Here is a 55973-nt window from a genome sequence, read left to right as displayed (position 1 = left end):
CCGGCATCGACGTGCACGCCTTCGACGACGAGTCACCGCTGTGGCTTGCCGGCCTGCACTGGCCGGGGGAGCGCGGCCTCTCCGGCCACAGCGACGGCGACGCCGCCAGCCACGCCATCTGCGACGCACTGCTCACAGCGGCCGGCCTCGGCGACATCGGTGGCATCTTCGGAACAGCGGATGCCCACTTCGCGGGCGCACACGGTGACGTCTTCCTTGCAGAGACGCTGAAACTCGTGCAGAACGCGGGCTTCCGGGTGGGCAACGTCTCGGTGCAGATCATCGGCAACCGACCCAAGCTCGCGCCCAGGCGCCTCGAAGCTGAGGCGCTGCTCAGCGGCATCCTCTCCGCTCCGGTTTCCGTTTCGGCAACCACGACAGACGCCCTCGGTTTCACCGGCAGGGGAGAGGGCATCGCAGCCATCGCAACAGCGGTACTCATCCCCGTCTTCACAGGCACCCCTCACCTAAACTGGAGGGCGTGACCATGCGACTCTACGACTCGAAGGCCCAGGCCCTCCGTGACTTCATCCCCCTGCAACCCGGCAAAGTCGGTATCTACGTCTGTGGTCCCACCGTGCAGTCGTCCCCGCACATCGGGCACCTGCGGAGCGCCCTGGTCTATGACCAGCTGCGCCGTTGGCTGAGCTACCAGGGCAACGACGTCACGTTCGTACGCAACGTCACCGACATCGACGACAAGATCCTCGTGAACGCCGAGGGCAGCTCAGAGGAATGGTGGGCGCTGGCCTACCGGTACGAACTCGAATTCACGGCCGGCTACCAGACCCTCGGTGTGCTCGCTCCAACCTACGAGCCGCGGGCGACCGCCAGCATCCAGCAGATGCAGGACATCATCGCCCGGATCATTGAGGCCGGCCACGCGTATGCGGCCCCAGACGCTTCAGGCGACGTCTACTTCGACACCAAGAGCTGGCCGCAGTACGGCGAGCTCACCCGCCAGCAGGCCGACAACATGGAAGCGGCAACGGATGCCGACCCGCGCGGCAAGCGCGATCCTCGCGACTTCGCGCTGTGGAAGGGCCACAAGGCCACGGAGCCCGACTCAGCCGCATGGCCGTCGCCGTGGGGCCTTGGCCGCCCCGGCTGGCACATCGAGTGCTCGGCCATGGCATCGCGATACCTGGGCACCCAGTTCGACATCCACGGTGGTGGACTCGACCTGCGCTTCCCGCACCACGAGAACGAACTCGCCCAGTCGGCCGCCGCCGGTGACGCGTTCGCGAACTACTGGGTGCACAACGGCCTCGTGAACGTCAACGGCCAGAAGATGTCGAAATCACTCGGCAACTCGATCTTCGCCGCAGAGCTTCTCGACCAGGCTCGCCCCATCGTGGTGCGCTACTACCTTGGCGCCGCGCACTATCGGTCGACGATCGATTTCCATGACGGAGCCCTCACCGAGGCAGAAGCCGCCCTTGAACGGGTGGAGAGCTTCCTCGATCGGGCCGACCGACGACTGTCAGACACCCGGTTCGCCGGCTCTGGCGTCGAGGTCGTGCCTGACGCATTCGCCGCAGCCATGAACGACGACCTGGCCGTTCCGCAGGCCCTGGCCGTGCTGCACGACACCGTGCGGAGCGGTAACGCCGCACTCGACGCCGAAGACCTGCACGCTGCGGCATCCGCTCGCAGCCAGGTCTTGGCCATGAGCGAGGTCCTCGGCATCAACCCGCTGTCACCTGAGTGGGCCGTTGCGACAGATGAACCAGCCATGGTTGCACTCACCGCACTCGTTGAGCGACTGCTCGACGACCGCGAGAGCGCCAGACAAGGCCGTGACTACGCGGCTGCAGACCGTATCCGGGACGAACTCGTCGCCGCCGGAATCACTATCGAAGACACCCCGACGGGTGCCCATTGGAGTTTTGACTGATGAAGAACACAGACCGTAAGGCGCGCACCGGGGCCGTGCGCAAGGGCAGCCGCGGACCGCAGGTCGGTTCTGGCGGCCAGGGCCGACAGGCACTCGAAGGCAAGAAGCCAACCCCCAAGGCCGAAGACCGTCCGTACCACCCCGCTGGCAAGCGCAAGCTCGCCCAGGACCGATACGTGGCGGCCGGCGGCGGACGCAACAGCAGCCGTCCAGACGCCGGCAAGTTCGGCAAGAGCGCACCTCGCGGTGCAAGCACCGGCAACACCGGCGGCGGCGGCTCTTCAACGAGGCGTGCCAAGCAGATCGACGAGCACGAAGTCGTCACCGGTCGCAACTCGGTGGTTGAGGCGCTGCGCGCCAATATCCCCGCGTCCACGTTGTACGTTGCCACGCGCATCGAAATGGATGATCGCGTCAAGGAAGTCCTCAAGATGGCGACCAGCCGCAACATCCCGATCCTCGAGGTGATGCGTCCGGAGCTCGACCGCCTCGCCGGCCGTGACTCCGTGCACCAGGGCCTCGCGCTCAAGGTTCCTGCCTACGAGTACGCGAACGCGCTCGAGCTGCTTGAGCTCACGATCAGCCGCGGCCACAAGCCGCTCTTCGTCGCGCTCGACGGCATCACTGACCCGCGCAACCTGGGTGCGATCATCCGCTCGACCGCCGCATTCGGTGGCCACGGGGTCATCGTGCCGCAGCGTCGCTCCGTCGGTGTCACTGCCTCGGCGTGGAAGACCTCTGCCGGCGCTGCAGCACACCTGCCCGTCGCGATGGCGACCAACCTCACGGCGACGCTCAAGGCGCTCAAGGAGCGCGGTGTGTTCGTGCTCGGCCTCGACGGCGACGGCGACGTGTCGCTGCCCGGCCTCGCACTGGCTGACCGTCCCGTCGTCATCGTCGTCGGCAGCGAGGGCAAGGGCCTGTCCCGCCTCGTTGCAGAGACCTGCGACGCCATCGTGTCGATCCCGATCAGCGCTGGCACCGAATCGCTGAACGCCGGAATCGCGGCGAGCGTCACGCTGTATGAGATCTCGCGCCTCCGCGCGGAAGCGAAGACGGCGAAGGCCGCCACGAAGGCAGCCAAGTCTGCTGCGTCGGCTGTCACCTCGGACTAACATCTGTGCGCAAGTGCTCGGCCAACATGCGCCGAGCACTTGCCAGGCTGGATTCTTCACGGCCTGAGCCACGATCTCGTCCGCCGTCGTGTCGTCACATGTACCGGCTAGGGTCGGATCATGGATCTGACGAGTGATTTGGTCGACCGATGGGTCGAGGGTTGGGGCGATTCTCGTGGGATGTCTCGCGAGCGTTTCGGACGCGGTTGGCTTGTCGAGGTGGCTGCCGAGACCCGTTCACAGGAATACATCATTGCCTCTCCCTCCCTTGAGGAGGTTCGCCAATTTGCGGCAGCGACAGCCCGCCCAGACGTGTGGCTAACGGTCGTCGGTGCCCAGGGAGCGGATGCCCTCACAGCGCTGTCTATCCTCGACGCTGTGACGCACGAGGAAATGATGATGGCGTCCACTGTTGTGCGCACTGCAATGCCGGAGAAGATTCGCATCGAGGTATACGGGCCGGTCGCACGCGCCCATATCGAGTTGGATGGTGAAATTGCTGCCAGCGGACAAGCCGCAGTGCGCGGAACTGACGTCATTTTCGACCGTATAGAGACGAAACCGCGTTTCAGACGCCGTGGTCTCGGCCGTCTCATCATGACAGGGCTTACGTCCTGGGCTGCAGACAGGGACGCGAAGACGGGCCTGCTTGTTGCGAGTGCTGACGGGCGCCATCTCTACGACAACCTTGGTTGGCTTGACGTCACCCCCATCGCAACGTTCCGTGGCCCCAAGCGGCAAATGACGTAAGACCCGCAGTGCGTCGTCGATCAGACGTTGAGGCGCCAGTCTTCGGCGTCATCGTCCTCTGCGTCCGCCGCTGCCCCGCTCGTCGTCGGAATCGGCAGGGTGATCGAGCCGGTCGGCGGGTCGATCACTGTCGCCTCATCGCGACGGTGGCGCAGGACGTCCTGCACGTACGACGTGACGGCTTCGGCCAGCGGGATGTCGTGTCCCTGGTTCTGCGCCATGTACCAGCGGTGGTCGAGCAGCTGGTGGAAGACCTCTGCCGGCTCGAGCTTGCCCTTGAGCTCGCGGGGGATAGCGCGCACAACGGGCTCGAACACGCGCACGAGCCACTCGTGGGCGACCATCTCCTCATCGGCATCCGCTTCGCCGTACGCGGCGCGGTAGGAGTCCATGTCGTTGAGCAGGCGCCTGGCCTGGTTCTCTTCGGCGTCGAGGCCTGTGAGACGCAGCAGGCGGCGCTGGTGGTGCCCTGCGTCGACGACCTTCGGCTGGATGCGAACGGTCGTTCCGGTGTCATCCGTTTTGATGGCGAGCTCTTCGATGTCGAAGCCGAGGTTGTTGAGGCGGTCGACGCGCTCTGAGATGCGCCAGCGCTCAGAGCTGGAGAACGACTCAGAGCCGGTCAGTTCCGTCCAGAGCAGGCGGTAGGCGGCGACGATGCCGTTGCTGACGCGGATGGGGTCGAGCTCGTCTGCGACACGGCCGCCGGCTTCGAGGTCCATCAGTTCGCCGGCGATGTTCACCCTGGCGATTTCGAGGTCGTTCTCGCGCTGGCCGTTGGAGAGGCCGCCCGTGTAGAGCTGGCCGGTCTCCGCGTCGACGAGGTAGGCGGCGAACGCACCGGCGTCACGCCTGAACAGCGTGTTCGACAGTGAGACGTCGCCCCAGAACAGGCCGACCATGTGCACGCGCACGAGCAGCACCGCGAGGGCGTCTACGAGGCGCGTGGCCGTGTCAGGCCGAAGCGTCTGCGAGTAGAGCGCCCGGTACGGAAGCGAGAACTTCAGGTGGCGCGTGACGAGCACGGCCTTCAACGGTTCGCCATCTTCGTCCGTGCGGTTCGTGATGACGGCGACTGGCTCAACGCACGGGATCTCAAGGCTCTGCAGCTTGCGCAGCATGTCGTACTCGCCCTTGGCCATCTCACTGGTCGTTTCCTTGATGGCGACGACGTGACCGCTGAGGTGTGCAAAGCGCACCAGGTGCCGGGAGATTCCCTTCGGCAAAGACGCGATGTTCTGGTTGGGCCATGCGTCGAGCGGCAGGTGCCACGGCAGGTCAAGCAGGGCAGGATCGACCGTTGCCGAGATGATGTTAAGGGAGCCACTCATGGAATCGAGCCTAGCGGGACTGCCGGTGAGCTAATGCCGCACTGCCAGCGGTTAACGACGAAGGCCGGATGAAGCATTCGCTTCATCCGGCCTTCGAGTAATGCTGGTGCTTAGTCGGTGACGGCGCCGCCGAGACGGAGGCCGCTTTCTGCGTCGAACACGTGCAGGTGGTTCGGCGTCGGGGTCAGGAAGACCGTGTCGCCTGCCGACGGGTGCGAGCGGCCATCGACGCGAGCGACGATGTCGGTGCGCTTGCCGTCAACGGTGGAGTGACCGTAGAGGTAACCGTCAGCACCGAGCTCTTCGACGAGGTCGACAGCAACTTCGAGGCCTTCGCCCGATGCGGTTGCAACGTGGATGTCTTCCGGACGCACACCGATCGTGACCTGGTTGCCCGATGCGGATGCGAGGGTATCGCGCAGCACGGGAACGGTGGCGGTTCCGAAGCGGATGCCGCCGTCGACGACGTCAGCCTGGAACAGGTTCATGGCAGGGCTGCCGATGAAGCCGGCAACGAAGACGTTCTCCGGCTTTGCGTACAGGTCGCGCGGGGTGCCGACCTGCTGCAGGACGCCGTCCTTCAGCACTGCGATGCGGTCACCCATGGTGAGCGCCTCAGTCTGGTCGTGCGTGACGTAAACGGTGGTGACACCGAGGCGGCGCGTGAGCGACGCGATCTGGGTGCGGGTCTGGACTCGGAGCTTGGCGTCGAGGTTCGACAGCGGCTCGTCCATGAGGAAGACCTGGGGGCTACGCACGATGGCGCGACCCATGGCAACGCGCTGACGCTGTCCACCGGAGAGGGCCTTCGGCTTGCGGCCGAGGTACGGTTCGAGGTCGAGAAGCTTGGCAGCTTCGAGAACGCGGGCTGCACGCTCGTCCTTGTTGATGCCGGCGATCTTGAGCGCGAAGCCCATGTTCTCAGCAACCGTCATGTGCGGGTACAGCGCGTAGTTCTGGAAGACCATGGCGATGTCGCGGTCCTTCGGGGGAACATCCGTCACGTTGCGCTCACCGATGAAGATGTTGCCATCGTTGACCTCTTCAAGGCCGGCGAGCATGCGGAGCGACGTTGACTTACCGCAACCGGAGGGGCCGACAAGTACGAGGAATTCGCCGTCAGCGACCTGCAGGTCAAGCTGATCGACGGCCGGGCGGGTGGAGCCCGGGTAAAGGCGAGTTGCCTTATCAAAGGTCACTGAAGCCATGACGATATTCTCCTTCACCGGCAGGTACGTGCCGGACGATCCGTTGTGAATGGGGTTTATGCCGATGAGGGACCGGTTACCCCGTCCAATCATCGGTCTTAGTATTGCATGTCTAACGGATGCGATGACGCTCCATATTCACGCGACGGTCGTTCACCATTCACGCAACGGTCGTTCACGGTCGAATGATCGCTCATCGCGCCCAGTAAACGTTTGGCCGTTTCCCAGACTGCCGTCCTACTATCTTGAGTGCATTTGCATGCAAAATTTTGCGTGCGACAGAGAGCTACCCGGAGCGAACATCGATGACAATTGGCGGAACAGGCGACAGCCGTGCCTCGAAGAACCAACGACGTGACGCAGCGCGGTTAAAGGCAAAGGCACTCCGCGAGCAGCAGAAGAAGCAGGACCGTCGTCGTCGCGTGTTCCTGCAGGGCGGAATTGTGGTCGCCGCCGTCGCGGTCGTCGCGATCGTCTCGCTCGTGCTCGTGAAGAACATCAGCCCAGAGGGTCCAGGCCCGCAGAACATGGCCAGCGACGGCGTCCTCATCGGCGAGGGCATGTCAGCCACAGAGACGGTTGCGCTTGAATCGGATGCGACGCCCATTCCGTCAACGCCGGATTCCACGGGTGCTGTGGCAGACATCCGCATCTATCTTGATTACCTCTGCCCACTCTGCGGTGACTTTGAGAGCACCAACGGCGAGCAGATCGCGAAGTGGGTTGACATGGGAGCTGCAACTGTCGAGATACACCCGCTGGCGATCATGACCAGCAAGTCAGCGGGCACCAAGTACTCGCTGCGGGCCGCGAACGCCGCAGCCTGCGTTGCGAACTACACGCCGAACGACTTCTACGCGTTCAACTCCGCGATGTTCGACAACCAGCCCAATGAGGGTTCGACCGGTCTCAACGATGACGAGATCAAGGACGTCATCAAGGAATCGGGTGTCAGTACAGCGCTCACGGCCGTCGAGTCGTGCGTTGATGACATGACGTTCAAGTCCTGGGTGCAGGAATCAACCAGCCGCGCGCTGTCTGGCCCCATCCCGAACTCCACGCTTGCCGCCATCACGACTACACCAACCGTGCTCGTGAACGGCAAGCAGTACGTCGGTTCGCTCGATGACCCGAAGGAATTCGCGGCGTTCGTCCAGCAGGCAACGGGTGAGACGTACTCAACGTCGACTCCGACGCCCACTCCGGAGCCCGCAGCGGCCGGATAGTGACTGGTGTGTCGCCGCGTTGAGAACACGAATTCTCGCTGCGGCGACACAACCACCCCCATCTGTCATTTAGGATGGATGGTCGAGGCGCTTTTATGTGCCTCATGCCGGCCTGGCGCAATTGGTAGCGCACCACTCTTGTAAAGTGGGGGTTACGGGTTCAAGTCCCGTGGCCGGCCCTGTATCGCCCTGACTCCACCGCACTCGCGCTGGGATGCAGGGCGATTTTTTTATCCAGCGCGAGCAGAGGCAATGCCCTCATGTGAAATTCCGTGCACCCGCTGAGCGCCGCGTTGGTTCGCGTTCGTTGTCGCGCAATGCGACACCATTGTCGAACTTATGGAGTGGCAGTGTTCGCGTTGCGCATTTGAAATGGCAGATCATGCATTTCTGTTTGATTTCATGCGACAAAGGAGTATTGTGAACGCAAACATTCATATGGTCTACATCGGCGGAGCGCACTCAAATGCGTCGCGCGCACGATGATTCCGCACCGCATCAGTGGAGCGGCGATCACCTCAAAGGAGAGCGATACATGAAACACAGCACTCGTGTCGTACGTTCCGCCGCTATCGCGACGGTCACGGCGATTTCCGTCTTCGGACTCGCAGCCTGCAGCAGCGACAGCGGCTCTGGCAGCGACAGTGGCCCCATCGAGATCAGCTACCTGCACCGCTTGCCTGACGGCGAGGGGATGACGCCGGTCAGCGAGATCGTCGATCGCTGGAACGAGGCGAACCCCGACATCCACGTGACGGCGACGAAGTTCGACGGCGCGGCGACGGACATGATCCTGAAGCTCGAGACCGACGTGAAGGCCGGCAAGGCCGACTGCCTCGCGCAGGTCGGGTACTCAGAGGTGCCGCAGCTGTTCGTCAAGGGAATGCTCGAAGACGTGGCCGACGAGGCCAGTAAGTACGCCGACGACTTCTCTGCCGGCGCATACGCGATGATGACCGTCGGCGACGCTGTCGTCGGTATTCCTCAGGACACCGGCCCCCTCGTGTACTACTACAACGCAACCGAGTTCGAGAAACTGGGTCTCCCGGTTCCCACGACCATCGACGAACTGAGCAGCGACGCAGCTACGGCAGCCGCGTCTGGCAAGTACGTTGCCGCATTCACCCCCGATGAGGCGCTCTCCTGGCTGTCGGCGCAGGCCGCAGCGGCCGGCGATTCCTGGTTCGGCGCCACCGACGACGGCTGGACCGTTGACGCTGAGGGTGCTGGCAGCCAGACGGTCGCCGCATTCTGGCAGAACCTGGTCAACAACAAGCAGGCGCTCGTCACTGAGCGCTGGGGCGAGGCATTCACCCAGGCATTGAACAACGGAAGCCTGATCGGCCACGTTGGCGCTGCATGGGAAGCAGGCTTCATGCTCGACTCACTCGACGGCACCCCGGCAGAGGGCCAGTGGCGCATCGCGCAGCTGCCCGACTTCGGCGCCGGCGAGCTGACCGGTCCTGACGGCGGCTCCGGCGTCGCGGTCATGAAGGGCTGCGAGCACCCGGCAGAGGCCATGGCGTTCAACGGATGGTTCAACACCCAGATCGACGACCTCGCGTCTCAGGGTCTGGTTGTCGCCGCAAACGGCACCCCGACCACGAGCGAGAAGCTGCTGCGTCAGTTCGGTGGACAGGACGTGCTCGCTGAGCTCGCAACGGCATCGTCGAACCTGAACCCCGACTTCGTTTACGCACCGGGCTTCGCCTCGCTGACCAAGATGAACGAGACTGCTGCGGGCGTCGGAGACGGCACCACACAGGTCGCTGACGTTTTCACAACCGCGCAGACCACCGCAGTCGCAACGCTCGAAGACCTCGGTCTTCCCGTCGCAAAGTAATAAGGAACGACACGGCTTGACTGCCGTGCCGGCGGCTCACACGGAATCCCGTGTGAGCCGCCGGGCCAGAGGTTGAAGTTGAAGGAGACCACCACCCCATGACCCTTTCCACACAGAGCCGCACCGGGCTATCGGCGCGCACAGGCGGAGGCGTTGGCGCACTAGCGCCGACCCCACTAGGGAACACGGGGCGTAAGGGGCGAAAGGCCCTGAATCGTACACGGGGCGCTCGGAAGCAGGCCATCACCGGCTGGATGTTCATGGCGCCGTTCTCCGTGCTGTTCGCCATCGTCTTCCTCGTGCCGATCGGTGTCTCGATCTACTCGTCGATGTTCGCGCAGCTCCCGAGTGGTGACGGCCTCTACGGTGGCGGAGGGCTCGTCGACACCTTCGTCGGTTTCGACAACTTCGCGCTCGCGCTCGGCAGTGGTCCATTCTGGGCTGGAATGGGACGCGTACTGGTGTACGGCATCGTCCAGGTCCCCGTGATGATCATTGCCGCCCTCGGACTGGCACTGCTGCTTGACTCGTTCATCGTGCGTCGCCCAGGCGGCTTCCGCCTCGCTTTCTTCCTGCCTTTTGCCATCCCGGGCGTCATCGCCGCGATGATGTGGCTCTACCTCTACACCCCAGAGGTCTCGCCGTTCATGCAGTACCTGCCAGAGGGCACCAACCTCATGGCACCGGGAACCGTGCTGTTCTCCATGGCGAACATGACCACTTGGACGTACACCGGCTACAACATGCTCATCTTCCTCGCAGCCCTGCAGACGATCCCGAAGGACCTGTACGAGGCGGCCCGTCTCGACGGTGCGACGGCGTGGCAGATCGCGACTCGCATCAAGGTCCCGCTCGTACGTGGTGCGGCGCTGCTGGCCGTGTTGTTGTCGATCATCGGCACAATCCAGCTGTTCAACGAGCCGGTGATCATGGAGAGCGCGAACCCCTGGATGGGCAAGGAATACACCCCAATGATGCTGACCTATAACTCGATGATGGGCGCGGTCTCACCCTCTGGCACTGGCCCTGCTTCGGCCTACTCGCTGTTGATGGCGGTTATCGCGGGAGTGCTCGCAGCCGTCTATGCACTGCTTCAGCGCAAGAAGGGAGACAAGGCATGAGCATCAGCACAATGATCGAATCCGCCAAACGCCGTGCGAGGGAATCCGCGGCTGATCTGCCGCCGAAGTCGGCATTGCCGGGTCCTGTGGCTCGAATCGTCGGTGTCGCCGTGCTCGTCGTGGCCACCCTGTACTTCCTGGCGCCGGTGCTCTGGCTCGCCATCGCCTCGACGAAGAACAACCGCGACCTGACCTCTACCTTCGGGTTCTGGTTCGCAGAGTGGAACCTGGCCGAGAACTACGACAGCCTCATGGCCTGGACACAGGGCATGTTCTGGCAGTGGGTCGGCAACTCGATCTTCTACTCGCTCACCGCCGGCGTGATCGGCACCCTGTTCGCTGTGATGGCTGGATACGCGATCGCGAAGTTCGTCTTTCCAGGCAAGACGATTGCCGTCGGAATCATCATGGCTGGGCTGCTCCTCCCCGTCGCCCTGCTGACAGTGCCGCTGTACCTTGAGTTCCACGCTCTCGGACTGGTCGACACACCATGGGCGATCATCATCCCGTCGGCGGTCTCGCCGTTCGGCGTGTTCCTCGGCATCGTCTACGCCCAGGATGCGGTGCCGACAGAGCTCCTGGAGGCCGCCCGCATCGACGGCGCCGGTGAGGTGCGCATCTTCTTCACGATCGTGATGCGCCTGCTGGCACCCGCCATGGTGACCATCTTCCTGTTCGTCTTCGTCGCGACCTGGAACAACTTCCTGTTGCCACTGCTGATGGTCTCAACACCAGCGCTCAAACCGGTCACACTCGGACTGTTCGGCATGATCAGCTACTTCTCGCCCGACAAGGGTGCGGTGATGCTCGGAGCGCTTCTCGGCGTCATTCCGCTGATCATCCTGTTCTTCAGCCTGCAGCGGTTCTTGCGTTCCGGCCTGGCCGCCGGCGCGGTCAAGGGCTGATCGACTGACAATAACGAAAGAAGGCCCGCGGCGTATGCCGCGGGCCTTCTTTCGTTGCGTGGGCTAGGAGCCGATGAACTAGGAGCCGATGAACTCCTCGACCTCGCCGAGTTCAGCGTGGTCGCGAACCTCAACTGCCCAGCCGAGCTGCTCGAGGTCGAGAATGCGGACCTCGTTGCGGCCGGCGCGCCACAGTGGTGCAGGTGCGTACAGGGTCACCTGCGGACCAACATTCCAGTACCGGCCGATCAGGAAGCCGTTGACCCAGACCATGCCCTTCACCCCACCAGGGAATGCCAGCCAGGCGTCGGCAGGTTCTGCCACGTCGATCTCGGCCACGGCGTATCCGTCGGTTCCAGGCGAGCCTGCCGGCTGCAGATCCTCCAAAGGGAGAACGCGGTGGGTCCATCCGTGCGCGTAGCGGCGCCCGAGGAGCACGCCATCCAGGATGCCCTTGTGCTCACCGATCTTCGGACCGTAGTTGATGCGGCCGAGGCTCTCAACGACGATCGTGATCACGACGGAGCGGGTATCGCCGTCGGGCGCAGACTCGTTGAGGACGGTGCTGGTCTCTCCGTCGCGGTCGAGGGTTGCGACTCGTTCACCGTCAAGGAACACGGTGGCGCGGTCGTGGAGGCCCTTGATCGCGAGCACGGTTTCGCCGTGCAGCACGGCTGTCGTTTCATAGGCGACGATCCCGTCGGAGATGCCGAGATCTTCGAACGTGGCCGGGTGAGGGCGTGGCGCGCTCGCGGGAAGTGCCTGGACAGCGGTGATGAGTGATGCCTCTGCCGTGAGCTGGACGGTCTGGGGAGCCTGGAACCGCGGTGCGGGGGGCAGCTCAGGCAGCGGTCCGTCGTGGAACGGAGCGAACGATGCGCGCAGCGCTTCGAACTTGGCGCCGACCCTGCCGTCTTCTGCGATGGGAGCGTCGGAGTCATAGCTTGTCGCCGTCGGCTGCAGTGTGCCGTCCCAGTTCGCGCCGTTCCACAGGCCGAAGTTCGTGCCGCCGTGCGCCATGTACAGGCTCACGGAACCGCCGGCGGCCAGCAGCTCGTCGACGGTGCTGATCATGCTCGCGGCGCTCCGCACGTGGTGGCGCTCGCCCCAGTGATCGAACCAGCCGCCCCACAGCTCACTGCAGAGCAGGGGAGTGGCATCGGGGAGAAGGCGAACGGCCTCTGCCACACCGGTGCCGAAGGTGAAGCTGGGCATCGCACCATCGACAGAACCGTTGTCCTGCATACCTGCGGTGATGCCGTCGGCCGTGGTGAGAAGCTCAACGATGCCGTGCTGTCGAAGCAGGTCACGCTGGTGTTCGAGGTGCTCGTGATCTGAGCCGAAGGAACCGTACTCATTTTCGACCTGCACAGCCACGATCGGGCCGCCGTGCGCAGCCTGGAGCGGTGCCAGGCGGGGGAGGAGCGCCTCGTACCAGGCCTCGACGGCCTCGCGGTATGCGGGATCGCTGCTGCGCACGCCACGCGAGCGTCCGGTGAGCCAGACGGGCAACCCGCCGTTCGACCACTCAGCGCAGATGTACGGGCTCGGACGCACGTATACATCAAGGCCGACCTCGCCGGCGAGGCGGATGAATCGCTCGATGTCACGCCATCCGTCAAAACGAGGCTCGCCTTCCTTCTCCTCATGGAAGTTCCAGGCGACGTAGGTGTCGACGGTGTTCGCTCCCATTGCCGCGAGACGGCGGAGGCGGTCCTCCCACTGGTCGGGGTGCACCCTGAAATAGTGCACCGCGCCGGCGAGCATCCGGTGAGGGCGCCCATTCCGCAGCATGACGCTGTCGCGATATGTGAGCGCAGCTACTGAATCAACGCTGATGTGGCTGTCGGTCGCGACCATCCGCGGCCTCCCTTGTGTTGCGGGGCATGGTGCCCAATTGAGAAGAATGTTTGCGCTCACATTATCTCGCATTCCGGCGCTTCTGTGTGGTGTTTCGCCAGTTATGTGCGAACGCTCACTACACTGGGCACATGCCACGCCGTTCACAGCCGGATCGGGCACCGAACCAAGTCGACGTCGCCCGGGCAGCCGGGGTATCGACCCAAACGGTGTCCCGCGTGATTTCAGGGCACCCAAATGTGCGCCCAGAGACCGCGCAACGCGTCCTCGCCGCCGTGGATGCCGTCGGATACCGACTGCATGCTGCCGCAGCCTCCCTTGCATCCGGTCGCAGCCGTACCATCGGCGTGATCTCCATCTCCTCTGCCCAGTACTCGACCAGCGCGATCCTGCTCGGCGTCGAGGCGGTTGCCTCAGAGGAGGGTTACGCGGTGACCTCTGCGAGCGTCCCGCACCACTCTGCCCCTGCATCCTTTCTCAGTGCGTTTGATCGCCTCGAGCGACAGGGCGCAGAAGGGATCGTGATCCTCGCGCCCGTCGGCTTCCTCGCCGAGGCACTCGGCACGCGCACCGAACGCACGCCAACCGTCGGCCACCGGCAGTCAGGTGGCGTCGGAACCGACGCGCTCGTCGACCAGCGCGCCATTGCCCGCGCGGCCACAGAGCACCTGCTCGATCTGGGCCACCGGACCGTCTGGCACGTCTCAGGGGATGAGTTCTGGCAGGAGTCCAATGCGCGCCGTGAGGAGTGGGAAGCGGTGCTCCTCGAACGCGGAGTGACCCCGCCGCCGGTGATCCCCGGCGACTGGTCCCCGGAGTCCGGGTACAGGGCAGGGCGCACGATCGCGGCGATCCCCGACGCCACCGCGGTGTTCGTCTCCAGCGATGAGATGGCGTTCGGCGTCATTCGGGCGCTGCACGAGGCCGGGCGCACTGTGCCAGACGACGTCTCGGTCGTCAGCGTCGATGACATCGCACTCGCTGCATACGCCGCGCCGGCGCTCACCACCGTGCGCCAGCCGTTCGAAGAGGTGGGGCGCGCAGCGGCAACCCAGGTGATCGACATGATCGAGAAGCGCGACGCGAGCCCGGTGGAGCCACTTCGAGCCGACCTCATCGTCAGGGCTTCGACGGCTCCGCCACCCGCGCCGAGCGCATAACGAAGCCGCCGAACTCACCTCATGCTGAGGCGAATCCGGCGGCTCGTCTGTACTACTTACGGCGCTGTGCTGCTTACGCTTCTTTGAAGTTCAGCGAGATCGAGTTCATGCAGTAGCGGTCGCCCGTTGGGGTGCCGAAGCCGTCATCGAAGACGTGGCCGAGGTGGGATCCACATTTCGCGCACCGTACTTCCGTGCGTGCCATGCCCAGTGAGTGATCTTCGATCAGCTCGACCGCGTCAGGGCGCACTGACTCGTAGAAGCTCGGCCATCCGCATCCGGAATCGAACTTGGTACCGCTCTTGAACAACTCGGCGTTGCAGGCGCCGCAGGTGTAGACACCAGAGCGGCTCTCATCGAGCAACTCGCCTGTCCAGGCCCGTTCGGTCGCTGCTCCGCGCAGAACCGCGTACTGATCAGGGGTCAGCTCCTCACGCCATTCGGCGTCAGACTTCTGTACTTCGTAGTCCATGGTGCGTCCCTTCGTCAGCAGAGCTGGAAACTGCCAGCTCACACACTCCACAAGCCTAAACTCGCGGCAGCCCCTCGGCATTCCATTCCACTGGTCTCTCGCGGCACGCTCCAGCGCGACACCGCCGACTTGCCCGCGCGCCGTGCCGCTTCCGCGAACTCTCAGGCGCTCCCAAATAGGATGACGCTAACCGTGCCAGTGGCTCGGACCAGCCACGCGGCAACAGAGGAGGCACGGGTGCGGAACGTACAGGATTCAAGCGCGGGCACCTCGCTGTCGAACGGCACTGCGCAGTCAGCCACCCAAATGCGGTCAGCCACCCAGATGAGTTCTGCGACCACGCACACCGACCTGTCAGAACGAGACCTGGCTGTCCTGGCCTTTGAACGACAGTGGTGGCGGCATGTCGGCGCCAAAGAAGAGGCCATCCGCTCTGAGTTGGGGCTGTCGTCTGCCCGGTACTATCAAGTATTAGGCGCGCTCATCGACAATCCGGGCGCGCTTGTCCATGACCCGATGTTGGTGAATCGACTGCACCGGATGCGTGAGGCCAGGGCAGAGTCACGGGCGCGCCGATCGATCAACGCCGACTCCAGCCAACCGAGTGACCACCCTACCGAGGACTGAATCAGACTGACGATGCCGAAAAAACCTGCGAAAGACCGCTTCGATACCCTGCCGCACACGACTGAACGCGTCGGAGCCCACCGCGCCGTCGGAAGTAGAAGGAAAGGCTGGGTCACCTTCGCCTGGGCCCTCTTCGCGACGATCGTGCTCGTCGGCCTGGGGGCCGTCGGCCTTCTCGCCCTCAACGACAGGCTCAACTTTGAGTTGCCTGGCGCAGCGAGCAGCACCGCAGCCGCTCCCACAGAGGAAGCACCGGCTGAAACTGTCGCTCCGACACCGGAGGCCACTCTTGACCCGAGCATCAGCATCACGGTGCTGAACGGAACGCCAGGCACTGGTGTTGCTGCAGCCGTCGGACAGACCTTGACGGATGCAGGCTGGAGCGTTGGCGCAACCTCGAACGCCAGCACCGAAGACGTCCCGACGACCGTCGTGTACTACCAGGACCCGACTCTCGAGGGAGCGGCACTCGGCGTTGCAAGCGCCATTCCAGGCGCCACCACCCTGCTGTCACCCGACTTCGCGGAAAGCGGCGCGGCCATCACCGTCGTGGTGGGCAACGACTTCGTTCCCGCAGGCTAGGCTCACCCCCCTTCAGAACCCGTGCCGCCGACCGCGTGAATCGGCGGGTGGTCCATCGCATTAACGTCGTGTAAATTGTTGCCATTTCGCGACGTTTAAGGTGGTCACAGCTATTTTCTTTTGGCTGCGTTTGGCTAGTATCTGGACGTGGATATGTACCACGCACTACGCACCAAGGGGAGTAACACATGGCGAACGGCACCGTTAAATGGTTCAACGCTGAGAAGGGCTTCGGCTTCATCACGGTTGACGAGGGAGGGCAGGACGTATTCGTTCACTACTCCGCCATTGACATGAACGGCTACAAAGTCCTCGAAGAAGGCCAAGCGGTCGTCTTCGAGGTTGGAACGGGTGCCAAGGGCCCGCAGGCTGAAGCGGTTCGTCCGCTCTAGTCCGTATCAGGCATCCGTATCAAGCACCTCGTATCAAGCACCTCACATCTAGCACGCAAATTTCGGGGCACGCCCCAGCTAACGCCGTCCGGTACTCCGGGCGGCATTAGTGTTTGGGTCGTGACTTCGAACCTGAGAGCCTCCTCGCGCCCCCGTCTTCTCGTTTCGATGTTTGCATTGGCCGTGCCTGCCGCACTGCTCCTTGGGGGTTGCTCTGCCGTCGAACCATCGGCGGCTTCGACAGCGGATGCCGCACAGCGCCACTCGTCATACGAGGAGCCAGACGCCACCGAACTTGCACCGCTCCGAGGGACGACCATTCCGGCGGGAAGCCTGCAGAACCCGTCGCTCGCCGCGAAGATCGACAACCACAGTGACGCTCGCCCCCAGATCGGCCTGGAGCGCACCGACATCGTCTTCGAAGAACTCGTGGAGGGTGGCATCACCCGCTACGTCGCAGTCTGGCAGTCAGATGTCCCCGATCTCCTCGGGCCGGTGCGCTCGATCCGACCGATGGACCCCGACATCATCGCACCACTGGGTGGCATCGTCGCCTACTCAGGTGGCCAGGAGCAGTTCATCGACATGATGAAGCGCACCGATGTCGTGAATGCGGTCTTCGACTATGACGAGGCAGGCCTCTTCTACCGGATCGATGGCAAGGACTCTCCGCACGATGTCGTGGTGAAGGCCAGGGAACTCATCGCCGAGCACGCGGAGCTCACTCCTCCTCTGCAGCAGTTCGCGTATGCAGCCACTGCCTCCGGTTCGTCTGCCGTTGTCGATGGCGTGCCAACGGGCACCATCAACACACGATTCTCTGACGCGCGGTGGCCGAGCTGGACGTGGTCGGTAGCCGACGGGGCATACCTGCGGTCGCAGGAGGGTGAACCCGACCTCGACAGCGACGACCATCAGCTGGCGTCGACCAACGTTGTCGTGCTGCGGGTCGAGATCGACTGGACGTACGGAGAGGTTCCGAAAACGACGATGATCGGCACCGGAGAGGCGTGGGTCTCGACCGGCGGCAAGAGCATTCACGCGACCTGGTTCAAGGACGCGCAGGCTGCTCCGATCCGTCTGGTTGACGACAGCGGCGTCACGATTCGACTCGCGGCGGGCAACACCTGGATTGAGCTGGTCCCGACAGACCAGGGCTCGGTGGAACTGCTGCCATAGCGGCCCGCCGATTACTTGCACTCTCGGCATCAGAGTGCCAGAATCGACTTAGCACTCTCGTTATTTGAGTGCTAACCCACCACTTTTTTGGAACGTCCGGGAGGGACGAGAAACACACATGGCAAAGATCATTGCTTTCAATGAAGAGGCCCGTCGTGGCCTTGAGCGCGGCCTGAACATCCTCGCTGACACGGTCAAGGTCACCCTCGGCCCGCGCGGACGCAACGTCGTGCTCGAAAAGAAGTGGGGCGCTCCCACGATCACCAACGATGGCGTGTCCATCGCCAAGGAGATCGAACTCGACGACCCGTACGAGAAGATCGGTGCTGAGCTCGTCAAGGAGGTCGCCAAGAAGACTGACGACGTCGCAGGCGATGGCACCACGACCGCAACCGTCCTGGCTCAGGCACTGGTTCGCGAAGGACTGCGCAACGTTGCAGCCGGCGCTGACCCGATCAGCCTGAAGCGCGGCATCGAGAAGGCGACTGCAGCAGTCATCGCCGAACTCATCGCCAGCGCCAAGGAGATCGAGACCAAGGAAGAGATCGCGGCCACCGCATCCATCTCTGCCGGCGACGCCGAAATCGGCGCGATCATCGCTGAGGCAATCGACAAGGTCGGCAAGGAAGGTGTTGTCACCGTCGAGGAGTCGAACACCTTCGGCACCGAGCTCGAACTCACCGAGGGCATGCGCTTCGACAAGGGCTTCCTGTCGGCATACTTCGTCACCGACCCCGACCGTCAGGAAGCGGTCTTCGAAGACCCCTACATCCTGATCGTCAACTCCAAGGTCTCCAACATCAAGGACCTGCTGCCGATCGTTGACAAGGTCATCCAGACCGGCAAGCAGCTCCTCATCATTGCTGAGGACGTCGACGGCGAGGCTCTGGCCACGCTCGTTGTGAACAAGATCCGTGGCATCTTCAAGTCGGTTGCCGTCAAGGCTCCTGGCTTCGGCGACCGTCGCAAGGCGCAGCTGCAGGACATCGCCATCCTCACCGGGGGTCAGGTCATCTCTGAAGAGGTTGGCCTCAAGCTCGAGAACGTGACCCTCGACCTTCTCGGTAACGCCCGCAAGGTCGTTATCACCAAGGACGAGACCACCATCGTCGAGGGCGCTGGAGACGTGGAGGCAATTGCCGGCCGTGTCGCCCAGATCCGTGCCGAGATCGAGAACACCGACAGCGACTACGACCGTGAGAAGCTCCAGGAGCGTCTCGCGAAGCTTGCTGGTGGCGTTGCAGTCATCAAGGCCGGCGCCGCTACGGAGGTTGAGCTCAAGGAGCGCAAGCACCGCATCGAAGATGCAGTCCGTAACGCAAAGGCAGCTGTCGAAGAGGGCATCGTCGCCGGTGGTGGCGTTGCGCTCATCCAGGCTGGCAAGGCCGCATTCGAGAGCAAGGCAGTCCTTGACCTCGTCGGCGACGAGGCAACTGGCGCGAACATCGTGCGCGTTGCCATCGACGCTCCGCTCAAGCAGATCGCACTCAACGCCGGCATGGAGCCGGGCGTTGTTGCAGACAAGGTGCGCAACCTGCCCGTCGGACACGGCCTCAACGCCGCGACCGGTGAGTACGTTGACATGATCGCTGCCGGAATCAATGACCCGGTAAAGGTCACCCGCTCCGCGCTGCTGAACGCATCGTCGATCGCTGGCCTGTTCCTCACCACCGAGGCCGTTGTCGCCGACAAGCCGGAGAAGAACTCTGCTCCTGCTGGCGACCCGACCGGTGGCATGGACTTCTAAGTCCGCTTAGTCGTTCACCGCTTCACCTGCTTCACACGCTGGGCGTCTCCTTCGGGAGGCGCCCAGCGTCGTTGTATCGGCTGCGCGGGGCTATCGTGATCCGATCGAGAGCGGATGTCGCCCGGACCTATGATTCCTGCCGTTAGCCTTGGCTCATGAAGAATGTGGGGATTCGTTCAGCTCTCGCCGTACTGCTCGTCGTCGGGATGGCAGGATGTGCCGCGGCAGCGCCTTCGGTAACTCCATCCGTATCCCCATCGGTGACGGCAGCGCCCGCGCCCAGTCCAACGCCTGAACCCGTCACCTGGCCTGTGCAGCTGGTGCCAGGCAGCTGCAGCGATCTACTCCCGCAAGCAACCGTCGATGCCATTTTCGGCGAACCACTGCCGGGGGTTCAGCGGGCCGACGTGGCCGGGCGTGACGGGATCTGGGCGGCTGCCGCCCGGAATTCCGGATCATTGGAGTGCATGTGGGGTGTCGACTCCGTCTCTGAGAATCCTGAAGAAACCCACACCGTCCGCGTGACTGTCGTTCCGCACGCAGCCGACATCGCCGCGAGAATTAGCAGCGAACTCGACGGGAATGTGCCGGGCGAGCCGTCCGGGGGTTGCGCCTGGGGCTACTGCAGCAGTGGAGCGCTGCTCGGCGAGTACTGGGTCGATATGGAGGTCGGGGGAACAGGCGATCCGGCAGCAGTCAACGGCACCGGCGTGCAAGCGGCGATCGATACCGTCATGGCGGCTGTGCGGGCGATGCCACCGAGCAACGCCGCCGAGTTCCCCGCGCAGTCGGCGTCGTGGCCAACGCTCTGCGGGGACTTCGTGAGTGAACAAGCCATCAGTGACGCACTTGACCTGCCCGCCGCGACATTCACGGTCGGATATAGCTACCGAAGCAGCAACGCCACGTACGGCGCAATCATGGCCGGCGGTGGTTTAGTCTGCGGAATCGCGCGCGACGGTGGCGGGAGAAGTGCCTCGATTGTGACTCTGCCTGCGTCAGGTGACCTCTTTGCCGCAGCGCGGGACGTGGCCGCGTTATCCGACGAGGTCGAGGCGATTGAGATCTCTGGGCTGGAAACAGGCTCGGCCTTTGTGCGGCGCAGTCCGGAGACCCCCACCCAAGCATCGCTCGAGATGAACCTTCGCGGCACTTGGGTGCTGCTCAGCATGGGAGCAGCCACGGAGCAGGAGGGCAACCCGGCGTCACGATTGATCCGCTTGGCCGAGGTGCTGGCCGCGGGCTAGATCATGCTGTGCGGGCTCCGGCAGCTTCCGCACCATCACCACTAGCCTGTAGCCATGGGGAATCGATGGGGTGTGGCCGGGCTGAGCGTGCTGCTCACGGCATTGGTGTTGACCGGCTGCGCAGCGGAGGCATCGCCTCCTCAAAGTGCGCCGGTATCGCCGTTGCCCACCTCCGCACCAACTTCGACGCCAAGCCCAGCGTCCGACAGACCCACGCCACGCTTGTCGGCAACGTGCGACGACCTGGTGCCGCCGGCGGTAGTCAGGGCGGCGGTGTCCGACGATGTTGTGGTGATGCCGGTCGCCCTGGACGAACGATTCAATACTCCAACCACGATGGCAACCAGACAGCTGGGCGCGCTCGTGTGCGTCTGGGCGAACAAGGAGCTGTCACTGCCGTGGGATCCGGATCCTTCGTACCGAGAAGCGATCCTGGAGATCGTGCCCGATGGTGCAGCGCCGTGGGAGAAATACAAGAAAACATATGCGTCGACCAGCGAGCCCTCTCCATACGGGGCCGACGCGATTGGTCCGCGATGCGTGATGGCGACTGACTACGGTCAAGGCGGATGCTATTTCCAGGGTCTCATCGGCAGCTACTGGGTAGACCTCCGGCTCGAAGGCACGGGTGCCGGTACTGCCGAGTCCGAGACTGAGATGTCAGCCATCGCCCGCCAGTTCACCGATTCCCTGGTCGAGGGGCTGCGAGCGGAGCAGCCAGTGCCGCCCGCGTGGACACCGCCCGTCGACGCCCACACCACGCCGCTCGACTGCTCTGTCATGCTGAGTGACGCCCAGGCAGCCGAGCTGACTGGAGTGTCTGGCATCATCGTGGGGCCGCAGTGGGACGGGCCGCGAGTCGGTCAATATTCCTACGGGATGGCGTCGACCCACAGTGAACGATGTGCCCTTCAATTCGTCGATTCGGATGCGAACGTAGGTGCCGTGTCATTCCTCCCCGGGGGCGGATGGGCATACAACCAGCTTGCGACCGCGTGGACCGCTGCCGGGGTATCGAGTCCCGTCGCGCTGGCGGGAGCGCAGCCAGGCCAGGAGGCCCAGCTGCGGTGCGCCGATGAGAACGCCTCGTGCACGATTGATTTCGTCGTTGACGACAGTTGGATTCAAGTCTCCATCAGCCAGCACTCTCCCGGAGGCGGTGGAATTCCGGAAGGCACCGACCTCGACGCCATTCGCAGCAACGTTCAGCCCATCGCCGAAGTCGTGCTCGCCAACCTCAATGCCCGTACCTAGGCCTCAGGCCTAGGCCTCAGCGCCCGAAGAGCCGCGCATTGGCCTGTTCGATCTCTGCATAGTGCTGCCCGGCCTGGTTCAGTGCTGCGTTGATGCCGGCGAGGCTCTCGGCCACGTGCTGCTGGGTGGCGCGCCAATCGGTGACGACACCCTGAAACGCGCTTGCTGCCTGCCCTGACCACGTGGATTGCAGGTTGGTGAGCTGGGTGAGCATGCCGTTCACCTCAGCCTCAATGCGTTCGCCGGTCGCACGAGCCATGGTGCTCGCGCCGACGACCTCTTCACTGTCTACTTGATATCTCGTCATGGCCACAGCGTACGAAGCAGGTGACGGTCACCACGGCCAGCGGATGTGACGTGCGCACTCACGCACGAAGGCGCGGCTTGGGGAGGAGTCGCTGCTAGCCCTTGTCGGACTGGCTGAGGGGCTGAGGAGCATTCGGTGACGTTGCGAGCGGCAGCCACACGCGGAATGTGGCACCGCCACCTGGAGTCTCAACGACCTCGACGGTTCCGTTGTGCGTCGCGACGATCGAGGCGACGATCGCCAACCCGAGCCCGCTGCCACCCGTTTCCCTGGCGCGGGAGGTGTCGGCGCGCCAGAAGCGCTGGAAGATCTTCTCGCGGATCTGCGGCGGGATTCCCTCTCCGTGGTCGACCACGGCGACGGAGGCGCGCTGGGTGGCCGAATCGACCCCCACCTCGATCTCGATCGGGCTTTCGACGCTGGTAAAGCGGAGGGCGTTGCCCATCAGGTTCGTGATGACCTGGCGGATCTTGTTCTCTTCCGCCATCACGATGGCCGGGGCGGCTTCGCGGTGTTCATTCTGCGTGACCGGCTCATCCAGAACTTCGACGCCGTTTTTCCTCGGGCGGCGGGTGCGCAGCCGTGCGAGCGTTGCGCCTGCGAAGGACATTGGCCCGGTAAGCGGATGCGCGTTTTGGCCCTTGGCCGCCGAAAGCCCCTGGGCGTCTGGAGCGACAGGGGTAGTGGCCTGGCCGCTGGGAGCAGCTGGAATGTCCCACACTCCGGTGTCAGAGAGGGCGGGAAGTTCGGCGGTGTCGTTGAACTCAGTGCGGAGCGCGGCGGTGACGGTGACCACGCGGCCTGGCGACGATGCCATGGCGTCCAGCGCGGCGTCGCGGGCCAGCGGAACGAGGTCAACCGGCGCGAGCGCGAGTGGCTTTGCTTCATCGAGTCTGGCGAGTTCGAGGAGGTCCTCGACCAGGCCACCCATCCGGATGGCTTCCTTTTCGATGCGTTCCATCGCCTGGGCGACATCTTCTGGCGTCTGGAGGGCGCCCATGCGGTACAGCTCTGCGTAGCCGCGCACCGACACGAGGGGGGTGCGAAGTTCGTGGCTGGCATCGCCGACGAAGCGCCGCATCTGGTCAATGGTTCTGGCTCTGTCTTTGAACGCCCGGTCGATGCGGTTAAGCATGGTGTTCAGTGAGCGATTCAGCCGGCCGACCTCGGTATTGGGCGTCGCTCCGCCGAGTCGTTGGCTGAAGTCTCCGTCAGCGATCTCTGCCGCTGTTCTTTCGACCTCGCGGAGTGGGGCGAAGGTCGTCGTCACCAGAAGGTTGGTGAGTAATGCGCCCACCAGCACAACGCCGAGTCCGAACCCCAGGAAAATCGTGAGGTACGTGGCCATCGTGTTCTCGGTGGGTTGCAGCGACACCGCGATGAGCAGCGAACCGAGCGCGCCCTGGTCATTCAGTTTGAACGGGACGCTGACCGCGTGAAATGTCGTGTCGTTGGCCGAGTTGGTGAGTGTGACGATCGTGTTGCCACGCTCCGTCACTGCAGCCAGGTCCATCGGAACCGAGATCTCCGGCGTCACATCGGCCGTCGTATGCGACAGCGGAGTGCCATTGGCGTCGAATAACGCCAGGAAGTAATCAGACGACATGCCGTCTGAGGTGCCGCTCAGCGACTCCTGCAGGGTGCTGTCCAGCCCCGTGCCGGCATCCGCTACCAGGCTTTGGTCAATCTGCTGCACCACGTACTGCTTCAGCATGGCCATCGTTCCGATTCCGGACACGAGCAGGCCAAGCGTGAGCATGAGCACGGTAACGCCCGTGATCTTGGAACGGAGTGAAATGCGGGCGAGCCGCGCAGTCAATGACTCGTGCATAAGGCCCCCAGATTACGACATCAATCTGGGACTATGCCTTTGCGGCCTTCAACATATATCCGAATCCTCGCTTGGTCTGAATGAGCGGTTCGCTGGAGTGGGCATCGACCTTGCGACGGAGGTATGAGATGTACGACTCCACGATTCCGGCATCGCCGTTGAAGTCGTATTCCCAGACGTGGTCGAGGATCTGCGCCTTCGACAGCACCCGGTTGGGGTTCAGCATCAGGTAGCGCAGCAGCTTGAATTCTGTGGGGGAGAGCTCGATTGGCTCGTCGCCAACGAGAACCTCGTGGGTGTCCTGATCCATAGTGAGTTCACCGGCACGGATGACGGCGTCTTCGTCGGCCTGCATCGTGCGACGCAGGATTGCCTTGATGCGTGCCACGATCTCGTCGAGGCTGAACGGCTTGGTGACATAGTCGTCGCCACCAACGGTGAGGCCGGTGATCTTGTCTTCGGTGTCGTCCTTGGCCGTGAGGAACAGGATGGGTGCCGTGTAACCGGCGGTACGGAGGCGCTTGGTGACGCCGAATCCGTTCATGTCGGGCAGCATGACGTCGAGAATGATGAGGTCGGGCTCTTCCTCAAGCACCGCAGAAATTGCCTGGGCGCCGTTTCCAACCGCGCGCACCGCGAAACCGGCAAAGCGCAGGCTGGTCGTGAGGAGATCCCGGATGTTGGGCTCGTCGTCAACAATAAGAATGCGTGGGCCATCAGTCATGCCCCCAGTATCTGCGCGTTGGCTGAATCTTTCCTGAGAGCCGTCAGTGTGCGATTGAGGCCAGCGGATGCCCGATGACAAAACTTCATTTTGCACCTAGCGTCAGTGGTGACCCCAGCGGTATGGCGGGGGACACAGGAACGAGGGCACCATGCTGAGCGAGCAGAGCTTCATCATCGTGGGCGGCGGCCTGGCAGGCGCGCGAGCAGCAGAGGCGCTGCGAGCCGAGGGCTTCCTGGGCAGGATCATCATCGTGGCGGCCGAGGACGAGTATCCCTATATCCGTCCGCCGTTGTCGAAGGACTATCTGACGGGAGCGGCGGAGCGCGAGTCGATTTTCGTGCAGGACCCCGGCTGGTACGCGGAGCATGATGTGGAGATTCTGCCGGGGGCAGTCGCTGCCGGGCTGTCGGCGGAACGTCACGAGCTCTCCCTCGCCAGTGGCCAAGTGCTGCGCTACGACAAGGCGCTGCTGGCTACCGGCGCCACACCGCGGAGTTTTGGCGGCCCAGGTGCCGATCTCGCCGGGGTGCACTCCCTCCGCACGGTGGCCGATTCGCAACACTTGCGCGCCGCGCTGCAGCCAGGGCACCGCAGGGTCGTCATCATCGGTGCCGGCTGGATCGGACTCGAGGTCGCGTCGGCAGCGAGGGGCTACGGCAACGAGGTGGTGGTGCTTGGGCAGGGCGACATCCCCCTGAGCGGGGCCATCGGCGCGGAGATGGGCGCGGTGTTCCTGCAACTGCACAGGGACAACGGAGTCGAGGTGCTCATGAATACCTCGGTGGCCGAGATCGTCGGCACTGCGACTGGCACAGCGCCGACCGGAACAGCGTCAACCGGAACAGCGTCAACCGGAACAGCGTCAACCGTCGCCGGCGTGATGCTCGGCGACGGTCGGATTGTGCCGGCCGACATCGTGGTGGTGGGAATCGGCGCCATTCCCAACACCCAGCTGGCAGCGGATGCCGGGCTGCATGTCGACAACGGGATTGTCGTTGACTCTGCCTTCAGGTCGGCGCACCCCGACGTCTATGCCGTCGGGGATGTGGCCGCTGTGTACCATCCTGTGCTCGGACATCCGCTCAGGATTGAGCACTGGGCCAACGCGGAGAAGGCGGGAGCAGCGGCCGGTCGCTCGATGGCAGGGGCGGCAGTGGCGTACGACGAGATTCCGTATTTCTACACCGACCAGTTCGACCTCGGCATGGAGTTCTCCGGGTACGGCGACCTCATGGGGGATGCAATGGTGGTGATTCGCGGCAGCCTCGACGATCGCCAGTTCATCGCATTCTGGGTGGCGGGGTCGCGCGTGGTCGCCGGGATGAACGTCAACGTGTGGGATGTGAATGAGACGGTTCAGGCTTTCATCCGCTCTGGAGTGGTGGTCACGCCCGAGCGGCTCGCCGACGAGCGTATTACGCTGGAAAGCCAGCTCACCGGTACCGCAGACTAGGGGAACGATATGACGGTTGCACCCGCAGCGACGGGGATCGTGTTTCCCGAACTGATCCATCCTGAGCGTCGAATCGGCGGGCGGGTGTTCGACTTCTCCCGGGAGGTCGCCGTGATGGCGATCATCAACCGCACACCAGACTCCTTCTACGACCAGGGTGCGACGTTCGCGCTCGATGCTGCCGTCGCCTCTGCAGAGCAGGCGTTGGCGGATGGCGCTGACTGGCTCGACATCGGCGGGGCCAAGTTCGCGCCTGGGCCACCGATTCCCATTGACGAAGAGATCGACAGGGTCGTGCCGGTCATCGAAGCCCTGCGCGGTTCAGGCGCGATCATCTCCGTCGACACGTTCCACCCCGACGTTGCGCGTGCCGGCATCGCGGCCGGTGCCCACATCATCAACGACACCACCGGTGTGCATGACCCGGCCATTGCAGAGGTCGTCGCCGACAGCGATGCCACCCTCGTGATCACGCACAGCCTGGCGCGACCACGCATGCCATACCCGTCCCCGCAGTACGCAGATGTTGCCGCAGAGGTCGGCGACTTCCTGCGGCAGCGCGTCGCCCTCGCGGTCGAGCGTGGCGTGCCGCTGGAACGCATCATCATCGACCCTGGCCATGACCTGAACAAGAACACGATGCAGACGCTGGAGCTGACCCGCCGGTTGGCGGAGATCACCGCGATCGGCCTGCCGACGCTGGCTGCGGTGTCGAACAAGGATTTCATCGGCGAGAGCCTGGGCAGGGAACGGAACCAGCGGGTCGAAGGGTCCCTCGCCGCCGCGGTCTTCTGCATCCTGCAGGGGGCGCGGATCGTGCGGATGCACAACGTTCCAGCTGCCGTCGACGCGGTACGCATGACAGAGGCCATCCTTGGCTTCCGCGAACCCGCCTACCTGCGTCACAACATGGCGTGATCGTGACCAACGCTGACGGCACCATGTCGGTTCTGGGCCAGGACGAGATCATCCAGCGCTACCTGGTCGATGACCGCCTCACCCCACGCGTGCGGGTGAACTTCATTACCAGTCTCGACGGCGCGGCCACCTTCGACGGACTGAGCGGTGGCCTGGGCAACGCCGACGACAAGCTTGTCTTTGACACGCTCCGGATGCTGGCAGACGCGATCATCGTCGGCGCAGGCACGGTGCGCGCCGAGGGCTACGGGGGAGTGGAGCTTGCGCCCGATGCCGTAGCCTGGCGAACCGCTCACGGGCTGACGCCACAGCCGCCGCTCGCGATCGTCTCCTCGCGGCTGGATGTCGACCCGGCGCATCCGTTCTTCACAGAAGCCGTCGTGCGGCCACTCGTCGTGACGCATGCTGCGTCTCCTGCCGACAAGCGGGCGGCGCTCGCCGAGGTCGCCGACGTTCTCCTCTGTGGAGCGGATGCCGTCGACCCAGCGCAGATGGTCGCCGAGTTCGCGGCCCGCGGCTTCACGCAGCTTCTCTGTGAGGGCGGCCCTCACCTGTTCGGTGCGCTGATCGAGGCTGACGCCGTCGATGAGCTGTGCCTGAGCGTCAGCCCACTGCTTGAGGGCGGACCGGCTGGACGCATCGCACGCGGCAGCACGCGAGCGACACGGCGGATGTCGCTGCTGCATGCGTTCTCAGCCGGGGACATGCTGTTCCTGCGCTACGCGCGCCCTGACCGACAAGGCTAGGCAGGCACCAGGTTCCCAGCGTCGAGGATCGTGTAGCTGTACCCCTGCTCTGCGAGGAACCGCTGGCGGTTCTGCGCGAAGTCCTGGTCGACCGTGTCACGGGCGACGAGCGTGTAGAAGTTCGCGGACAGGCCGGACTCCTTGGGGCGGAGCAACCGTCCGAGGCGCTGGGCCTCTTCCTGCCGTGAGCCGTATGACCCAGAGACCTGGATGGCGACGGTGGCCTCCGGCAGGTCAACGGAGAAGTTGGCGACCTTCGACACCACGAGCACGTTCACCTCGCCGACCCTGAACGCCTGGTAAAGGCGCTCGCGTTCGTCGATGGGCGTGGCTCCCGTGAGTTTGGGGGCGTCGAGGGCGTCAGCGAGCTCGTCGATCTGGTCGAGGTACTGGGCGATGACGAGAATGCGCTCGCCGTCGTGCCTCGCAACCAGCTGCCTGACTACATCGAGCTTCGCCGGTGCCGTGGCCGCCATGCGGTAACGCTCGTCGTCGGCTGCTGCCGCGTAGCTCAGTCGCTCTGACTGGGGCAGGTCGATGCGCACCTCGAAGCACGCTGCGGGGGAGATGAAGCCCTGGGCCTCGATCTCTTTCCACGGGGCGTCAAACCGCTTGGGGCCGATCAGGCTGAAGACGTCGCCTTCGCGGCCGTCCTCGCGTACCAGGGTGGCGGTCAGGCCGAGGCGGCGCCTGGCCTGCAGCTCCGCCGTGAGCTTGAACACGGGGGCAGGCAGCAAGTGCACCTCGTCATAGATGACCAGGCCCCAGTCCATCGCGTCGAGCAGTGCGAGGTGGGCGTATTCGCCCTTTCGCTTGGCTGTGAGGATCTGGTACGTGGCGATGGTGACCGGCTTCACTTCTTTCAGCTGTCCGGAGTATTCGCCGATTTCCTCTGGCGTCAACGTCGTGCGCTTCAGCAGCTCATCGCGCCACTGCCTGGCCGACACGGTGTTCGTCACGAGGATGAGGGTGTTGGTCTTGGCCGTTGCCATGGCGCCGGCACCGACCAGGGTCTTGCCTGCACCACAGGGCAGCACGACGACGCCGGAGCCGCCCTCGAAGAAGTTGGACACGGCCTTGTTCTGGTAGCCGCGCAGGCTCCAGCCGTTCTCGACCAGGTCGATGGGATGCGGCGTGCCAGGGGTGTACCCGGCGAAGTCTTCAGCCGGCCACCCCAGCTTGACGAGCTCCTGCTTCAGCTGTCCGCGAGCCCACGGTTCGATCAGGAACGAGTCGGGAGTGGGGTGCCCGATCAGCAGGGGAGAAATGCGCTTCGCGCGCGAGATCTCGGTGAGCACTGCCTCATCGTTGCTCCGCAGGATGAGCGCGCCATCGTCGTCGCGTTCGATGACGAGGCGACCGTAGCGGCCGACGGTCTCTTCGATATCCACCGACACGGTCTGCGGGATGGCGAACTTTGAATACTTCTCCAGCGTCGCGAGCATGTCAGACGCTGCGTGCCCGGCTGCCCTGGCGTTCCACAGTCCAAGCCGGGTGATCCGGTAGGTATGAATGTGCTCTGGAGCGCGTTCCAACTCGGCGAAAACCGCCAAATCGTGGCGGGCATCCTCGGCGAGAGGGTGTGCAACCTCGAGCAATACCGTGCGATCGCTCTGGACGATCAGTGGTCCGTCAGACATAACCGCCAATCCTACGCCTGCGAGATGAACGTGGAGGTGAGCCTGGCGCGTCGGCGGCCACGATATCGGTCGCCGACGGCGCGGGCTACGGAGCTGGCGTGATGCTGATGATGCTCGAGATCGGCAGTGTGCGTTCGATGTCGGCCCGGCGATCCCTCGCCCTGAACCGGCCGCCACCCACGCTTGCAGGCTCCAGCAGGTAGTCGACGACTCCGCCGCCCGGCATCAGGATGCTCACCGTGACGGTCTGCTTTGACTTGATGGCGACATCCAGTTGCCGTGCCAGCCAGGCGCTCGGCGCAGCACTCTCGCCGCCGTCGCTGGCGCGCACAGTCTCGATCAGGGCGACTGCCGGATCTGGCAGCGGTGTGTCGACCACCCGTGCCAGCTTGTGCCGGCGCAGGTGCACGATCTCCCCCTGTGCATTCTCGGCGGCGACGGGGTACCTGGCGTCATTCAGTGCCCAGAACACGACGTCGGGCGCGAACCGGCTGGTCAGTCGGTCGTCCGCGGTGCGCACGAGCCCGAGGTGAGTCAGCGTCTGGTCGACGGCAATGGTGCCAAGCAACTCAGGGTCGTCGGACCGCACGATGGTCTGGGCAGGAGCGTCCTCGGCCTCGGCTGGACGGATACGCACCCGACCGAACCGTTCAGCCGCTTCAACGATGAGGTACTCGAGCGGCTGCGGAATGCCCGTGAGCGAGATGCCCCGCAAGAACTCAAGCAACGACGCTGCGCTCTCGCCCGCCGCCAGCGCACGGGTCACAGAGGCGTGCGAGATGCGATAGCTGGATGCCAGCTCCCTGCTTTCCACATCGGCCAGCGAGCGAAGCCGAGCATCAATCGAGGGCGCGAGCGGACCGGGGGAGACGATGGAGAGATCATGCTGCACGTAGACCTGGCCGACCTCGGCCGGCAGCGATGCGTGCACGGTTTCGATGGCGGTCGCCATGTCGCCGGCGAGTACGGCGGCACCTGCCGTGCTCGCGATCTGGTTGGCGGTGATGCCGATGAGTTCTGCGTCGCGGGCGAACTCGGTGACGCGTTCGTCCATCCACTCTCCGCCAGCCGGATACAGCCAGGAAACGAAGCTGTGCAGTCCTTCTCCCCAGGCGAGGCCTGGACGCTGGGAGAGGATGTCGCGGACGTCCTGTGGAAGCGCGGCATGCCATGACTGTGCGAGGGCCGTCCAGCGCGCCGTCGTGCCCTCAAGCAGCCAGGCCTCACCGGTCTCCGTCTCCATCCAGTGCCCGGCGTCCTTCGAGATGAGGTTGGCGCGCACGGCGATGGCGAAGATGGCGGGGACGGCGTCTGGTTCGATAGACATGGCCATGGCAAGACGTTTGGTGTCCGGCAGCCCGATGCCGCCGCGGCTCAACTCGCGCGCCGGATCCTTGGCGAGCTCGTTGATGAGTTCGGCTATGGAGGAGACCACGCTGAACGCGCGCTCCGCAGCCCGCTGATCGGTGAGCTGCTTCTCTGCCTCAGACACGTCTGTGGTCACGGCGGGAATCGGGGCTGCGGCCAGCTCGGCGTATGTCGGCAGCCCGCGTTCCGGCCACCCGGCGAGCACAGCGGCCACAGCCTCGTACGGGCGTACCTGGCCGTTGGTGGTCACCAGCAAGAGGAGCGCATCGAGCGTCGCAACGCGAGCTGTAACACTCTCAACGCTGACGGATGTCCCGCTCAGTTCGCTGAGTCGTGTCGCCAACTCGGGGATCGTCGGGGCGGTCGTCGCATCCGTCATGTCCGCGGCCACGGCGAGCGTGGCCAGCATGGGGCGATCGAGATGGGAGAGACCGCGCTGGATGGCATCCGGGTTGAGGAATGCCTCAGCAAGGTCGAAGAAGTCGCGGATGCCGCTGGGGGAGATCTCGCGAATAGTGACGGCATGGCGCAACGCTGCGTCATCCATCGATCGAAGGCGCGTAGCGAGCGTAAGCATGTCGGCTACTGTCTGTTCTGCCGTGCTTCGCGGCCGCGTCGGACACCGTTCGACACCATCAGGGCGATGATGAGGACGAATCCGATGGGAAGGCCGAACAACGGCAGTGTGATGATCAATGGCCACGCACCCTGGCTGAAGCCATCGTTGGCGCCGACCCCGCTCGACGTACCGATAATGACGGCGAGGAACGCGAGGATGGAGACGCCGACCACGCCCGCAACCATGTAAGCCAGAATGCGTTCGAGCCGGTTGGCGGACTGCGTAGGTTTATTGGTCACTCTCTTAGGATACGGGGCGAGAGCGCTACCAAACGAATAAGCTAGTTGAGAAGACGCGCATTTCAGCGCGCCCGGAACACAGCGAGGTTCACATGCCCACCGGCAAGGTTAAGTTCTACGACGAGGAGAAGGGCTTTGGCTTCATCAGCTCCGATGATGGCCAAGAGGTCTTTCTGCACGCTTCAGCGCTGCCCGCTGGAGTGAGCGTGAAGGCCGGCTCGAAGCTTGAGTTCGGCATTGCCGATGGCAAACGAGGCGCGCAGGCACTGTCCGTGCGCGTTCTCGAATCCCCGCCCAGCCTGGCGAAGCTCAGCCGCAAGCCCGCAGACGACATGGCGATCATCATCGAAGACCTGGTCAAGGTCCTCGACGGCATCGGCACCAACCTGCGTCGCGGCCGTTACCCGGAAAGTTCGCACAGTAAGAAGATCGCCGCGATGCTCCGCAAGGTGGCAGAGGAACTTGATGCCTGATTCAGACCCCACGACAGACGCCGAACTCGCGCACGACGATGCGAGCGACGGTGCCGGGTCTGCGGTTCCGATCGATGCCGACGAGGCACTCCTCGCCGCGGTCGATCTCGCGCGCGCCGAACTGACGAAAATCACCCCGGCAGAGACCGTCGGCGAGCCCATCGGTCACATCGTCGAGGGGAAGCACGTGTTGTCGCTCCTGTTCGAGTGCACCATGACCGGATACCCCGGGTGGCACTGGACGGTCAGCATGTCCCGCATCGACGAGAACTCAGCGCCGTCGGTGCTTGAGACCGAGTTGATGCCGGGCAGCGATGCGCTGCTGGCTCCTGACTGGATCCCGTGGTCTGAGCGGCTGAGCGACTATCGGGCAGCCCAGGACCTCGCCGCAGCGCTTGCCGTTGAATCCGGTGAGCTCGACGAGCTTGACGAACTCGACGACGACGACGAAGAACTCGACGATGAAGAGCTCGACGACGAAGAGCTCGACGACGAAGACGAACTCACCGATGGGCTCGACGAAGAGGAACTGGACGAGCTCGACGACGAAGAATTCGGCGATGAGGACAACGGTGTTGATGCCCTCGACGGCATTGACTTCGACGGCGCACTTGACGGCGCGCTATCGACGTCGGAACTGCACCCAGACGAGGCCGACGATGCCGAGGACGACTCCGATGAGAGCGCACCAGAGCCACCAGTCGAGGCCGTTGGCGCGCAGCTGACCGGAGAAGACGAGAAGCACGACTAAAGCGATCAGCCAGGCGACCGTACCCGCAACATAAGCCTTACGCGCATCAGTGCGCGCAGGCAGCGGGTCCGGTCGCCTTTCGCTGTCCTTCAGCCAGAGACGCATGGGGCTGCTCAGTTCCCCATATTCTCGACGACGAATTCGATCGACGAGACGAGCTGTCGAACATCCGCTGGCTCGATGGCCGTGAACGTTGCGACGCGCAGCTGGTTGCGGCCGAGCTTGCGGTACGGCTCGGTGTCGACGATGCCGTTGGCGCGCAGGACCTTTGCGATTGCCGCAGCGTCGATCTGCTCATCGAAGTCGATGGTGACGACGACCTGCGAGCGGTGGTCGGGGTTCGTGACGAACGATGTCGCGTAGTCGACCCGCTCTGCCCAGTCGTAGAGAACGGATGACGACTCGCGCGTGCGTGCGGACGCCCACTCAAGGCCACCGTTGTCGTTCATCCAGGAGATCTGGTTTTCAAGCAGCAGCAGGGTGGAGAGCGCGGGGGTGTTCAGCGTCTGTTTGAGCCTGGAGTTGTCGACAGCGTTCTTGAGGCTGAGGAACTCGGGGATGTAGCGGTCGCTGGCGTTGATGCGCTCCACGCGTTCGATGGCGGCCGGAGAGAACAGGGCCATCCAGAGTCCGCCGTCTGAGGCGAAGTTCTTCTGCGGTGCGAAGTAGTAGACATCTGCCTGTGAGGCGTCGAAGTCGATGCCGCCCGCCGCGCTGGTTGCGTCGATGACGGTGAGCGCACCAGCGTCGCCGTGCACGCGAGTGACCGGGGCCATGACACCGGTCGAGGTCTCGTTCTGCGGCCAGGCGTACACGTCAACGCCCTCCGTGACGACGAACTCGGCGCGGGAGCCTGCCGGAGCGGAAATGACATCGGGGGCCTCGAGGAACGGTGCCGCGGCGGCGGCGGCGAACTTCGATCCGAACTCGCCGAAGGTCAGGTTCTGGCTGCGACGCTCGATGAGGGAGAAGGCTGCGGCGTCCCAGAAGGCGGTGGACCCGCCGTTGCCGAGGACGACCTCGTAGCCCTCAGGCGCACGGAAGAGATCTGCCAGGCCGGACTGGACGCGGCCGACCAGGTTCTTCACCGGAGCCTGGCGATGCGACGTGCCGAGGATGCTGGCGCCGAACCCGGCGAGGTAGTCGACCTGTTCCTGCCGAATCTTGGACGGCCCACAACCGAAACGTCCGTCGGCGGGCAAGAGGTCAGAGGGAATAGTCAGATCCGGCATAGGGAGATTCTAGTTGGCACCAGTGCGACGGGTAAGGTTGACCCAGCGCCAAAATGCGGGACGCGATCTGCGCGAGTGAGAGGCCGGTATGACGGATCTAATCGACACCACTGAGATGTATCTCCGGACGATTCTGGATCTGGAGGAAGAGAACATCGTTCCCCTCCGGGCACGTATCTCTGAGCGACTTGGGCACTCTGGCCCCACGGTCTCACAGACCGTCGCACGCATGGAGCGAGACGGCCTCGTCGTGGTCTCCGGCGACCGTCACCTCGAGCTGACCGCGGCTGGCCGCAGCAAAGCCGTGCATGTCATGCGCAAGCACCGGCTTGCGGAGCGACTGCTCAGCGACGTCATCGGACTCGAGTGGGAGTTCGTTCACGACGAAGCATGCCGCTGGGAACACGTGATGAGTGAGCAGGTCGAACGCAAGATCCTCGAGATGCTCGGTCACCCCACTGAGTCACCATACGGAAACCCCATTCCCGGCCTCGAAGAATTGGGCCACGCTCCCGCAGCCCCGTTCATGCAGGGCGTCACCAGTGTTGTCAATGTGGTCGCACGCTCGAGCGGACCCGTGACCGCCGTCATCCGCCGTCTGGGGGAGCCGGTGCAGTTCGACCCTGAGCTGCTTGCGCAGCTGAAGCAGTCTGGCGTCATGCCGGGGAACACCGGTGTTTTCTCGGCATCCGTTGGCTCGTACGTGCTCGTGCAGGTTGACGGCTTTGTCGACGGTATTGAGCTGCCGAACGAGGTCGCGAGCCACCTGTTCGTGACGACTCCGATTGTGGCTGAAGCAGCCCCGTTCGATTCGATCGATCGCTCGGGTATCCCCGACGACAGCGGCCGCTATCGCGTCTGACCCACCCAGAGTGGGGCCCAAATTCGTTATCAACTTGTGAGCGAATTTTGCAGTCAAGGTGACAAATCGGCCGGGGTGCCGTAGCGTCGAACGCGTCCCACAGACCAGAAGTCGGTCGAAGGACTTCGAACTAAGACGCCTCCTTGGCCCGTCTCTTGGCTCGGAACGCACGCGATTAGCGCATTGGACGGGGCAACTACCTAGTGTTGTTGAGGCGCCGGAGGTTCACACTTTGGCTGAATTAGGTAAGAGACGATCCGTTTCGAGGGTGTCCTCGAAACACAATGAAGTATCCGGACCCGAGTCTGGCCTTGCGACGCGACAGGTCGCGCGCACAGCGACGCCCAAGCGTTCCTTTCGACGCGGCGTTGCAGGCAACGTTGTCGTCATGGCGCTGGCCGGCGGCTTGATCGCTACGGTGGCCCTGCCGGCGTACGCATTCGCCCCTGGGTCACAAGGCACACAGTTCGCCGCAACAGAGTCAACGCAAGAGACCAAAGCCGGCGCACAGGAAGTAACGGTGGACGCTTCGGCGGCCACCGTTTCAGTTGCACGTGACGGATTCACCGCTACCAGCCCCGAAGAACTGTCCGCCTCGAAGGCGGCGAGCGAGGCCGCGGCACGAGTCGAAGCAGTTGCCGCTGAAATGGCCAGCTACGCATCGGCGTACTCCGGCCCCTCTGTCGCAGAGTACCTGGCCAACCCGGCCTACCCGAACTTCGACCTGGCATCCGTTTATAACGTTGCGCTGCAGTACCAGGGTGTTCCCTATGTCTATGGCGGAGCGACGCCCGCCGGCTTCGACTGCTCCGGATTTGTGATGTACGTGTACGCACAGTTCGGAATCAGTCTGCCGCACTCGTCCACGGGCCAGGGTGCCGCCGGTACGCGAATCTCGCTGGCAGATGCGCAGCCTGGTGACCTCGTCATCATGGACGGGCACGACGGCTTCTACGCCGGTAACGGCAACATGCTGCACGCTCCGTACGAGGGAGCATCGGTGCGAGTACAGCCAATCTGGACAAGCGATTACTACATCGTTCGCTTGGGTATTTGATTCCCGCAAGGTGAACACTTGTACTTTCGGCGCGCCTCGACTTCGCGGTGCGCCGAAAGTGAGTTAACCTGTTGCCCTGATGTTCTGCGGATTCTTGAAAGAGCCACTGCGCGAACGACGCACGATCCACTCCATGGGTTCGTGCGGAACTTCTGCGCGTCGGCATAGCAGCCAAACATGTCAGGGCCACCGCGTAGTTTCTCGTGTGTCCTCTTGGGCGTTGTCATTGTGACAGCGCCCTTTTTGTTTGTCCGCTCGCTTTCTCTCCGCTGTCTCAGCGAGTAGTTCGAATGGCTGGAAGCCGTCCAGCCTTCTTCGAAAGGGAGCACATGCGCACACTGGTCCTCAACGCGGGGTATGAGCCCCTCGCCGTGGTGTCATTCAAACGGGCCCTCATCCTGGTCATGAATCAAAAGGCAACGATCGTGCAGAGCGATCTCGAACACCCGGTCTGGACAGCCACAGACACGTGGGAGCGCCCCAGCGTGATCCTGTTGTCTCGCTATGTCCGTATTCCGCGGGCACGATCGGTGCCGGTGAGTCGCCGCGGTGTCTTGCGACGCGATGATCACCTCTGCTGCTATTGCGGAAAGTCTGCGAGCACGATCGATCACGTGCTGCCGCGTTCGCGGGGAGGGCGGGATACCTGGGACAACCTGGTGGCCTGCTGCCTGCGCTGCAATAACCAGAAGAGTGACCACACGCCCGCAGAAATGGGCTGGGAGATGCTGACGTCACCTCGGGTGCCGCAGGGCGGAACCTGGGTGGTGCGGGGCGCTGAAAAGCCGATGCCGCAGTGGGACGCGTTCCTGATGTCAGCTGCGTAGAGATACGTGCGTACGAATGTATCGCGCGCTAATGACAAGGCGCTGCGCTTCCCGTAATGTTGGGACGTCCCCCAACCGGCAACTGGTACTTCAGAGGATCGCACTTGATCGAACCCAGTACGTCAGGTTCTCCCGAGAATCACGACGCATTACCTTCGCGGCGCGCCCTTCGCGCCCAACGGGAGGCGGAAGAGGCTCGGCGGATCGAACCGACGACTGAGGTCACGGTCGTCGCCCATCAGGTAGCAGTTCCCGTGGTTACGACAACGTCAACGTCAACGCCAACGTCAACGTCAACGTCAACGCCAACGCCAACGCCAACGCCAACGCCGGTCTCTATCCAGATTCCGATTGCGGCGACAGCCCAGGTCCCGTTGGTTCGGCCCCGGACCAGGCGACCAGCGCCCAAGGTTGTGGTTGCAGCGGCCGCGCCGACCAGCATCCGCTCACCACGTTCCAAGCGCAAGAATCCCCTGACGACGGCGTTCACGCTGATCGCGATTCCAGCACTGTTCCTCACGACAGCGTTGCCGGCCTATGCCTTCTCCCCTGGCAGGGGAAATCCACTCGACGCCAGCTCCGAACATGACAGGGCGACCGCAGGCGCACAGGGACTCGAAGTCTCGGCCGGTGCGGCTCTCGTGAGCGTGTCGCGCGACAACTTCACGGCGACCAGCCAGGAAGAACTCACGCAGCGCACGCTCGATGCCAAGCGCACCGCCGCGATCGAGGCAGCCAGGGCATCGGCCGCTGAATTCGCCGTGCGTGGGGTGCGGGCCGAAGGTGACGACTACCCCTGGCCGTATGAAGCGACCGACGGGCAGGGCGGCGGGCTCTCACCGCTCGGCTATTACTACCGCGAGTGCGTGGACTTCGTCGCCTGGCGACTCAATCGTGACGCCGGGGCGACATCAGGCGGATGGCGCTGGACGTGGAACAGCATGACACCCGGCGGCGGCAACGCTTCGAGCTGGGCTGGTGCGTGGGAGGGCCACGGCTGGGCGACGAGCAACACTCCCATCGCCGGAGCAGTCGCCTGGTTCAACTACAACCATGTGGCATACGTGCAGTCCGTCGGTGCCGACGGCTCGGTCGTGCTCGAGGAGTACAACTGGATGGGCAGCCACGCGTACCACACACGAACTGTGGCGCCTGGCGACGTCGCGCTGTTCCTGTACCCGCCGGTTTAGACGCTCTCGTTGGTCGAGGAGGCCGGCCACGGCCGTCTCGAGACCGCTACTGCAGTGACGAGGTCAGCCGCGCCAGGCTGTCGCCGACCTTCTCGATGACGGGGCGTTCCTGCCAGCCGTCGAGGGTGAGCAGTGAGCTATTGGCCCGATAGCCGTCCTGGACGACGCGCATCCGCTCGGCGAATTCTTCACCCTGGATCAGCACGGACACCTCCATGTTGAGGCTGAATGAGCGGATGTCCATGTTGCTGGAGCCGACGATGGAGATGCAGTCGTCAATGGTGAAGTGCTTGGAGTGCAGCACCGTCGGCGGGCGATACAGGTAGATCTTCACACCGGCGCGCAGGAGCGCCTCATAGTAGGAACGCTGTGCGTGGTACACGAGCACCTGGTCGCCGATCTCAGAAACAAAGAGCTCGACATCCACTCCCCGAGAGGCCGCGGTGATGATCGCGAGGAGCGTGGATTCCTCAGGCACGAAGTACGGGCTGGTGATGCTGATGCGCCGCTGGGCGTTGTGGATGAGCATGGTGTAGAGCTTGAGATTGTTGTCATTCTCGAAGCTCGGGCCACTCGGCAGGATTTGCGCGTCGAGGAGAGACGGATCGGGGGCGAGTACGACGGGGGTGGTGTTGAGCGGGAGGAGCTCATCCGTTTCGCTGAACCAGTCGGTCACGAAGACGGCATCGAGCTCGCGCACAACGGGCCCCTCAAGCCTGATCATGAGTTCGTGCCAGTGCAGGCCGCGATCGATGTTCTTTTGCTTGTGGTACTGGTCGTCGATGAGGTTCTGCGAACCCGTGAAACCGACGGCGCCGTCGACGACGACGAGCTTGCGATGGTTGCGGAGGTCGGGGCGCTGCCACTGCCCGCGCAGGGGGCGAAGCGGAAGCATCGCCTCGAATTCGATGCCGTTGTCACGGAGGAACCCCTCGGTCTCGCGGCGGTTCGGGTACATCAGGCTGGCCACGTGATCGGCCAGAACTCGCACGCGCACGCCACGGGCCGCTGCGCGAGCCAGGGCGTCGAAGAAGCCGGCCGTGCTTGCGTCGCGCACGAGAATGAAGAATTCGACGTGCACGAAACTCGTCGCGCGATCAATCTCAGCCGCCATGGCGTCGAACGAGCCCTGATAGTCGTCACTCAGGTCGATACGGTTTCCGCCCACCATGGGCAGGGCGCCCAGGTTGAGGTTGAGCTGGGCTGCCGAGTGCAGCCAGACCGGCCATTCGTTGCCGTGGCTCACCTGATCGAGGCCGACAGTGCGCTGCAGGATGCTCTGGCTCACGCCTCGCTGCTTCTCGCGGCGAGCACGGGGCAGGCGGCTGAATCCGACCAGGAGAAATGCGATGGCGCCGATGAACGGGATGAAGATGATGGCGAGCAGCCAGGCGATGGCGGTCGAAGGGCGCCGGTTCGCCGAGATGATGACGATGGCAATCGTGCCGAGAACGACGTGGATGATGACCAGCGCCAGCGCGGACATATCGAAATCTGACAATGCATTCACGCTTGCGGTCAGCTCACGGCTTGCTTGGGAACGACGACCTTCTTGATGATCAGCAGGATCGAGGCGACGGTCGGGCAGGCGATGAGCGCGCCGAGCAGGCCGAGCAGCGTGCCACCGATGAGTGCACCGATCAGCACCAGAGAGCCGGGGATGCTGATGGCCTTGCCGACCACGCGGGGCGTCAGTATGTAGGCCTCGATCTGCATGTAGACGAGCATCGCGATCAACACGACGAGGGCGGTTCCCGGGGAGGTGAAGAGGGAGACGAAGGTGACGATCACCGTGTTGATCACGCTTCCGACGAGCGGGATGAGGGTGATGGGCAGGGCAAGCGCCGCCAGGATCGCGGCATAGCGCACGCCGACGATGCTGAGCAGAATGAAGGTGAAGGCGGCGTTGATGACAGCGAGGATGAACATCCCGCCGAGATACTTGCCGACGGAATCCGCGATCTCCTCGGCGATGTCAATGAAGCCCTGGCGCTTGCTCATCGGGATCAGTTCGTAGAGGCTCTGCTTGATAGTCTCGAGAGAGGCCACGAAGTACAGCGTGAGCACGACGACGAAGATCACGGCGAAGGTGCCGTTGATCAGCGTTGACGTCACGTGGAGAGCACCGCCGCCAACGGCCAGCCAGACATTCGGGTCAGCGGCAGAACGCTCGAGCCAGCCGAGCAGTTGCAATGGGTAGCCATTCATCGTGGTGTTGAAATCGACGAACCACACCTGGCCTTCGATGTTGTCCAGGTTCGACGGCAGCCGCGAGATGAGTTCGTTGGCCTGTTCTCCAATGATCGGAACGATCAGGCTCACGAGCAGCACCATGATGGCGAGGAAGCTGGCGAGCACGATGAGCACCGCGCCGGTGCGGGATACGCGCATTGACTCGAGCTTCCGAACCAGCGGGTACAGGCCGAGGCTGACGAAGCCCGCGAAGAAGATGAGTGTGAGCGCCGAGCTGAGGGAGGCAATGGCTGAGCCAAGCAACAGGGCAAGCAATACGCCGAGGGTGGAGATGAAGCCGAGCTTGAACGGCCCGGTTCTGAACAGGGCAGCCGTGCTGCTCGCGAAGCCGCCGACGGGATGAGCGGTGTCGCCGAGAACGGGGGGAGTGGCCCCGACAGCCGGGTTCAGGGTGGGACTGTCGGCAGGCGGGACGATGGCCATCTGGATCTCCTCGAGGGCGGTGGTTAGACCTGGCACTTCGGTAGCTGCGCGCTCACGCTCGAATGCCCGTGCAGTGCCCGCGCCGCGATCCTATCGGCATCGTCACTCCGTTCAAGCGAAGGCGCGGTGTGCTCTCGCCGATTTCCGTGTGACCAAACGGGTGGAGTGGTGGAGGGGTTCCCTCGTTTCCGCAATTTGCGAACCCCTTCTATAGGTGGTTAGGTTTTGGAATGGCTCAGAACCATCCCTCAGGTGGGGGCATGACCCGCACGCTGAACGAGTAGTCAGGCGTGATTGGGCTGCATGCCCCTCGGCTCCGTGAGCACCCTGACGAGCGAGAAACATGCAGTACCTGAAAGGAACCACATGACTGTCCCCACACCGCCGGCCCCGAGATCCACCACCGACAGGCCAGGCGGTGGGCGCCAGATGAAACTCCCCATCGCTGAGCTGCACCTGCACCTCGAAGGCACCCTCGAGCCAGACTTCATCATCAAGACGGCGGCTCGCAACAACATCCGGTTGCCATGGAAGTCGCTCGACGACCTGAAGAGTCGCTACGCCTTCACGAACCTGCAGTCGTTCCTCGACCTGCTCTACGCGAACCTCGAGGTGCTCCAGACCAGGGCCGACTTCGAGCTGATGACCCTCAGCTACCTGCAGCGAGCAGCGGATGCCGGCGTTCGTCACGCTGAAGTCTCCTTCGACGCGCAGGCCCACATCCTGCGCGGCATTCCGCTGGATGTCGTCGTTGGCGGCATCCGCGATGCCCTCGACGTCAGTGAGGCTGACTATGGCATCACGACGAAGCTGCTTGTCTCGTTCTGGCGGGATCGGCCGGCGGCTGAGGCTCTGGACATCCTCCGGACCCTGATTGCGACCGGCGCCAGAATCGACGGTATCGGGCTCGACTCTGCCGAGCTGGGTTATCCGCCTGAGCTCTTCGTCGATGTCTACGCGCTTGCGAGGGAGAACGGCCTGCATGTCGTCGCCCATGCCGGCGAGGAAGGCCCTGCACAGTACGTGGCAGACACCCTCGACCTCCTGCACGTTGAGCGCATCGACCACGGCAACCGCTGTCTCGAAGACGATGCACTCGTCGCGCGGCTCGCTGCCGAACAGGTACCGCTGACGATCTGCCCCCTGTCGAACGTGCGCCTCCGGAACGTGGACACCATGGCAGATCACCCGCTGCAGACGATGCTCGCCAAGGGTCTGCTCATCTCGATCAACTCGGACGACCCTGCGTATTTCGGCGGTTACATTGACGCGAACTTCGCGGCGATCACGAAGCAGTTCGAGCTCGACACAGAGACGCTTGCGCGCCTGGCACGCAACTCGATCACCTCCTCCTTCCTCGACGAAGACGGTAAGCAGCGTCTCCACCAGGAGATCGACGCCTGGGTTGACCTGCAGGCGTAGCTGACCGGCGGATGTCGTGGTCGGGCCAGGCCGTGTGCCGAAACACCGTACGTGGCTTGGCCAGGCCGCATCCGGTATTTCGACGTGGTCGCCAGTTGCCGGTAAGCTCGTCTGGTCAGCCTCTGTAGCTCAACGGAAGAGCAGTTCCGTCCTAAGGAAACGGTTGGGGGTTCGAATCCCTCCAGGGGCACCATGTGCGGCTTACTTCAGCAGGTCACCGGAAGCGGTGACCTGCTTTTGTGTTTTCACGGAGACTCAGTAGCGGATCAGCACGGGCGTACTACGCGGGCACGGGCGCGTCGATCGCCAGCTTCACCCCGATCGCGCCGAGAAGCGTGCCGGTGACCCATTTCTGCCACCGCATCCACGCTGGCTTGCGCTGCAGAAACATCGCGATCGAGCCCGCGGCGAGGATGATTGCTCCGTTCACGGTCACGCCCACCAGGATCTGAATCGCGCCGAGCTGAAACCCCTGCGCAACGATGTTGCCGGCAGCCGGATCAATGAACTGCGGGATCAGTGCCAGGTAGAGGATTGCGACCTTGGGGTTCAGGAGGTTCGTCACCAGCCCCATGCGGAAAAGCTTGCCGAAGGAGTCGCGAGGAAGCGCGCTCGTCTCGAACAGTGACTTACCGCCAGGGCGGAGTGTCTTGTACGCCAGCCACAGCAGGTAGAGGGCGCCGACAATCTTGAGCGCGATGAACAGCCACGGGACCACGAGGAACACTGCCGCCAGCCCCAGATTCGCCATCGCCATGTAGACGACGAAACCGACCGCGGTACCGGACAGAGACATCATCCCGGCGCGCCACCCCTGGCTGATGCTGCGTGAGACGAGGTACATCATGTTCGGACCTGGCGTGAGCGCGAGCCCCAGCTCGACGAGGGCGATGCCGCAAGCGGCGGCCAACGAGATCATGAAGTTTCGGCGAGCGTCACGGTCGTCGTCCCCTTCTCACCAGCTCGGAAGTACTCAATCTCGACCGTGTCGCCGGCATCGCTGGTGAGCTGGACATGGGTGAGCACGTCCAGGTTGACCGCAGCTCGCCCGTTGATTTTCGTGATGACGTCGCCCGAACGGATGCCAGCTTCGTCAGCCGGTCCGCCGTCAGTGATCGATTGCACGAACAGTCCGTTGTCGACACCAAAGTGCTCAGCCACGGCGTGCGGAATCGGGATGAGGTCAGCCCCGATGTTCGGGTATGTCACCTTCCCGTTCTCGATGAGTTGGTGGGCGAGTGGGATGGCGACGGATTGCGGGATCGCGAACCCGATGCCGACACTGCCCGTGCTGCTCTGACCACCAGCCCCGGCGACTGTGGAGATTGCCGTGTTCACGCCGACGAGTCGGCCGCGGCAGTCGACGAGCGCTCCGCCGGAGTTGCCAGGGTTGATGGACGCATCCGTCTGGATGGCACCGACCAGAATGGCGTTCCGGCCGTTTTCGCTCGGTACGGGCACGTTGCGGCCGAGCGCGCTGACGATGCCTGCTGTCACGGTGCTGTACAGCCCGAGCGGTGCGCCGAGGGCGACGACGGGCTGTCCGACCGACAACGACCCGGAGTCGCCTTCGTCGATGACCTGCAACTTTTCGTCGCTGTCCACCTTGATGACGGCAAGGTCTGTCTTCGGATCGCGGCCGACGATGCGAGCGGGTAGTTGGTGACCGTCGCTGAACCGGACGTCGACAGTTCCGGCGCCGGCAGCTGATGAGATGACGTGGTTGTTGGTCAAGATGTAGCCGTCCTCCGTGATGACCTGGCCGCTGCCGTTACCGGAGCCGACCACGATCGTCACGACGGATGGGAGAACCCGGTTCGCTACCGACTCAGCGTCACAGGATCCACGGCCGGCACTGACAGCCAAAGCGGTGACAGTTCCTGCGATGAAGCCGCCGGCGATCAGGGCCAGCGCCACCGCGGCGGCGGCAGACACGATCAGCCAGCGGGGAATGCTGGGCTTCACCTCTGCGGGCTCTGTCGTGGCCTCTGCGTCGCTCGTAGTGAGTGTGACCGGTTCGCCGGCCGGCGTTTCGTCCGTGCTGGTCGCCGGACTCGCTTCGTTCAGGTCTGTCATCGTCAGCTCCTTCTGTTTACTTGCTCGACCCGCTAGTCGACGAGGTCGCGGTCGGTGGTGAGAGCCACGGTGGCCCACACCTCGAGGCCCAGATGCGCAAGTCCGTCGATCACGGCGTGCCGCACGTCATCCTCTTCACTCACATCCCACTGCGACGCCGCGACGACGAAGTCGACTTCGACGTAGAGCTTCCGTCCGACCTTGCTGGAACGGATGGTGGGCTCGCCGAGCCCGAACCTGTCCCGAACGTGTCTGACGACACGGGTGATCTCATCCGTCGTCGCTTGAGGCGGTGCTCCCTCGAGGAGCTCGTTCAGCCCCGACCGCACCAGTCGGATCGGGATGGGGGCGAGGATCACGCAGGAGATGAGAACGAGCACCGGGTCGATGTACCGCACGACATCGCGGAGGTCGGTCAGCTCGAGCAGTAGGGCGGCAATCGCACCCACCGTCATGACGATGCTGAGCACCGCTCCAGCGCGCCATTGCGCGGCCTCAGCGGCGACGAGGTCCGACCCGCGAGCGGCGCGCAGCAGCCACCAGGTCACGACCGATCCGACGGTCGCCGTGACAGCGCCGTAGACGGCGATCACGACGGGGTCAACATCCGTTCCACCGTCGCGGATGATCACGACGGCGTCGCCGGCGGCGAACAAGAGCGTCCCCGCGATGGCGACGCCCTGGATCGCGACGACGAACGGCGCGAGGGCGTCGCGGCCGAACGGGAACCGGCGGGTGGGTCCTGCGGCTACGGCGGTCGACGCCCGCAGCGACGCCCACGACAGAATGAGGCCGATGAGCATGTAGGCGCCGTCGAGGATGATGATTCGGGTGCCAGAGACGATGCCCACGAGCAGCGCGATGATGGCCAGAACGACCGAAAACTGGATCGACCGGCGGAGACCGTGCTGCTCCGCACCCTCAGCCCCGCGCAACCTGGTCACGATGTCACTTCTCGCCTGCTCCGCCAGCCACAGCGCCCCCATATGTTCAGGCACCAAACGCGGCACCATCAGCAACTTAGCTGATCGAGAAGGCTATCGTGTGTCGGGTGCCGGAATGACACGCTGGGCGCCATGACCTCCGGCAGAGATAGGCTGATCTGCACTATGCAGAGCTTTGCGCGATCACACACAGACGACGGTGGGCGCGAGCGCGCAATCGTCGAAACAACAACATCGGGAACCGATATCGACGGCGTCGCTGGAGAAGACGAGTTTCGCGTCGACGTTGAGCGCATCCGCTTTTCTCCCTATTTCTCACGGCTGTCTGCTGTCACCCAGGTGATTCCGCAGGCCGGCTCAGGTACCACGGTGCACAACCGGCTCACCCACTCGCTCAAGGTCTCTGCCGTCGCCCGCTCGATCGCTGTGGACTTCCGCCACGCGCCAGCGGACGTGCAAGCCACCATCGCTGAACTCGGTGGATGCGACCCCGTTGTCGTGCAGGCAGCAGCCGCAGCGCACGACCTCGGTCATCCGCCGTTCGGCCACCTCGGCGAGCAGGTGCTTGACAGGGTGGCCCGCACCAAGCTGGGTCTGCCGGACGGGTTCGAGGGCAACGCTCAGACGTTCCGCATCCTGACTGCGCTCGATAGCTGCGACGCAACCCCACGAGGGCTCAACCTCACCAAAGCGGTGCGTGCCGCCGTGCTCAAATATCCGTGGACCCGCAACGAGTGGCGTGCTTTGCCCCCTCAGCCCGCGGAGATGCTGCCGCGCGGGGTCGGCTCCGATTCGGCATCCGGTGCACTCAAATTCTCGGCGTACTCAATCGACGCGCGTGAGATGGCCGATGTGCTCTCGGCCTTCCCGGCAATCGGCACGCACCAGCAGACCGTCGAGTGCTCTGTGATGGACATCGCCGATGACATTGCATACTCCGTGCACGATTTGGATGACTTCTACCGGGCCGGCGTGCTGCAGTACACCGCGGTGTCGGCCGAGCTGAACGGCTGGCTCACGGAGCAGAACATTCTGCGCGCGCTCGAGCCCGCCGAGCTGATGGCGGGCGTTGCGCTGCGTCGCCCCGGCTACGCGCTCGAGGCAGCCTGGCGGCACACCCAGGCAAAAGATGCCTGGATCGCCGACCCTGACAGGTTTCGCCAGTCGGTGCAGCGCGTCACCAGCGACCTCGTTGATGGCCTGCTCACCATTCCATACGACGGTGGGCTTGACGCCGACCGGGCGGTGTCGGCCTTCACCCGCCGCTGGATCGATCGGCTCAAGGGCTCGATCCGGGTGGAACGCACCCCCAACGTGCGCAGTGGGCACGTGCGACTCAGTAGCCACGCCTGGCACGACGTTGTCGTGCTCAAGTTCGTGCACACGCGTTTCGTACTCGACCGGAGCGACCTGGCTGTCTACCAGCGCGGCCAGGCACGGGTGCTCGAGACGCTGGCAGACGGCTTCCACCTCTGGTTGAATGACGCGGATGATGCGGCTCGCGCCCCGCGCCGCCTCCTCGACTCTGTCGAGGCAGCGACAGCGGAGTACCGCGAGCTGCGCTCAGGGGCCCCGGAGTTTTTCGGGGCGGTCGGAGTCGGCATCGATGATGCCGACATCGCACGCTTCGGTCGTGCCCGCGCGGTGATCGACTACATAGCGTCCTTCACCGACGCGCAGGCCATGTCGGTTGCGGCGCTCATCAGCGGCACTTCTGACAACCTGTGGGAGTCAGGCCGCAGCCTCTGAGCGCCGTTCCGAGTGGTGATCGCGGCTAGACCTAAGCGCGGACGGTTCGCCCGCCGTCGACAGAAATGACCTGGCCAGTGACATAGCCGGCGTCATCTGACAGCAGGTACGCTCCGGCTGCGGCAATATCGTCTGGGCGCCCGACCCTGGACTTGACGAAGGTCGACTCGATGGTCGGTCCTTCCATCGCCGCACGGACCTCGGCGGGGAAACGGTCGTGAACAATCACGCCGGGAGCAATGGCATTTGCTCGGATTCCGTCGACTCCGTAGCGCGATGCCACGTGGCGCATGAGCGCGTGTCCGCCAGACTTCGCCATGGCGTACGCAACGCGGACGGGCTCTGCCACGTAAGCGGATCCTGAGCTGGTGTAGACGATGGATCCGCCACCGCGTTCGATCATGGGTGGAAGCGCAGCGCGCGTGCAGAGGACATAGCCGCGTAGATTGACCCTGAGGCTCTCGTCGATTTCATCCATCGTCATGTCGAGAAGTCCGTGTGTGGGGTTGCCCCCCACTTTTGCAAAGTTCACGTGGATGCCGTCGAGGCCGCCGAACGTGGATACCGTCAGTGCGACGGCGTCGCCCACAGACGCTTCGTCGGCGCCGTCAAGTCGGGTTGCGACGATGGAGCCACCCGCCGCGCTGATGGCGGCGGCCACGGATGCGACCCCGTCGGTGTCGATATCGCCGAGCACGACGTTCGCGCCCTCCGCCGCATATCGCTCAGCCAGGCCGGCGCCAATGCCGCCGGAGCCCGCAATCAGGATCGTTTTGCCGTCAAGTCTCTTCATATATCCGACCTCAGTCATCGTCATTGATTTACTGGACAACTTGTCCTGTAATTAGTCAGACTATCGAGGTCGACGAGACGCCGACAACTTACGGTCGGTTCGACAGGCGGTCACCCGCGGTCACTTGCGGGGTGCCTGCGCCGTATTGCGTGTCGCAGCGCCGTGCAAAATGAGATCGACGAGATTCTCGGAGATATCGCTGCCTGGCCCGTGAATGTTGGTGATTCGGTGAAAGATCGCGCCAAGCAACGTGTCGACCATGGTGTCCAGATCGACGTCCGGTCTCAACTCGCCGGCCGCCACGGCCCGCGCGAGGCGTTCCTCTAGCTGGTCACGAAGCGGAGTGACCAGGAGATCGCGTTGCCGGATGGCGACATCTTCGTTCGACGCGGCCGCTGCAGTGAGTGCCCTGCGAAGGGGATCGACGCCCGGGGCGGTCAGCGACGTCGACAGTGCGCTCAGGGTGGATTTCAGGTCTGTGCCGATGTCGGACGCATTAGCCACTGACGCCATGACGAAGGAAATGTTTCCCTCGACAATGCCCTCTGCCACGATGTCGCCTTTGGTTCGCCACCATCGGTACACCGTCTGCTTTGACACCCCAGCGCGAACGGCGATCTGCTCAATGCTCAGCGCATCCCAGCCGATCTCGACGAGTAGGTCGCGCGCGGCATTCAAGATTGCGACGCGATTCAGTTCGCTGCGAGGGCGCCCCCGCGGAGTTTTCTCCATATGTGAAGGGTAGCTCGGCCGTTGATACTGTTGCTTTCGCGTACGAACGGGTCGTCGCCGAGGAAAGTCTCGGCGACGACCCGTGCACGTGCTGATGCTCAGCTCCGGTTCATCGGAACTGCGTCATTTTCATAACCAGGTACTGGTCGAACTGGTCCCTGGACCTGCGGGCCTCTAGCTCCTCTGCATTGAAGGTCGTCCGCGTGGACGCAGTGCGGCCGCCGGTAGCGCGTTCGCGCCGTGTGGCCCTGGTGGGGCGGCGACCCCACCGGATGAGCGCGATACCGAGATGCATCGCGGCACGATCCAGCACACCCACGCGGCGCACGGGAGAGTGCACCTCCGTGGCGGTAACCGGTTCGGGCGGGTGGTCCTGGTGCCCGGTTGTGGGCGCCATTTGAGTATTCATGGTGGTTGGTTCCTTCGCGTTCGCAACCTGGGCGCGCTCATAGGCGTGCGGGGTCGCCGAATAATGGGTGGCCGCTTTAGGCGGCGAAACGTGGCTGCGCGCGAGTGCGCGCGCCACATGCGGGGTGAGTGACCTGAGGCAGGCGAATGCACAATTGTGCGGATGCTGCCTGGTCGAGCTTCGAGAGCGTCACCACCGTCTGGACCGGTGGGCTATCTACTGGTCGATCAGGCGGTGAAGACGCCGACGAAGCCGGCGGTGGTACGGGATGCGAATGCATTCATGTGGGTAATCACGCTGGGCTCCTTTCGTCAATGGCGTAAGCATCACCCTAGGGGGAGCTGCGCATTGCGCGCAACAACTTTCTGCAAATTGGAAAGGCCCGGCTCAGATTTCTCTGAAGCCGGGCCGGTTGTCCTGCGGAGCGGAGTTAGCTTCCTGCGCCCACTTCGCTTGCGGCTGCCTTGACCGCGGCATCGATTTCAGACTTCTTCACGTTGTTCAATTGCTTGGCAACGTGCTTCTCAGCCTTCAGCTCTGCCTTGTTGATCGCTTCTTCAACGTTGCTGGCGCCGGCGACGAGCAGCGCCGCTTGGCCGGCATCAATGAGATCGCCGAGCTCCTTGACTTCGGAGCGGGACACGCCACGCCAGAGGTGGCCGCTCGCTGCACCGATTGCGCCACCGACGACCGCGGTCCCGATGATGACTGGCGGGAAGAGGAGACCGACTACTGCGCCGGCGACGGCTCCGCCCCATCCGCCGTGCCTGGTTGCCATCTCGTCCTTGTTGACGTGCACCTTGCCGTCAGCGTCCTTGGTGATCACTGCCGCGTCGTAGGTGCCGACGGTACCTGAAGAATGCAGCTCCTTGACGATGTCGTAGTCAGCACGGGCGGCGCTTTCACTCGGATACGTGCCGATATAGAGGAACATTCCGTCGTTGTCAGCCATTTGTTGTCTCCAATTCATAGTGGACCTCGAACTCAGAGTGAGGCTTTTTCATCGAATCACGATGCGGCCATTGCGTCACCCCCTTGCGTCAAACATTGGTACGTCGTAGCGGGGACCGGGCGCATCCCCTCACACGGCTATTCCGATGGGGTAACCGTGCCTATAGTCGGGTCAAGAGGCGCGACGAAGGGAACGAACAATGGCCGCCTGGACAGAGGACGAACTCGACCGCATCGGTCGTGCCGACGAGTTGCGAGTGGCCGGTATGCGAAATGACGGCTCGTTGCGAAATAGCGTCATCATCTGGGTGGTGCGAGTGGGTGATGAAATCTACATCCGCTCCGTGAACGGTCCCACTGCTGCCTGGTATCGCGGGTCCCAGATTCGCGGCGAAGGCCGTATCGAAGCTGGGGGCGTGACCAAGGACGTCAGATTTGTGCGGAACGCCGACAACGACGACGAGGTCGATGCCGCTTATCGCGCCAAGTACGGCGGCGGAAGCCCGGTACGAGCCATCACGAGTGACGTGGCCAAGAGCACCACTCTTCGCGTTGAGCCTCGGTGACCGTTTATCGACCTCCAGGCAGGCCGACGAGTGCGGCGCTCGCCGCCCAGAGCCTGGCTGCGACCTGCTGGTCGTAGCTGTTCGCCGAGGATTCCTTGGGCTTTCGGTTCGCAAAGTACCGGCCAGTCACGCCGGTGAGGGACGGATCGCTGGCCAGGTGGATCGACGTGGCTGCGCCATCCGCTGGACTCTTCATGAATGGCCGGATGAGGGGAACGAGCATCCGCTGGACGCCGGCGGGATCTTCCGCCCCGAACGCCGTGCTGACGACGCCGGGATGCAACGCATTCGACGTGACAGCGCTGGCCGGCACTCGCCGGGCAAGCTCGTAGGCGAACATGACGTTGGCCAGCTTCGACTGGTTGTATGCGTGAGATCCGGAATATGCCTGCTCTCCCTGCAGGTCGTCGAAGTCGATCCTCCCCATGGCGTGCGCATTGGAGGCGACCGTGACCACGCGGGCAGGCCCACTCTGCGTGAGTCGTTCGAGAAGCAGGTTCGTGAGCAGGAAGGGTGCGAGGTGGTTGAGGGCCAGGGTGTGCTCGATACCGTCGGCGGTGAGATGCCGGGTATGCCAGTACCCGCCGACGTTGTTGATGAGGACATCGATGCGGGAAAGAGACTGGAGCACCTCGTCGGACAGGCGCCGTACCTCGGCCTGGTTGGACAGGTCAGCAACGAAGGGGATGACCTGTCCGCCAAAGGCCGAGCGGATGTCGCTGGCGGCGGCCGTGGTGCGTTCAGTGTCGCGGCCGACGATCGCGACGTCTGCACCCATCGCGGATAATCCCAGTGCCGTTGCCCGGCCAATTCCTCCGGTGGCACCCGTGACAAGCATGGTCTTGCCCGCCATCTGTTCGCTTCGAACCTGTGCCATTGGAACGCCCTTCGGTCTGGGACAAGCATGCTCCGAGACGACGCAACCGGGGTGCCAGAGCGGATGTCGGGGGAGGGCGCACTGCTACGGTGACACCGTGATGGTGCGAACTCGGGACGTGATCGCAGCCGGCACGGTCTGGCTGCCGCTGGTGGTCGGTCTGGTGGCGTGGCTGCGCTGGCGCGACGAGCTGCCGGCCGAGGTGATGCTGCGAAACGATATCGACGGCGCCGTTGCGCCGACCTTTCCGATGTGGGCGATACTCGTGCCCATACTCATCGTGCTGATCGGCGTTGGAATCGGCGCGGCCAGCGTCGTTCCGCTCTCCCCGAACGAAGCGGGCAGCAACCGGCGGATTCCGCTGTTTTGGAGCGGCGCCGTTGCCGGGTTCGCCACGGCAGTGTGCGTCTTTCAGATGTGGGTGGCCGTGAGCCCGCCCCCCGCCGACCCGTCACGGGCAAACGCGCTCCTGGGCTTCGCGGCGATCGGCGCAGCCTTGTACGGCCTGGTGCCCTTCTTCATCGCGCACCGAGCAGAGCGGATGCCGGCGGCATCGTCATGACCACAAGGTGACGCCGCGCACGCCTGACTCAGTGCGCGAGGGCCTTAGTCTTCAGCGCCTCGTACTCTGACTGCGTGATCGTGCCGGAATCGAGGAGCGCCTTGGCTTTGGCGATCTCGTCCGCCGGGCTGGAGCTGCCCACGGAACGGATGTAGTTCTGCGTGGCGTCCTGCACCTGGGCGGCCTCCCGCTGACTGCGTTCGGCCATGCCTCCGCCGCGAACGATCAGGTAGATCAGAGCGGTCAGGAACGGAACGAACAGGAGGCAGATCAGCCATAGCGCCTTCCACCATCCGTTCAGCTTCGTGTCGCGGAACAAGTCGACGACGATGGTGAACAGCGCGAACAGGTAGGCGATGAAAACGAATGCCCAGACGAACCACCAGATGATGTCCCAAAACGAATTCCAGAAGTTCATGGCTCGCTCCTCGTTCGTGCGTGGATCCCGGCACGCAAGCACCCATGCGATGCGCTCGCGAGACCCAGTCTCCGACCTGCTCGGAGAGGGGCCACCACCCGAATCGGGTGAAGTGCCTGGTTTCGCCAGGGAGCGGGCGGGCGGGCTGGCCTTTGCGCCGACATACGTGATCCGATAGCCTGCAAGGCTCGGCATTCGGGCATCCGCTTAGATACCCGCCCGCAAAGGACGCCCCATGACCGACTCTCCGCACCCGTACAGCGATTCCTATCTGGAGCTGAACAAGGCCAATTGGGATGAGCGGGCTCCGCTGCACCTCGCCTCGGACGACTATGGGATTCAGCGATTTGTGGACGACCAGAATTGGTTGTCTCACGTTGTGACATTCGATCGGGCGCGCCTGGGCGACCTGTCTGGCCTTCGCGCCGTGCATTTGCAGTGCCACATCGGCACTGACTCCATCTCGTTGGCACGCTTGGGCGCAACGGTCACCGGGGTTGATCTCTCATCTGTCTCCATCGCCGGTGCGACAGAGCTCGCACAGCGAGCCGGTACCGATGTGACGTTTGTCGAAGCCGACGTGTACTCCGCGGTGGAGGCGCTCGGTGGCGAGCGGTTCGATCTGGTCTACACCGGCATCGGGGCACTCTGCTGGTTGCCCGACATCGCACGCTGGGCCAAAACCGTGGCATCGCTCCTGGTTCCCGGCGGGCGACTTTTCATTCGTGAAGGGCACCCGATGCTGTGGGCCATCGACGAGGATCAGCCCGGCGCCCTCGTGGTCGGCTACCCATACTTCGAGCAGGTTGACCCGATCGTCTGGGACGACTCATCGACGTATGTCGAGACCGACACGCCCATTCAGGCCTCGGTCACCCATGAGTGGAATCACGGCCTCGGTGAGATCATCACTGCATTGTTCGATGCCGGCCTCCAGCTCACCGCGCTGGTCGAGCACACCAGCGTTCCGTGGGAAGCGCTGCCCGGTCGCATGGCGCTGGATGCCTCTGGGGAATGGTCTCTCATCGACCACCCGGAACGCGTACCCCTGAGTTACACGCTCCAGGCGGTCAAGCTGGCGTGAGCCATCGCGCCAGCTGGACTTAGCGTGCGTTCGCTGCCGCCAGGAGCTGTGCGAGCTGGTCGGGGTCGACGCCGCTGCCGGGGAAGGCCATCATGCGGCCGATCGGAGCGGACTCCAACATCTTGGCGATGGTCGGGTCGGCCAGGAGTCCAGCGGATGCCGGCCCGCCGAGCGACTGCATAACCAGCGGCCCGGCAATGGGGTGGGCCATGACTTCGGCAATCGATGATTCAGCGGTGAGCGGCATCCGCACCGTATCGCCCTCGACACCGACGGAGATGCGTGCGCGGATGTCGCGGCTGGAGCTGCCGACCGACACCTCGTAGCCGCCGCCCTCAACCACCCAGCGCGACAGCGAAGCATGCCAGTAGCCGAGGTCCTCGCGGCGAATGGTGAGCTCTGCCTCACGGCTCTCACCGGCAGCGAGTGCGATCTTCGCGAACGCTGTGAGCTCACGAGGCGCGCGCATCACGGCTGACGTGGGCAGGGCCGTGTACACCTGCACGATCTCCGCCCCGTCGCGCGCGCCCGTATTGGTGACAGTGACGCGCACGGTGATGCCAGCGGCATCCGCTATTGCCGTGGCATTCGAGTATTCGAAGGTCGTGTACGAGAGACCGTGACCGAATGGATACGAGACCTCGAGGCTGCGCGCGTCGTACCAGCGGTAGCCGACGAAGATGCCTTCTCCGTAGCGCACCTGGCCATGCTCGCCGGGGAAATTGAGGAAAGCGGGGGTGTCTTCGAGCCGCAGGGGAATGGTCTCGGCGAGTCGCCCAGACGGATTGACGACACTGAAGAGCACGTCTGCGATTGCGCCGCCGCCCGCTTGCCCGAGCAGCCAGCCTTCGACGATGGCCGGCACCCGTGCGGCGAACGCTGACAGGCGCACAACGCCACCGTTCGAGAGCACGACGACCGTGCGCGGGTTGGCCGCGAGTACGGCCTCAAGCAGGTCGAGTTGGGCAGGGGGCAACTCGATATCGTCGCGATCGAACCCTTCGGACTCCTGCGCGGCCGGCACGCCGAGGAAGAGCAGCACCGTGTCGGCAGCGGATGCCGCGGCAACAGCATCAGCAGTCAGTTCAGTCGTTGCAGTCCCGTCGCTGGCGTATCCGGCCGCGAACGGAACCTCTCGGCCAGTGAGGGTGCGGATCTCGTCGAGCGCATTCTCAAGGCGGGTCGGGTTGATGAGCGAGCTGCCAGCCCCCTGGTAGCGAGGTGTCCGGGCGAGTTCGCCGATGATCGCGACGGAGGCATCAGGGGAGAGGGGCAGCACGCCGTCGTTCTTCAGGAGGACGACGCTCGCAGCGGCGGCCTCCCTGGCCAGCGCGTGGTGGGCGGCTTCGTCGTAGGTTGCTGCGGCATCCGCTTTCGCTTGGACCTTCTGGATCAGCTGGATGACGCGGCCGGCCGCGGTGTCGATGACGCTCTCGTCGAGGTCACCTGCGCGCACGGCGGCGACGAGCTCGGCGTCTGTGCGACCATCGGTGGACGGCATCTGGAGGTCAAGCCCAGCCGCAATCGCGGCGGTGCGGTCGACGACGGCGCCCCAGTCTGAGACGACGAGGCCGGTGAAGCCCCACTCCTCGCGCAACACGGTGTTCAGCAGCCACGGGTCTTGCGAGGTATGAACTCCGTTGATTCGGTTGTACGAGCACATGACGGTCCAGGGCTGGGCGTCTTCGACGACGCGCTGGAAGCCGCGCAGGTAGATCTCGCGCAGCGGCCGCGGATCGATGTCAGCTGAGACGCGCATGCGGTCGGTCTCCTGGTTGTTCGCGGCGAAGTGCTTGAGTGAGGCGCCAACGCCCTGTGATTGGAGTCCACGCACGAGGGCTGCGCCCAGTACCCCGGACACCAGCGGGTCTTCGGAGAGATACTCGAAATTGCGGCCGCAGAGGGGGGAGCGCTTGATGTTGATGCCGGGGCCGAGCAAGACGCCAACGCCTTCGGCTCGTGCCTCTTCGCCGAGCGCCGTGCCGACGCGTTCCAGCAGCGCGGGGTCGAAGCTGGAGCCGAGTGAGACGGCGGGCGGGAAACAGGTCGCGGGCACGCTGTCGGCGATGCCCAGGTGGTCTGAGCCGCCGCGCTGCTTTCTTACGCCATGCGGACCATCGGTCAGCATGATGGACGGCACTCCTGGTGCTTCCTTGGTAGTCCAGAAGGTGGCGCCGCTGGTGAGGCCGGCCTTCTGCTCGAGGGTCAGGGTTGCGAGAGTGCCGCGGGTGTCTGGGCTAGCGGTGCTGGTGCTGGTGCTGGTGCTTTCGCTGGTGCTGGTGCTGGTGCTTTCGCTGGTGCTGCCAGTGGTGGCGGGACCTGTGCTCGTCATGATGCTCCTTCGACGGTGATGGCTACCTGACGTCGCCGGATGATTCCCGTTCCGGCCGGTGGTGGGAGCCTACGAGGGCTGGTTGGCGTCGTCCAGCCTTTTCATGAGCGGATGCCGCGCCGTTCGCCCCTCCGCTGGTCGAGGAGCGGACGTGGCCGAGGATCGAGGGCGGCCGAAGAGCGGGCGTGGTCGGGGAGTGAGATCGCTGGCGAGTGTCAAGTGGGCG

The 55973-nt window shown here is 64.0% G+C and carries 54 protein-coding genes, 2 tRNA genes and 1 pseudogene (1 of these 57 cut by a window edge); 32 read left to right on the top strand and 25 right to left on the bottom strand.

The features are described from left to right. The 4 genes from ispD to AC25Z0_RS08055 all read left to right on the top strand — a co-directional run. Positions 1–485: the final stretch of a 2-C-methyl-D-erythritol 4-phosphate cytidylyltransferase gene (gene ispD, locus AC25Z0_RS08070; RefSeq protein WP_488132833.1), read on the top strand. Its footprint begins 763 nt before the window's first position; only the last 485 of its 1248 coding nucleotides appear in the window; its start codon lies off the left edge, out of view; it ends in the stop codon at positions 483–485. Then, complete coding sequence (gene cysS, locus AC25Z0_RS08065; protein ID WP_488132832.1) at positions 482–1897, top strand: cysteine--tRNA ligase; 1416 nt, start codon at positions 482–484, stop codon at positions 1895–1897. The genes ispD and cysS overlap by 4 nt, the downstream gene beginning before the upstream one ends. Further along, positions 1897–3012 carry a 23S rRNA (guanosine(2251)-2'-O)-methyltransferase RlmB gene (gene rlmB, locus AC25Z0_RS08060; RefSeq protein ID WP_488120751.1) on the top strand — a complete coding sequence of 372 codons (1116 nt, stop codon included), beginning with the start codon at positions 1897–1899 and terminating at the stop codon, positions 3010–3012. Before cysS ends, rlmB begins: the two co-directional genes overlap by 1 nt. 180 nt (positions 3013–3192) lie before the next feature. Beyond that, entirely contained in the window at positions 3193–3762 is a 570-nt protein-coding gene (locus AC25Z0_RS08055; protein ID WP_488132831.1) for a GNAT family N-acetyltransferase, read from the top strand. Positions 3763–3782: 20 nt separating this feature from the next. On the opposite strand, the gene AC25Z0_RS08050 is transcribed toward AC25Z0_RS08055, so the two are convergent. Both AC25Z0_RS08050 and AC25Z0_RS08045 read right to left on the bottom strand, forming a co-directional pair. Further along, a complete protein-coding gene (locus AC25Z0_RS08050; RefSeq protein WP_488120753.1) occupies positions 3783–5093 on the bottom strand; it encodes a DUF4032 domain-containing protein in 1311 nt (436 codons plus the stop codon). Positions 5094–5203: 110 nt separating this feature from the next. Then, a complete protein-coding gene (locus AC25Z0_RS08045; protein WP_488120754.1) occupies positions 5204–6301 on the bottom strand; it encodes an ABC transporter ATP-binding protein in 1098 nt (365 codons plus the stop codon). A gap of 305 nt (positions 6302–6606) precedes the next feature. On the opposite strand from AC25Z0_RS08045, the gene AC25Z0_RS08040 reads away from it, so the two are divergent. The 5 genes from AC25Z0_RS08040 (at position 6607) to AC25Z0_RS08020 (ending at position 11396) form a co-directional block, all read left to right on the top strand. Next, the gene (locus AC25Z0_RS08040) at positions 6607–7527 is read left to right on the top strand and encodes a DsbA family protein (protein WP_488120755.1); all 921 of its coding nucleotides are present in this window, start codon (positions 6607–6609) and stop codon (positions 7525–7527) included. A gap of 106 nt (positions 7528–7633) precedes the next feature. Further along, positions 7634–7706 (top strand) — tRNA-Thr (locus AC25Z0_RS08035). Between the two features lie 356 nt (positions 7707–8062). Beyond that, the gene (locus AC25Z0_RS08030; protein WP_488132830.1) at positions 8063–9370 is read left to right on the top strand and encodes an ABC transporter substrate-binding protein; all 1308 of its coding nucleotides are present in this window, start codon (positions 8063–8065) and stop codon (positions 9368–9370) included. Positions 9371–9468: 98 nt separating this feature from the next. Beyond that, the gene (locus AC25Z0_RS08025; RefSeq protein WP_488132829.1) at positions 9469–10491 is read left to right on the top strand and encodes a carbohydrate ABC transporter permease; all 1023 of its coding nucleotides are present in this window, start codon (positions 9469–9471) and stop codon (positions 10489–10491) included. Beyond that, positions 10488–11396, top strand: coding sequence for a carbohydrate ABC transporter permease (locus tag AC25Z0_RS08020; protein WP_488132828.1), 909 nt, complete (start codon positions 10488–10490; stop codon positions 11394–11396). The genes AC25Z0_RS08025 and AC25Z0_RS08020 overlap by 4 nt, the downstream gene beginning before the upstream one ends. A gap of 78 nt (positions 11397–11474) precedes the next feature. Here the strand turns inward: AC25Z0_RS08020 and AC25Z0_RS08015 are convergent, their stop codons facing one another. After that, entirely contained in the window at positions 11475–13256 is a 1782-nt protein-coding gene (locus AC25Z0_RS08015) for a glycoside hydrolase family 35 protein (RefSeq protein ID WP_488132827.1), read from the bottom strand. Between the two features lie 131 nt (positions 13257–13387). On the opposite strand from AC25Z0_RS08015, the gene AC25Z0_RS08010 reads away from it, so the two are divergent. After that, on the top strand, positions 13388–14416 hold the full coding sequence (locus tag AC25Z0_RS08010; RefSeq protein ID WP_488120760.1) for a LacI family DNA-binding transcriptional regulator: 1029 nt from the start codon (positions 13388–13390) through the stop codon (positions 14414–14416). A gap of 73 nt (positions 14417–14489) precedes the next feature. Here AC25Z0_RS08010 and msrB read toward each other — a convergent pair whose 3' ends face one another. After that, positions 14490–14888 carry a peptide-methionine (R)-S-oxide reductase MsrB gene (gene msrB / locus AC25Z0_RS08005; RefSeq protein WP_488120903.1) on the bottom strand — a complete coding sequence of 133 codons (399 nt, stop codon included), beginning with the start codon at positions 14886–14888 and terminating at the stop codon, positions 14490–14492. A 237-nt stretch (positions 14889–15125) separates the two neighbouring features. On the opposite strand from msrB, the gene AC25Z0_RS08000 reads away from it, so the two are divergent. The 6 genes from AC25Z0_RS08000 to AC25Z0_RS07975 all read left to right on the top strand — a co-directional run bounded on the left by AC25Z0_RS08000 (position 15126) and on the right by AC25Z0_RS07975 (position 20662). Next, entirely contained in the window at positions 15126–15515 is a 390-nt protein-coding gene (locus tag AC25Z0_RS08000; protein WP_488120761.1) for a DUF3263 domain-containing protein, read from the top strand. 12 nt (positions 15516–15527) lie between these two features. Continuing rightward, complete coding sequence (locus AC25Z0_RS07995; protein ID WP_488120762.1) at positions 15528–16097, top strand: LytR C-terminal domain-containing protein; 570 nt, start codon at positions 15528–15530, stop codon at positions 16095–16097. A gap of 188 nt (positions 16098–16285) precedes the next feature. Next, on the top strand, positions 16286–16489 hold the full coding sequence (locus AC25Z0_RS07990) for a cold-shock protein (RefSeq protein WP_488120763.1): 204 nt from the start codon (positions 16286–16288) through the stop codon (positions 16487–16489). Positions 16490–16657: 168 nt separating this feature from the next. Beyond that, complete coding sequence (locus tag AC25Z0_RS07985; protein WP_488132826.1) at positions 16658–17668, top strand: DUF3048 domain-containing protein; 1011 nt, start codon at positions 16658–16660, stop codon at positions 17666–17668. Positions 17669–17786: 118 nt separating this feature from the next. Beyond that, positions 17787–19415 carry a chaperonin GroEL gene (groL, locus tag AC25Z0_RS07980; protein ID WP_488120765.1) on the top strand — a complete coding sequence of 543 codons (1629 nt, stop codon included), beginning with the start codon at positions 17787–17789 and terminating at the stop codon, positions 19413–19415. 155 nt (positions 19416–19570) lie between these two features. Continuing rightward, a complete protein-coding gene (locus tag AC25Z0_RS07975; protein WP_488120766.1) occupies positions 19571–20662 on the top strand; it encodes a hypothetical protein in 1092 nt (363 codons plus the stop codon). A 140-nt stretch (positions 20663–20802) separates the two neighbouring features. Here AC25Z0_RS07975 and AC25Z0_RS07970 read toward each other — a convergent pair whose 3' ends face one another. Then, a complete protein-coding gene (locus tag AC25Z0_RS07970; RefSeq protein WP_488132825.1) occupies positions 20803–20985 on the bottom strand; it encodes a hypothetical protein in 183 nt (60 codons plus the stop codon). A 13-nt stretch (positions 20986–20998) separates the two neighbouring features. Here AC25Z0_RS07970 and AC25Z0_RS07965 point away from each other — a divergent pair, with 13 nt between their 5' ends. Then, positions 20999–21916, top strand: a complete 918-nt coding sequence (locus AC25Z0_RS07965) for a hypothetical protein (RefSeq protein WP_488132824.1) — start codon at positions 20999–21001, stop codon at positions 21914–21916. Between the two features lie 16 nt (positions 21917–21932). On the opposite strand, the gene AC25Z0_RS07960 is transcribed toward AC25Z0_RS07965, so the two are convergent. The 3 genes from AC25Z0_RS07960 to AC25Z0_RS07950 all read right to left on the bottom strand — a co-directional run bounded on the left by AC25Z0_RS07960 (position 21933) and on the right by AC25Z0_RS07950 (position 24778). After that, positions 21933–22223, bottom strand: coding sequence for a WXG100 family type VII secretion target (locus AC25Z0_RS07960; RefSeq protein ID WP_488132823.1), 291 nt, complete (start codon positions 22221–22223; stop codon positions 21933–21935). A 94-nt stretch (positions 22224–22317) separates the two neighbouring features. Further along, positions 22318–24054, bottom strand: a complete 1737-nt coding sequence (locus AC25Z0_RS07955) for a sensor histidine kinase (protein ID WP_488132822.1) — start codon at positions 24052–24054, stop codon at positions 22318–22320. Between the two features lie 31 nt (positions 24055–24085). Continuing rightward, on the bottom strand, positions 24086–24778 hold the full coding sequence (locus tag AC25Z0_RS07950; protein WP_414802590.1) for a response regulator transcription factor: 693 nt from the start codon (positions 24776–24778) through the stop codon (positions 24086–24088). Between the two features lie 151 nt (positions 24779–24929). Between AC25Z0_RS07950 and AC25Z0_RS07945 the strand changes: the two genes are divergently transcribed. The 3 genes from AC25Z0_RS07945 to AC25Z0_RS07935 are packed head-to-tail and all read left to right on the top strand — an operon-like array spanning position 24930 to position 27898. Next, a complete protein-coding gene (locus AC25Z0_RS07945) occupies positions 24930–26234 on the top strand; it encodes an NAD(P)/FAD-dependent oxidoreductase (protein WP_488120771.1) in 1305 nt (434 codons plus the stop codon). A 9-nt stretch (positions 26235–26243) separates the two neighbouring features. Further along, positions 26244–27152 (top strand): dihydropteroate synthase, encoded by a 909-nt coding sequence (folP, locus tag AC25Z0_RS07940; RefSeq protein WP_488132821.1) that lies wholly within the window; start codon positions 26244–26246, stop codon positions 27150–27152. Between the two features lie 2 nt (positions 27153–27154). Next, positions 27155–27898, top strand: coding sequence for a pyrimidine reductase family protein (locus AC25Z0_RS07935; protein ID WP_488120773.1), 744 nt, complete (start codon positions 27155–27157; stop codon positions 27896–27898). On the opposite strand, the gene AC25Z0_RS07930 is transcribed toward AC25Z0_RS07935, so the two are convergent. The 3 genes from AC25Z0_RS07930 to AC25Z0_RS07920 all read right to left on the bottom strand — a co-directional run bounded on the left by AC25Z0_RS07930 (position 27895) and on the right by AC25Z0_RS07920 (position 31764). Next, positions 27895–29538, bottom strand: a complete 1644-nt coding sequence (locus AC25Z0_RS07930; protein WP_488120774.1) for a DNA repair helicase XPB — start codon at positions 29536–29538, stop codon at positions 27895–27897. The two genes, AC25Z0_RS07935 and AC25Z0_RS07930, sit on opposite strands and share 4 nt — an antisense overlap. An 85-nt stretch (positions 29539–29623) precedes the next feature. Then, the gene (locus tag AC25Z0_RS07925) at positions 29624–31483 is read right to left on the bottom strand and encodes a helicase-associated domain-containing protein (protein WP_488132820.1); all 1860 of its coding nucleotides are present in this window, start codon (positions 31481–31483) and stop codon (positions 29624–29626) included. 5 nt (positions 31484–31488) lie between these two features. Beyond that, positions 31489–31764, bottom strand: a complete 276-nt coding sequence (locus AC25Z0_RS07920; RefSeq protein WP_488132819.1) for a hypothetical protein — start codon at positions 31762–31764, stop codon at positions 31489–31491. A gap of 92 nt (positions 31765–31856) precedes the next feature. Here AC25Z0_RS07920 and AC25Z0_RS07915 point away from each other — a divergent pair, with 92 nt between their 5' ends. Together AC25Z0_RS07915 and AC25Z0_RS07910 are read left to right on the top strand one after the other, a co-directional pair. Then, positions 31857–32237 carry a cold-shock protein gene (locus AC25Z0_RS07915; RefSeq protein ID WP_488120777.1) on the top strand — a complete coding sequence of 127 codons (381 nt, stop codon included), beginning with the start codon at positions 31857–31859 and terminating at the stop codon, positions 32235–32237. Then, positions 32230–32649, top strand: a pseudogene (locus AC25Z0_RS07910) (DUF3027 domain-containing protein); the annotation flags it as partial. The gene AC25Z0_RS07915 and the pseudogene AC25Z0_RS07910, both read left to right, overlap by 8 nt. 210 nt (positions 32650–32859) lie before the next feature. Here AC25Z0_RS07910 and AC25Z0_RS07905 read toward each other — a convergent pair. Both AC25Z0_RS07905 and serC read right to left on the bottom strand, forming a co-directional pair. Beyond that, entirely contained in the window at positions 32860–33093 is a 234-nt protein-coding gene (locus AC25Z0_RS07905; RefSeq protein ID WP_488132818.1) for a DUF2530 domain-containing protein, read from the bottom strand. Between the two features lie 8 nt (positions 33094–33101). After that, the gene (gene serC / locus AC25Z0_RS07900) at positions 33102–34220 is read right to left on the bottom strand and encodes a phosphoserine transaminase (RefSeq protein WP_488132817.1); all 1119 of its coding nucleotides are present in this window, start codon (positions 34218–34220) and stop codon (positions 33102–33104) included. A gap of 88 nt (positions 34221–34308) precedes the next feature. On the opposite strand from serC, the gene AC25Z0_RS07895 reads away from it, so the two are divergent. The 4 genes from AC25Z0_RS07895 to AC25Z0_RS07880 all read left to right on the top strand — a co-directional run bounded on the left by AC25Z0_RS07895 (position 34309) and on the right by AC25Z0_RS07880 (position 38156). Further along, positions 34309–35082 carry an iron-dependent transcriptional repressor DtxR gene (locus AC25Z0_RS07895; RefSeq protein ID WP_488120780.1) on the top strand — a complete coding sequence of 258 codons (774 nt, stop codon included), beginning with the start codon at positions 34309–34311 and terminating at the stop codon, positions 35080–35082. A gap of 268 nt (positions 35083–35350) precedes the next feature. Further along, positions 35351–36139 (top strand): C40 family peptidase, encoded by a 789-nt coding sequence (locus AC25Z0_RS07890; RefSeq protein WP_488120781.1) that lies wholly within the window; start codon positions 35351–35353, stop codon positions 36137–36139. A 329-nt stretch (positions 36140–36468) separates the two neighbouring features. After that, positions 36469–36966 carry an HNH endonuclease gene (locus tag AC25Z0_RS07885; protein WP_488120782.1) on the top strand — a complete coding sequence of 166 codons (498 nt, stop codon included), beginning with the start codon at positions 36469–36471 and terminating at the stop codon, positions 36964–36966. 254 nt (positions 36967–37220) lie between these two features. Then, positions 37221–38156 (top strand): CHAP domain-containing protein, encoded by a 936-nt coding sequence (locus tag AC25Z0_RS07880; protein WP_488132816.1) that lies wholly within the window; start codon positions 37221–37223, stop codon positions 38154–38156. A 46-nt stretch (positions 38157–38202) separates the two neighbouring features. Here the strand turns inward: AC25Z0_RS07880 and cls are convergent, their stop codons facing one another. Then, positions 38203–39642 carry a cardiolipin synthase gene (gene cls / locus AC25Z0_RS07875; protein ID WP_488133126.1) on the bottom strand — a complete coding sequence of 480 codons (1440 nt, stop codon included), beginning with the start codon at positions 39640–39642 and terminating at the stop codon, positions 38203–38205. Positions 39643–39674: 32 nt separating this feature from the next. Continuing rightward, a complete protein-coding gene (locus AC25Z0_RS07870; protein WP_488132815.1) occupies positions 39675–40832 on the bottom strand; it encodes an AI-2E family transporter in 1158 nt (385 codons plus the stop codon). Between the two features lie 366 nt (positions 40833–41198). Between AC25Z0_RS07870 and AC25Z0_RS07865 the strand changes: the two genes are divergently transcribed. Both AC25Z0_RS07865 and AC25Z0_RS07860 read left to right on the top strand, forming a co-directional pair. Next, positions 41199–42254 (top strand): adenosine deaminase, encoded by a 1056-nt coding sequence (locus tag AC25Z0_RS07865; RefSeq protein ID WP_488132814.1) that lies wholly within the window; start codon positions 41199–41201, stop codon positions 42252–42254. Positions 42255–42372: 118 nt separating this feature from the next. Then, positions 42373–42447 (top strand) — tRNA-Arg (locus AC25Z0_RS07860). Positions 42448–42534: 87 nt separating this feature from the next. Here the strand turns inward: AC25Z0_RS07860 and AC25Z0_RS07855 are convergent. Genes AC25Z0_RS07855 through AC25Z0_RS07845 form a run of 3 tightly spaced genes read right to left on the bottom strand, consistent with a single transcriptional unit; the run spans position 42535 to position 45274 of the window. Continuing rightward, positions 42535–43173, bottom strand: coding sequence for a LysE family translocator (locus AC25Z0_RS07855; RefSeq protein WP_488120786.1), 639 nt, complete (start codon positions 43171–43173; stop codon positions 42535–42537). Beyond that, positions 43170–44330 carry a S1C family serine protease gene (locus AC25Z0_RS07850; RefSeq protein WP_488132813.1) on the bottom strand — a complete coding sequence of 387 codons (1161 nt, stop codon included), beginning with the start codon at positions 44328–44330 and terminating at the stop codon, positions 43170–43172. The genes AC25Z0_RS07855 and AC25Z0_RS07850 overlap by 4 nt, the downstream gene beginning before the upstream one ends. Positions 44331–44362: 32 nt before the next feature. Then, the gene (locus AC25Z0_RS07845) at positions 44363–45274 is read right to left on the bottom strand and encodes a cation diffusion facilitator family transporter (protein WP_488132812.1); all 912 of its coding nucleotides are present in this window, start codon (positions 45272–45274) and stop codon (positions 44363–44365) included. Positions 45275–45439: 165 nt separating this feature from the next. Here AC25Z0_RS07845 and AC25Z0_RS07840 point away from each other — a divergent pair, with 165 nt between their 5' ends. Then, positions 45440–47023, top strand: coding sequence for a deoxyguanosinetriphosphate triphosphohydrolase family protein (locus AC25Z0_RS07840; protein ID WP_488132811.1), 1584 nt, complete (start codon positions 45440–45442; stop codon positions 47021–47023). Positions 47024–47054: 31 nt separating this feature from the next. Here the strand turns inward: AC25Z0_RS07840 and AC25Z0_RS07835 are convergent, their stop codons facing one another. The 4 genes from AC25Z0_RS07835 to AC25Z0_RS07820 form a co-directional block, all read right to left on the bottom strand. Continuing rightward, positions 47055–47840: an SDR family NAD(P)-dependent oxidoreductase gene (locus AC25Z0_RS07835; RefSeq protein ID WP_488132810.1), complete on the bottom strand. Its 786-nt coding sequence runs from the start codon at positions 47838–47840 to the stop codon at positions 47055–47057. A 96-nt stretch (positions 47841–47936) separates the two neighbouring features. Then, positions 47937–48548 (bottom strand): TetR/AcrR family transcriptional regulator, encoded by a 612-nt coding sequence (locus AC25Z0_RS07830; RefSeq protein ID WP_488132809.1) that lies wholly within the window; start codon positions 48546–48548, stop codon positions 47937–47939. A gap of 109 nt (positions 48549–48657) precedes the next feature. Then, positions 48658–48957 (bottom strand): hypothetical protein, encoded by a 300-nt coding sequence (locus tag AC25Z0_RS07825; RefSeq protein WP_488132808.1) that lies wholly within the window; start codon positions 48955–48957, stop codon positions 48658–48660. Between the two features lie 430 nt (positions 48958–49387). Further along, positions 49388–49909: a DUF1269 domain-containing protein gene (locus tag AC25Z0_RS07820; protein ID WP_488132807.1), complete on the bottom strand. Its 522-nt coding sequence runs from the start codon at positions 49907–49909 to the stop codon at positions 49388–49390. A 199-nt stretch (positions 49910–50108) separates the two neighbouring features. On the opposite strand from AC25Z0_RS07820, the gene AC25Z0_RS07815 reads away from it, so the two are divergent. Beyond that, positions 50109–50474 carry a DUF2255 family protein gene (locus AC25Z0_RS07815; protein ID WP_488132806.1) on the top strand — a complete coding sequence of 122 codons (366 nt, stop codon included), beginning with the start codon at positions 50109–50111 and terminating at the stop codon, positions 50472–50474. Between the two features lie 4 nt (positions 50475–50478). Here the strand turns inward: AC25Z0_RS07815 and AC25Z0_RS07810 are convergent, their stop codons facing one another. Further along, positions 50479–51351 (bottom strand): SDR family oxidoreductase, encoded by an 873-nt coding sequence (locus AC25Z0_RS07810; RefSeq protein ID WP_488132805.1) that lies wholly within the window; start codon positions 51349–51351, stop codon positions 50479–50481. Positions 51352–51448: 97 nt separating this feature from the next. Here AC25Z0_RS07810 and AC25Z0_RS07805 point away from each other — a divergent pair, with 97 nt between their 5' ends. Further along, positions 51449–51913: a hypothetical protein gene (locus AC25Z0_RS07805; protein WP_488132804.1), complete on the top strand. Its 465-nt coding sequence runs from the start codon at positions 51449–51451 to the stop codon at positions 51911–51913. Positions 51914–51941: 28 nt separating this feature from the next. Here AC25Z0_RS07805 and AC25Z0_RS07800 read toward each other — a convergent pair whose 3' ends face one another. Continuing rightward, a complete protein-coding gene (locus tag AC25Z0_RS07800; RefSeq protein WP_488132803.1) occupies positions 51942–52331 on the bottom strand; it encodes an SHOCT domain-containing protein in 390 nt (129 codons plus the stop codon). A gap of 235 nt (positions 52332–52566) precedes the next feature. Between AC25Z0_RS07800 and AC25Z0_RS07795 the strand changes: the two genes are divergently transcribed. Then, positions 52567–53415, top strand: a complete 849-nt coding sequence (locus tag AC25Z0_RS07795) for a class I SAM-dependent methyltransferase (protein ID WP_488132802.1) — start codon at positions 52567–52569, stop codon at positions 53413–53415. Between the two features lie 19 nt (positions 53416–53434). Here AC25Z0_RS07795 and AC25Z0_RS07790 read toward each other — a convergent pair whose 3' ends face one another. Next, positions 53435–55747, bottom strand: coding sequence for a glycoside hydrolase family 3 C-terminal domain-containing protein (locus AC25Z0_RS07790; RefSeq protein WP_488132801.1), 2313 nt, complete (start codon positions 55745–55747; stop codon positions 53435–53437). Positions 55748–55973 lie beyond the last annotated feature (226 nt).

Source organism: Leifsonia sp. Y862, from assembly GCF_057669585.1.
Note: the sequence above shows the minus strand (reverse complement) of the source record. Positions and strands in the feature narration are given on the sequence as shown.

What these genes read in the sequence shown, in the direction of transcription:
- rlmB (WP_488120751.1), top strand. Translation starts at nt 1,897, where the DNA reads ATGAAGAACACAGACCGTAAGGCGCGCACCGGGGCCGTGCGCAAGGGC.
- AC25Z0_RS08055 (WP_488132831.1), top strand. Translation starts at nt 3,193, where the DNA reads ATGTCTCGCGAGCGTTTCGGACGCGGTTGGCTTGTCGAGGTGGCTGCC.
- AC25Z0_RS08050 (WP_488120753.1), bottom strand. Translation starts at nt 5,093, where the DNA reads ATGAGTGGCTCCCTTAACATCATCTCGGCAACGGTCGATCCTGCCCTG.
- AC25Z0_RS08045 (WP_488120754.1), bottom strand. Translation starts at nt 6,301, where the DNA reads ATGGCTTCAGTGACCTTTGATAAGGCAACTCGCCTTTACCCGGGCTCC.
- AC25Z0_RS08040 (WP_488120755.1), top strand. Translation starts at nt 6,607, where the DNA reads ATGACAATTGGCGGAACAGGCGACAGCCGTGCCTCGAAGAACCAACGA.
- AC25Z0_RS08030 (WP_488132830.1), top strand. Translation starts at nt 8,063, where the DNA reads ATGAAACACAGCACTCGTGTCGTACGTTCCGCCGCTATCGCGACGGTC.
- AC25Z0_RS08025 (WP_488132829.1), top strand. Translation starts at nt 9,469, where the DNA reads ATGACCCTTTCCACACAGAGCCGCACCGGGCTATCGGCGCGCACAGGC.
- AC25Z0_RS08020 (WP_488132828.1), top strand. Translation starts at nt 10,488, where the DNA reads ATGAGCATCAGCACAATGATCGAATCCGCCAAACGCCGTGCGAGGGAA.
- AC25Z0_RS08015 (WP_488132827.1), bottom strand. Translation starts at nt 13,256, where the DNA reads ATGGTCGCGACCGACAGCCACATCAGCGTTGATTCAGTAGCTGCGCTC.
- AC25Z0_RS08010 (WP_488120760.1), top strand. Translation starts at nt 13,388, where the DNA reads ATGCCACGCCGTTCACAGCCGGATCGGGCACCGAACCAAGTCGACGTC.
- msrB (WP_488120903.1), bottom strand. Translation starts at nt 14,888, where the DNA reads ATGGACTACGAAGTACAGAAGTCTGACGCCGAATGGCGTGAGGAGCTG.
- AC25Z0_RS07995 (WP_488120762.1), top strand. Translation starts at nt 15,528, where the DNA reads ATGCCGAAAAAACCTGCGAAAGACCGCTTCGATACCCTGCCGCACACG.
- AC25Z0_RS07990 (WP_488120763.1), top strand. Translation starts at nt 16,286, where the DNA reads ATGGCGAACGGCACCGTTAAATGGTTCAACGCTGAGAAGGGCTTCGGC.
- AC25Z0_RS07985 (WP_488132826.1), top strand. Translation starts at nt 16,658, where the DNA reads ATGTTTGCATTGGCCGTGCCTGCCGCACTGCTCCTTGGGGGTTGCTCT.
- groL (WP_488120765.1), top strand. Translation starts at nt 17,787, where the DNA reads ATGGCAAAGATCATTGCTTTCAATGAAGAGGCCCGTCGTGGCCTTGAG.
- AC25Z0_RS07975 (WP_488120766.1), top strand. Translation starts at nt 19,571, where the DNA reads ATGAAGAATGTGGGGATTCGTTCAGCTCTCGCCGTACTGCTCGTCGTC.
- AC25Z0_RS07965 (WP_488132824.1), top strand. Translation starts at nt 20,999, where the DNA reads ATGGCAACCAGACAGCTGGGCGCGCTCGTGTGCGTCTGGGCGAACAAG.
- AC25Z0_RS07960 (WP_488132823.1), bottom strand. Translation starts at nt 22,223, where the DNA reads ATGACGAGATATCAAGTAGACAGTGAAGAGGTCGTCGGCGCGAGCACC.
- AC25Z0_RS07955 (WP_488132822.1), bottom strand. Translation starts at nt 24,054, where the DNA reads ATGCACGAGTCATTGACTGCGCGGCTCGCCCGCATTTCACTCCGTTCC.
- AC25Z0_RS07950 (WP_414802590.1), bottom strand. Translation starts at nt 24,778, where the DNA reads ATGACTGATGGCCCACGCATTCTTATTGTTGACGACGAGCCCAACATC.
- AC25Z0_RS07945 (WP_488120771.1), top strand. Translation starts at nt 24,930, where the DNA reads ATGCTGAGCGAGCAGAGCTTCATCATCGTGGGCGGCGGCCTGGCAGGC.
- folP (WP_488132821.1), top strand. Translation starts at nt 26,244, where the DNA reads ATGACGGTTGCACCCGCAGCGACGGGGATCGTGTTTCCCGAACTGATC.
- AC25Z0_RS07930 (WP_488120774.1), bottom strand. Translation starts at nt 29,538, where the DNA reads ATGTCTGACGGACCACTGATCGTCCAGAGCGATCGCACGGTATTGCTC.
- AC25Z0_RS07925 (WP_488132820.1), bottom strand. Translation starts at nt 31,483, where the DNA reads ATGCTTACGCTCGCTACGCGCCTTCGATCGATGGATGACGCAGCGTTG.
- AC25Z0_RS07915 (WP_488120777.1), top strand. Translation starts at nt 31,857, where the DNA reads ATGCCCACCGGCAAGGTTAAGTTCTACGACGAGGAGAAGGGCTTTGGC.
- AC25Z0_RS07905 (WP_488132818.1), bottom strand. Translation starts at nt 33,093, where the DNA reads ATGCGTCTCTGGCTGAAGGACAGCGAAAGGCGACCGGACCCGCTGCCT.
- serC (WP_488132817.1), bottom strand. Translation starts at nt 34,220, where the DNA reads ATGCCGGATCTGACTATTCCCTCTGACCTCTTGCCCGCCGACGGACGT.
- AC25Z0_RS07895 (WP_488120780.1), top strand. Translation starts at nt 34,309, where the DNA reads ATGACGGATCTAATCGACACCACTGAGATGTATCTCCGGACGATTCTG.
- AC25Z0_RS07885 (WP_488120782.1), top strand. Translation starts at nt 36,469, where the DNA reads ATGCGCACACTGGTCCTCAACGCGGGGTATGAGCCCCTCGCCGTGGTG.
- cls (WP_488133126.1), bottom strand. Translation starts at nt 39,642, where the DNA reads ATGTCCGCGCTGGCGCTGGTCATCATCCACGTCGTTCTCGGCACGATT.
- AC25Z0_RS07870 (WP_488132815.1), bottom strand. Translation starts at nt 40,832, where the DNA reads ATGGCCATCGTCCCGCCTGCCGACAGTCCCACCCTGAACCCGGCTGTC.
- AC25Z0_RS07865 (WP_488132814.1), top strand. Translation starts at nt 41,199, where the DNA reads ATGACTGTCCCCACACCGCCGGCCCCGAGATCCACCACCGACAGGCCA.
- AC25Z0_RS07855 (WP_488120786.1), bottom strand. Translation starts at nt 43,173, where the DNA reads ATGATCTCGTTGGCCGCCGCTTGCGGCATCGCCCTCGTCGAGCTGGGG.
- AC25Z0_RS07850 (WP_488132813.1), bottom strand. Translation starts at nt 44,330, where the DNA reads ATGACAGACCTGAACGAAGCGAGTCCGGCGACCAGCACGGACGAAACG.
- AC25Z0_RS07840 (WP_488132811.1), top strand. Translation starts at nt 45,440, where the DNA reads ATGCAGAGCTTTGCGCGATCACACACAGACGACGGTGGGCGCGAGCGC.
- AC25Z0_RS07835 (WP_488132810.1), bottom strand. Translation starts at nt 47,840, where the DNA reads ATGACGATGACTGAGGTCGGATATATGAAGAGACTTGACGGCAAAACG.
- AC25Z0_RS07830 (WP_488132809.1), bottom strand. Translation starts at nt 48,548, where the DNA reads ATGGAGAAAACTCCGCGGGGGCGCCCTCGCAGCGAACTGAATCGCGTC.
- AC25Z0_RS07825 (WP_488132808.1), bottom strand. Translation starts at nt 48,957, where the DNA reads ATGAATACTCAAATGGCGCCCACAACCGGGCACCAGGACCACCCGCCC.
- AC25Z0_RS07820 (WP_488132807.1), bottom strand. Translation starts at nt 49,909, where the DNA reads ATGGCTGACAACGACGGAATGTTCCTCTATATCGGCACGTATCCGAGT.
- AC25Z0_RS07815 (WP_488132806.1), top strand. Translation starts at nt 50,109, where the DNA reads ATGGCCGCCTGGACAGAGGACGAACTCGACCGCATCGGTCGTGCCGAC.
- AC25Z0_RS07810 (WP_488132805.1), bottom strand. Translation starts at nt 51,351, where the DNA reads ATGGCACAGGTTCGAAGCGAACAGATGGCGGGCAAGACCATGCTTGTC.
- AC25Z0_RS07800 (WP_488132803.1), bottom strand. Translation starts at nt 52,331, where the DNA reads ATGAACTTCTGGAATTCGTTTTGGGACATCATCTGGTGGTTCGTCTGG.
- AC25Z0_RS07795 (WP_488132802.1), top strand. Translation starts at nt 52,567, where the DNA reads ATGACCGACTCTCCGCACCCGTACAGCGATTCCTATCTGGAGCTGAAC.
- AC25Z0_RS07790 (WP_488132801.1), bottom strand. Translation starts at nt 55,747, where the DNA reads ATGACGAGCACAGGTCCCGCCACCACTGGCAGCACCAGCGAAAGCACC.